General features: G+C 40.2%; 48 protein-coding genes, 1 tRNA gene and 3 pseudogenes (1 of these 52 running past the window's edge). 23 read left to right on the top strand and 29 right to left on the bottom strand.

Annotated features, from left to right (window positions below):
* The 15 genes and pseudogenes from arsB to VF675_RS05745 form a co-directional block, all read right to left on the bottom strand.
* A protein-coding gene (gene arsB / locus VF675_RS05815; protein ID WP_168419506.1) for an ACR3 family arsenite efflux transporter crosses the window boundary here: on the bottom strand, nt 1-139 show its beginning. The gene continues 902 nt to the left of window position 1, outside the view; 139 of the gene's 1,041 nt are visible here — the first part of the coding sequence; it begins with the start codon at nt 137-139; its stop codon lies off the left edge, out of view.
* Nucleotides 140-150: 11 nt separating this feature from the next.
* Nucleotides 151-621, bottom strand: coding sequence for an arsenate reductase ArsC (locus VF675_RS05810; protein ID WP_440204922.1), 471 nt, complete (start codon nt 619-621; stop codon nt 151-153).
* Nucleotides 622-627: 6 nt separating this feature from the next.
* The gene (locus VF675_RS05805) at nt 628-948 is read right to left on the bottom strand and encodes a metalloregulator ArsR/SmtB family transcription factor (protein WP_440204921.1); all 321 of its coding nucleotides are present in this window, start codon (nt 946-948) and stop codon (nt 628-630) included.
* A 195-nt stretch (nt 949-1,143) separates the two neighbouring features.
* Complete coding sequence (locus VF675_RS05800; RefSeq protein ID WP_004988479.1) at nt 1,144-1,383, bottom strand: thioredoxin family protein; 240 nt, start codon at nt 1,381-1,383, stop codon at nt 1,144-1,146.
* An 18-nt stretch (nt 1,384-1,401) separates the two neighbouring features.
* A pseudogene (locus VF675_RS05795) lies at nt 1,402-2,372 on the bottom strand (permease).
* A gap of 107 nt (nt 2,373-2,479) precedes the next feature.
* On the bottom strand, nt 2,480-2,914 hold the full coding sequence (gene arsC, locus VF675_RS05790) for an arsenate reductase (glutaredoxin) (RefSeq protein ID WP_004988483.1): 435 nt from the start codon (nt 2,912-2,914) through the stop codon (nt 2,480-2,482).
* A 719-nt stretch (nt 2,915-3,633) separates the two neighbouring features.
* Nucleotides 3,634-4,653 carry an Eco57I restriction-modification methylase domain-containing protein gene (locus VF675_RS05785; protein ID WP_180062075.1) on the bottom strand — a complete coding sequence of 340 codons (1,020 nt, stop codon included), beginning with the start codon at nt 4,651-4,653 and terminating at the stop codon, nt 3,634-3,636.
* Nucleotides 4,653-7,910, bottom strand: a complete 3,258-nt coding sequence (locus VF675_RS05780; RefSeq protein WP_440204920.1) for a DEAD/DEAH box helicase family protein — start codon at nt 7,908-7,910, stop codon at nt 4,653-4,655. The genes VF675_RS05785 and VF675_RS05780 overlap by 1 nt, the downstream gene beginning before the upstream one ends.
* The gene (locus VF675_RS05775; RefSeq protein ID WP_440204919.1) at nt 7,907-8,818 is read right to left on the bottom strand and encodes a restriction endonuclease; all 912 of its coding nucleotides are present in this window, start codon (nt 8,816-8,818) and stop codon (nt 7,907-7,909) included. Before VF675_RS05775 ends, VF675_RS05780 begins: the two co-directional genes overlap by 4 nt.
* A 370-nt stretch (nt 8,819-9,188) precedes the next feature.
* A complete protein-coding gene (locus VF675_RS05770; protein WP_440204918.1) occupies nt 9,189-9,419 on the bottom strand; it encodes a helix-turn-helix transcriptional regulator in 231 nt (76 codons plus the stop codon).
* Between the two features lie 79 nt (nt 9,420-9,498).
* Entirely contained in the window at nt 9,499-10,383 is an 885-nt protein-coding gene (locus VF675_RS05765) for a recombination directionality factor (RefSeq protein WP_440204917.1), read from the bottom strand.
* Between the two features lie 194 nt (nt 10,384-10,577).
* Nucleotides 10,578-11,636 (bottom strand): YqaJ viral recombinase family protein, encoded by a 1,059-nt coding sequence (locus VF675_RS05760; RefSeq protein ID WP_440204916.1) that lies wholly within the window; start codon nt 11,634-11,636, stop codon nt 10,578-10,580.
* Between the two features lie 197 nt (nt 11,637-11,833).
* Nucleotides 11,834-12,868, bottom strand: coding sequence for a DUF932 domain-containing protein (locus VF675_RS05755; RefSeq protein ID WP_440204915.1), 1,035 nt, complete (start codon nt 12,866-12,868; stop codon nt 11,834-11,836).
* A 21-nt stretch (nt 12,869-12,889) separates the two neighbouring features.
* Nucleotides 12,890-13,168 carry a hypothetical protein gene (locus VF675_RS05750; protein WP_395545892.1) on the bottom strand — a complete coding sequence of 93 codons (279 nt, stop codon included), beginning with the start codon at nt 13,166-13,168 and terminating at the stop codon, nt 12,890-12,892.
* Nucleotides 13,169-13,272: 104 nt separating this feature from the next.
* Complete coding sequence (locus VF675_RS05745; RefSeq protein ID WP_440204914.1) at nt 13,273-14,181, bottom strand: YagK/YfjJ domain-containing protein; 909 nt, start codon at nt 14,179-14,181, stop codon at nt 13,273-13,275.
* A 370-nt stretch (nt 14,182-14,551) separates the two neighbouring features.
* Here VF675_RS05745 and VF675_RS05740 point away from each other — a divergent pair, with 370 nt between their 5' ends.
* A complete protein-coding gene (locus VF675_RS05740; protein ID WP_440204913.1) occupies nt 14,552-15,445 on the top strand; it encodes a hypothetical protein in 894 nt (297 codons plus the stop codon).
* Here the strand turns inward: VF675_RS05740 and VF675_RS05735 are convergent.
* Both VF675_RS05735 and VF675_RS05730 read right to left on the bottom strand, forming a co-directional pair.
* Nucleotides 15,439-16,677: a tyrosine-type recombinase/integrase gene (locus tag VF675_RS05735; protein WP_440204912.1), complete on the bottom strand. Its 1,239-nt coding sequence runs from the start codon at nt 16,675-16,677 to the stop codon at nt 15,439-15,441. The two genes, VF675_RS05740 and VF675_RS05735, sit on opposite strands and share 7 nt — an antisense overlap.
* 163 nt (nt 16,678-16,840) lie before the next feature.
* Nucleotides 16,841-16,916 (bottom strand) — tRNA-Arg (locus tag VF675_RS05730).
* 179 nt (nt 16,917-17,095) lie between these two features.
* Between VF675_RS05730 and VF675_RS05725 the strand changes: the two genes are divergently transcribed.
* The 7 genes from VF675_RS05725 (at nt 17,096) to VF675_RS05695 (ending at nt 23,246) form a co-directional block, all read left to right on the top strand.
* The gene (locus VF675_RS05725; protein ID WP_004972815.1) at nt 17,096-18,031 is read left to right on the top strand and encodes an ABC transporter ATP-binding protein; all 936 of its coding nucleotides are present in this window, start codon (nt 17,096-17,098) and stop codon (nt 18,029-18,031) included.
* Complete coding sequence (locus VF675_RS05720; RefSeq protein WP_096902393.1) at nt 18,028-18,801, top strand: ABC transporter permease; 774 nt, start codon at nt 18,028-18,030, stop codon at nt 18,799-18,801. The genes VF675_RS05725 and VF675_RS05720 overlap by 4 nt, the downstream gene beginning before the upstream one ends.
* Nucleotides 18,801-19,616: an NADPH-dependent 7-cyano-7-deazaguanine reductase QueF gene (gene queF, locus VF675_RS05715; RefSeq protein ID WP_416709505.1), complete on the top strand. Its 816-nt coding sequence runs from the start codon at nt 18,801-18,803 to the stop codon at nt 19,614-19,616. The genes VF675_RS05720 and queF overlap by 1 nt, the downstream gene beginning before the upstream one ends.
* Before the next feature lie 18 nt (nt 19,617-19,634).
* Nucleotides 19,635-20,285, top strand: a complete 651-nt coding sequence (locus VF675_RS05710) for a hypothetical protein (RefSeq protein ID WP_070152374.1) — start codon at nt 19,635-19,637, stop codon at nt 20,283-20,285.
* A gap of 369 nt (nt 20,286-20,654) precedes the next feature.
* Nucleotides 20,655-21,656 carry a lytic murein transglycosylase B gene (mltB, locus tag VF675_RS05705; protein ID WP_096902392.1) on the top strand — a complete coding sequence of 334 codons (1,002 nt, stop codon included), beginning with the start codon at nt 20,655-20,657 and terminating at the stop codon, nt 21,654-21,656.
* 294 nt (nt 21,657-21,950) lie between these two features.
* The gene (locus tag VF675_RS05700) at nt 21,951-22,559 is read left to right on the top strand and encodes a septal ring lytic transglycosylase RlpA family protein (protein WP_004972798.1); all 609 of its coding nucleotides are present in this window, start codon (nt 21,951-21,953) and stop codon (nt 22,557-22,559) included.
* 231 nt (nt 22,560-22,790) lie between these two features.
* A complete protein-coding gene (locus VF675_RS05695; protein WP_440204911.1) occupies nt 22,791-23,246 on the top strand; it encodes an Mpo1 family 2-hydroxy fatty acid dioxygenase in 456 nt (151 codons plus the stop codon).
* 34 nt (nt 23,247-23,280) lie between these two features.
* Here the strand turns inward: VF675_RS05695 and VF675_RS05690 are convergent, their stop codons facing one another.
* From VF675_RS05690 to rpsB, 3 genes are all read right to left on the bottom strand, one after another.
* On the bottom strand, nt 23,281-23,802 hold the full coding sequence (locus VF675_RS05690; protein WP_104852266.1) for a DUF3465 domain-containing protein: 522 nt from the start codon (nt 23,800-23,802) through the stop codon (nt 23,281-23,283).
* 192 nt (nt 23,803-23,994) lie between these two features.
* The gene (tsf, locus tag VF675_RS05685; protein ID WP_004972793.1) at nt 23,995-24,870 is read right to left on the bottom strand and encodes a translation elongation factor Ts; all 876 of its coding nucleotides are present in this window, start codon (nt 24,868-24,870) and stop codon (nt 23,995-23,997) included.
* A 143-nt stretch (nt 24,871-25,013) separates the two neighbouring features.
* Complete coding sequence (gene rpsB / locus VF675_RS05680; protein WP_004972791.1) at nt 25,014-25,760, bottom strand: 30S ribosomal protein S2; 747 nt, start codon at nt 25,758-25,760, stop codon at nt 25,014-25,016.
* 208 nt (nt 25,761-25,968) lie between these two features.
* Here rpsB and map point away from each other — a divergent pair, with 208 nt between their 5' ends.
* From map to VF675_RS05655, 5 genes are all read left to right on the top strand, one after another.
* Nucleotides 25,969-26,796, top strand: a complete 828-nt coding sequence (gene map, locus VF675_RS05675; protein ID WP_004972787.1) for a type I methionyl aminopeptidase — start codon at nt 25,969-25,971, stop codon at nt 26,794-26,796.
* A 341-nt stretch (nt 26,797-27,137) separates the two neighbouring features.
* A complete protein-coding gene (locus VF675_RS05670) occupies nt 27,138-28,190 on the top strand; it encodes an OmpW/AlkL family protein (protein ID WP_416665383.1) in 1,053 nt (350 codons plus the stop codon).
* Nucleotides 28,191-28,431: 241 nt separating this feature from the next.
* On the top strand, nt 28,432-29,643 hold the full coding sequence (locus VF675_RS05665; RefSeq protein ID WP_179997279.1) for an MFS transporter: 1,212 nt from the start codon (nt 28,432-28,434) through the stop codon (nt 29,641-29,643).
* Nucleotides 29,636-29,770, top strand: a complete 135-nt coding sequence (locus tag VF675_RS05660; protein ID WP_004972778.1) for a hypothetical protein — start codon at nt 29,636-29,638, stop codon at nt 29,768-29,770. The genes VF675_RS05665 and VF675_RS05660 overlap by 8 nt, the downstream gene beginning before the upstream one ends.
* A gap of 244 nt (nt 29,771-30,014) precedes the next feature.
* A complete protein-coding gene (locus VF675_RS05655; RefSeq protein WP_131261572.1) occupies nt 30,015-30,971 on the top strand; it encodes a TauD/TfdA dioxygenase family protein in 957 nt (318 codons plus the stop codon).
* A gap of 160 nt (nt 30,972-31,131) precedes the next feature.
* Here VF675_RS05655 and sthA read toward each other — a convergent pair whose 3' ends face one another.
* Nucleotides 31,132-32,547: a Si-specific NAD(P)(+) transhydrogenase gene (gene sthA / locus VF675_RS05650; protein ID WP_042068765.1), complete on the bottom strand. Its 1,416-nt coding sequence runs from the start codon at nt 32,545-32,547 to the stop codon at nt 31,132-31,134.
* Between the two features lie 287 nt (nt 32,548-32,834).
* On the opposite strand from sthA, the gene lipA reads away from it, so the two are divergent.
* Together lipA and VF675_RS05640 are read left to right on the top strand one after the other, a co-directional pair.
* Nucleotides 32,835-33,848, top strand: coding sequence for a lipoyl synthase (gene lipA / locus VF675_RS05645; protein ID WP_096902386.1), 1,014 nt, complete (start codon nt 32,835-32,837; stop codon nt 33,846-33,848).
* A gap of 198 nt (nt 33,849-34,046) precedes the next feature.
* Complete coding sequence (locus tag VF675_RS05640) at nt 34,047-34,433, top strand: carboxymuconolactone decarboxylase family protein (protein WP_004972770.1); 387 nt, start codon at nt 34,047-34,049, stop codon at nt 34,431-34,433.
* Between the two features lie 77 nt (nt 34,434-34,510).
* On the opposite strand, the gene VF675_RS05635 is transcribed toward VF675_RS05640, so the two are convergent.
* Nucleotides 34,511-34,771: a hypothetical protein gene (locus VF675_RS05635; RefSeq protein ID WP_004972768.1), complete on the bottom strand. Its 261-nt coding sequence runs from the start codon at nt 34,769-34,771 to the stop codon at nt 34,511-34,513.
* A 206-nt stretch (nt 34,772-34,977) separates the two neighbouring features.
* On the opposite strand from VF675_RS05635, the gene VF675_RS05630 reads away from it, so the two are divergent.
* Nucleotides 34,978-35,490 carry a tetratricopeptide repeat protein gene (locus VF675_RS05630; protein WP_131261573.1) on the top strand — a complete coding sequence of 171 codons (513 nt, stop codon included), beginning with the start codon at nt 34,978-34,980 and terminating at the stop codon, nt 35,488-35,490.
* Between the two features lie 90 nt (nt 35,491-35,580).
* On the opposite strand, the gene VF675_RS05625 is transcribed toward VF675_RS05630, so the two are convergent.
* Nucleotides 35,581-36,087, bottom strand: a complete 507-nt coding sequence (locus tag VF675_RS05625) for a cysteine peptidase family C39 domain-containing protein (RefSeq protein WP_096902396.1) — start codon at nt 36,085-36,087, stop codon at nt 35,581-35,583.
* 220 nt (nt 36,088-36,307) lie between these two features.
* Here VF675_RS05625 and ahcY point away from each other — a divergent pair, with 220 nt between their 5' ends.
* The 6 genes from ahcY (at nt 36,308) to VF675_RS05595 (ending at nt 46,279) form a co-directional block, all read left to right on the top strand.
* Complete coding sequence (gene ahcY / locus VF675_RS05620) at nt 36,308-37,690, top strand: adenosylhomocysteinase (protein ID WP_004972762.1); 1,383 nt, start codon at nt 36,308-36,310, stop codon at nt 37,688-37,690.
* Nucleotides 37,691-37,873: 183 nt separating this feature from the next.
* Nucleotides 37,874-38,710 carry a methylenetetrahydrofolate reductase [NAD(P)H] gene (gene metF, locus VF675_RS05615; protein WP_004972760.1) on the top strand — a complete coding sequence of 279 codons (837 nt, stop codon included), beginning with the start codon at nt 37,874-37,876 and terminating at the stop codon, nt 38,708-38,710.
* 41 nt (nt 38,711-38,751) lie between these two features.
* Nucleotides 38,752-39,471, top strand: a complete 720-nt coding sequence (locus VF675_RS05610) for a 16S rRNA (uracil(1498)-N(3))-methyltransferase (RefSeq protein WP_167846119.1) — start codon at nt 38,752-38,754, stop codon at nt 39,469-39,471.
* A 186-nt stretch (nt 39,472-39,657) separates the two neighbouring features.
* Entirely contained in the window at nt 39,658-42,534 is a 2,877-nt protein-coding gene (locus VF675_RS05605; RefSeq protein WP_440204910.1) for a putative bifunctional diguanylate cyclase/phosphodiesterase, read from the top strand.
* Nucleotides 42,535-42,673: 139 nt separating this feature from the next.
* Nucleotides 42,674-44,953, top strand: a complete 2,280-nt coding sequence (locus tag VF675_RS05600; protein WP_004972754.1) for an NADP-dependent malic enzyme — start codon at nt 42,674-42,676, stop codon at nt 44,951-44,953.
* Between the two features lie 90 nt (nt 44,954-45,043).
* Nucleotides 45,044-46,279 carry a multifunctional CCA addition/repair protein gene (locus VF675_RS05595; RefSeq protein WP_004972751.1) on the top strand — a complete coding sequence of 412 codons (1,236 nt, stop codon included), beginning with the start codon at nt 45,044-45,046 and terminating at the stop codon, nt 46,277-46,279.
* A gap of 170 nt (nt 46,280-46,449) precedes the next feature.
* Here VF675_RS05595 and epmA read toward each other — a convergent pair whose 3' ends face one another.
* The 6 genes and pseudogenes from epmA to VF675_RS05565 all read right to left on the bottom strand — a co-directional run.
* On the bottom strand, nt 46,450-47,430 hold the full coding sequence (gene epmA / locus VF675_RS05590) for an EF-P lysine aminoacylase EpmA (protein WP_096902381.1): 981 nt from the start codon (nt 47,428-47,430) through the stop codon (nt 46,450-46,452).
* On the bottom strand, nt 47,427-48,494 hold the full coding sequence (locus tag VF675_RS05585; RefSeq protein WP_440204909.1) for a 4-phosphoerythronate dehydrogenase: 1,068 nt from the start codon (nt 48,492-48,494) through the stop codon (nt 47,427-47,429). The genes epmA and VF675_RS05585 overlap by 4 nt, the downstream gene beginning before the upstream one ends.
* A 209-nt stretch (nt 48,495-48,703) precedes the next feature.
* Nucleotides 48,704-52,540: a phosphoribosylformylglycinamidine synthase gene (gene purL / locus VF675_RS05580; RefSeq protein ID WP_440204908.1), complete on the bottom strand. Its 3,837-nt coding sequence runs from the start codon at nt 52,538-52,540 to the stop codon at nt 48,704-48,706.
* A gap of 331 nt (nt 52,541-52,871) precedes the next feature.
* Nucleotides 52,872-53,639, bottom strand: coding sequence for an OmpA family protein (locus tag VF675_RS05575; protein WP_440204907.1), 768 nt, complete (start codon nt 53,637-53,639; stop codon nt 52,872-52,874).
* A 2-nt stretch (nt 53,640-53,641) separates the two neighbouring features.
* The gene (gene tagF, locus VF675_RS05570; RefSeq protein WP_179991276.1) at nt 53,642-54,601 is read right to left on the bottom strand and encodes a type VI secretion system-associated protein TagF; all 960 of its coding nucleotides are present in this window, start codon (nt 54,599-54,601) and stop codon (nt 53,642-53,644) included.
* Between the two features lie 37 nt (nt 54,602-54,638).
* A pseudogene (locus VF675_RS05565) lies at nt 54,639-57,458 on the bottom strand (ImcF-related family protein); the annotation flags it as partial.
* A 101-nt stretch (nt 57,459-57,559) separates the two neighbouring features.
* On the opposite strand from VF675_RS05565, the pseudogene VF675_RS05560 reads away from it, so the two are divergent.
* Nucleotides 57,560-57,671: pseudogene (locus VF675_RS05560) on the top strand (IS66 family transposase); the annotation flags it as partial.

The following is a 57,671-nucleotide window of genomic DNA, read 5'->3' as shown; positions in this document are numbered from 1 at the left end:
TGACTGAATTTACACTCATTGCATCCAATGCGACGGATGCTTGTGGAAATACCACCCCAATCGCAACACCCAGTGCCATGGCCACAAAAATCCATAGCGTCAGGTTGCGATCCAAAAAGGATAATCCTGGTTTAGACATGATCTGCTCGCTTAAAGATGGGAAATTTGATTAATTTCAGCAATAAGCTGAGGACGGCTCATGTGATGGGTATCTAATGCAAAAAGTGCATCTAAGCGTTTGTTGATATGTTCTACAGTACTTAAAAATGCCTGTAATTTTTCTTGTTCAGGCAAATCTAAATGTGATGGATCAGATAGACCCCAATGTGCTTTGATTGCTCCTCCTAAATACAACGGACAAGCTTCTTGTGCTGCCGCATCACACACGGTGATGACGACATCGGGCTGATACTGTTCACAGGCATCAATCGTTTTACTCGACAAACCTTCGGTAAACAAACCCAGGTTCTGTAAAGTCTGAATGGTTAACGGATGAACTTGGCCAGAAGGTTTACTTCCAGCGCTATAAGCTACCCAACCTTCAGGCGCTCGACTATTAAACAGAACTTCGGAAAGAATACTGCGACAACTGTTACCCGTGCACAGAAACAAAAATTTCATAAAAACTTACTCGCAATGGCTCTGAATCGATAGAGCTGAGGGATCAAATAACACGGGAACATTGCTACGTTTAAGTGTATTCAGAATTTCAAAGCACCATTCAGGTAGTTGTGGGTTAAGACTGTAATACACCCACTGCTTTTGCCGACGGTCATTCAGCAAACCACTTGATCTTAACAGGGCTAAATGCCGTGAAATTTTTGGTTGGCTTAACTGGAGTTTATCTGTCAAATCACAAACACATTGCTCTTCGTTTTCTACGATAAGCATGACAATACTGAGACGTGTTTCATCAGATAAACATTTAAAAAACTGAACGTGGTCCATAACTGCTCCCATTCTATTATGCAAATATACACATATCCATATATTCAGTAAAGAGTACTCATTATAACAGTATACCCATATCCGTATATGCTTGCCAGAAAGGGAAAAAATTAAAACTTCTTAACATCTCAAGACACAAATAAAAAAGACCCGTGGCTTATGCCACAGGTCTTTTTTACAGTTTTCCACATACACTTATTTATTTTTTTCAATCAACTCCACAATGGCTTGTGGTTCCAAAACTTTGCCACTTGAAACGATTTGATTATCTATGATCAGACCTGGCGTACTTAACAACCCTGTTTCAGCAATTTGCATCATATCAGTTACATATTCAATTTCTGCCTGAACACCCGTACTTTTTACAGCTTCTTCAGTTGCAGCCAATAAGGCTTTGCATTTACGACAACCTGTTCCTAAAACTTTAATTTGCATCTTTATTCTCCACACTTTTTATAAAAACCAATAACCCAAAGTATTCAGGCTATAACCAACAATCAAGATTCCCACAAAAACAATCCCTACAAACAGGCTCAATAAACGGGTTTTCACCACTTGTTTTAACAAGATTAGCGATGGCAGAGAAAGTGCGGTGACCGCCATCATAAACGCTAAAACCGTCCCCAAGCCAACGCCTTTAGTCACAAGTGCTTCTGCAATCGGCAAGGTGCCAAAGATATCCGCATACATTGGCATTCCGACAATCGTGGCAATCAGTACGGAATACCAGTGTTCCTGACCAAGTAAGGCGGTAATCCACTGCTCAGGAATCCAGTTATGAATTGCCGCACCAATCCCGACACCTATCAAGACATAAAGCCAGACCTTACTAAAAATGTCTGTCACCTGTTCCCAAGCAAATGTACGCCGCTCTTTTGCAGTCATGCTGAAATCTTCATCGTCACCTGAGATTGTTTGATGATGAGTCACAAATTCAGCCACATACTTTTCCATTTTCAAGTAGCTGATTAATGACCCGCCGATGACTGCCAGCACTAATCCAAGTAACACATAGACCAATGCAATTTTCCAGTAAAGATACTCGCCAATAAAATAATTGAAGCCAAGTCAACAAGTGGTGATGAAATCAGAAAGGAAAAAGTGACGCCTACCGGAAGTCCTGCACGGGTAAAACCAATAAACAACGGAATCGAAGAACATGAACAAAATGGCGTAATAGTACCGAGTAATGCCCCCATGATATTGGCTTTGATTCCTGTCATCCGACCTAAAATCAGCCGAGTACGTTCTGGAGGGAAATAGCTTTGAATATAAGATAATGTATAGATCAACACTGAAAGCAGAATAAAGATCTTGAATACATCATAAATAAAGAAATGGACACTACCACCCAACCGGGTTGCAACGGATAAACCAAATACATTTTCAACGAACCAGCGCACCCCATCCGAGAGCCAGGTCATTTTAAGTAGAACATCATTTAACCAAGCAAAAATTGCGACAATGTTCTCCATTTAGATCTCCTGCTCTACACTCATACAAAGTCCAACAGCGTTAGGGGTTTCACCTTTTATTTTAAGCGTCTGCCTTGCTCATCAATGATGACTTCACCATCTTCTTTAGCGAAAGCTTTTAATTGCGGCAAAGGTAGAATATCTAGCACTACTTCAGATGGGCGACATAAACGAGTGCCCAAATCTGTCACGACCAAAGGACGGTTAATCAGGATGGGATGTTCAAGCATAGCATCAAGCAATTGCTCATTTGTCCAGTTCGCATCGTCTAAATTAAGTTCAGTATAAGCATCTACATTTTTGCGTAACACATCACGAACACTTAAACCAGAGTCCTGAATCATTTTAATCAGCTGATCTTTTGATGGTGGCGTAATCAGATATTCAATTACTTCTGGTTCGATCCCCGTGTTGCGAATAAGCGCCAAAGTGTTACGAGACGTGCCACAGGCAGGATTATGGTAAATTTGAACTTTTGGCATTTGATCCATGAGTATAATCTCTTAAACAGACAGCTTTTTATATATGAATATTCAAATATACGCAATATGGAATATATGATTAACTACAAGTACCAATAAATAAGAAAATCTCCTGAATCAATCAAAAACCTCCCATTTAGGTATTTCTGAAACGGTGTCAATTAAATTAAGAAGCTAAAGCTTCTTTTCGGATTCTCAACTTACATTAGGAACATCCCTCATCTAACAAACTGAATATCTTAAGGACTTTTTTAATTGTATTTCTCTTAATAAAAGTCAATAAGTTGATAAGAGCGAAATTGAGGTGGTGGCAATTGAACTCACCCAATTTTTTTAATGAAATCTAGTTGTTAAAAAAATTTAAACTTTAGAATCTTACCCAATATTACCCACACAATAGAGAAGACTATGGCTAATGCCATAGTCTTCTCTATTTATTTTTAATTCGCTGATAATTTACTAGCTTAGACTGCTCAGGATCAAAAAACACTGTTTTAATTACTTATCCCTTCACATATTCTATAACTTCATTAATTAAATCAATTAAAAGTAACAGCCATTCTTTTGGTCTAATCGGTTTTTCAAATCAGTGAATATTCGACACAATTAAAATCATACTAAAAATAACTATGCGAAATTTTAGTAACCTATTCCTGTAAAAATTTTTCCGAATACCATACTACCCATTTAAGTAAAAGATATTGAAAATTAATCTGCTTTGAAATTAATTATTCCATTTGCTTTACATTTGTCTCAATAAAATCAATTTCATCTTGCGAAAGACCATATTTCACATAAAGCTGTTGATCAATTTCAGGAATTGATTGATTCCAATCAATATCTGAGTTTTCAGTAAAATCTTGCAAAGGAACCTTAGACCATGTTTCTTTTGACATGTTTTGAGTAATTTTCAAAACACCCAACATAGTACGTGCAAATTTAGTTTTTATATATTTTAGAGTATTAATAGCTTCTATTTCTGTCTCAAAACTTCCAATAGAAATAAAAGTTTCTGTAAATCCTATATATGGCTCACCTATAAAGGGATTACTAATTACTTCTCCCAACTTACCAGAACCACTTGCTTTAGGAATTACTACTTTAAATTTTTCAAAAGATTGTGGCGCTACTAAAAAATCTTTTCTAAACCATCTGTATGCACGCTCATTTGATATACGACCACAAATTTGTACATACTCAATTTCATTACAAGGCTTGTTTATAGTAAAAAATTCTGGAAATCTATCAAAAGCACTTGGCGCAATCCTACGGTCTGACGTCCTTTCCATTTCGTTGGGATATTGATTATATATTAAATCAGAATATCTGTATTGACCACGATTCGTAACAATAGAGTCAATTGTTTCAAATATTCTTTCCACAACTTTTTTAATAATAGATCTTAATGTTTCAGAACTTACAAATATTTCTATTTTTCCAAACTCATAATTATTATCTCGGTATAAGATAGCAACCCCGCCTTTAATTTCCGTAGTTGGAAAAATTTTCTGAGAAATCTGCTCAAAATGAATAACCTTTAAATGTTTATCATTCAACATTTTATTATTCCATTCCTCAGGCGTCTTTCCAGCCTTAAATAGAAATCGAGCAGGAGAAATTAAACAGTATTTATTACTAATTTTTTCAGCTAACTCATAAAAATGATGATAAATTGAACCATCACTAAAATTATCACCAACAGATTCTTCCTGATATGGAGGATTTCCAACAACAACATCAAATTTCATTATTTCTTCACTCCAAACAATTCATCACATTTAGCTGCAAAATCACCTTCCCCTTTTGCAAAAGGTGTCGTGTCTAAACAAACAATATGTGAATCATTAATATTTTTAGCCTGTTCATCAAAACCAAAGATAAAGTTACGAGCAATACGGTAAATAATCTCAGTTGGGGCAAAACCATAAATTTGGTTTTCCAAGATATGCTTTAAACGTTGCTGTGGATTTGGAATTTCATCCTCCAACCCCACATACAATCGTTTTACAATTTCTGTTAAATATAAACCTGATTTCACATACAAATCAGCAAAGGTTTTTTCAGAACTTTTAAATAAATTTGGAGATTCTGCCTGCAATTGATCCACCATCATTTTCACCACCTTTTTAGGTGTAAAAATTTGGTTGTTCTTTTGTGGTGGGATATAGTCAAAAATATCTTCGGTTTGCGTTTCATCAAAATAATTTGCTAATTCACGACGTTTTTTTAAAAACTCTTGTATCGAATGATTAAACACCATGGCATCAAAGAACTGATATGTATCCCTTAAGGTTCTAAACTGCTCTAGAGTAATTCCTGTTACTTCTTTAAATACCTTGTCTTGGATAGTACTATCAAAATTTTCTAAGGTCGTGCTCTCCTCTCCATACGCCATTAAAAATGAAGGAATTGTTCGAGCAAATCCACGTAAACGAGCACGAACATCATCTTCAACATGGTTTTTCTTTTTCTCTTCCGCTTTTTCAAGAATTACCTGTGTTGTTTGTTGGGCTAATTCCTGTGTCTTGGTTGCAACAGTTTGTTGAACCTCTTGTTTAGATTTCTCTTCGATTTGTTGTTTCTTCTCTTCATATTTAGCTTTTGCAGCTTCAACTTGAGCAACATTATTTTGAGATTGAGACACTACTTTTGCGCACTCAACTTCAGCTTCTTTCAGCTTAATCTCTGCATGTTTTTGTACAACTTCAACTTCACGAGCAATAACATTGGCTGATTGTTGAACCACTGCTTCAGCAACTTTTGCAGATAATCCCTGCTCTTTGGCAAGTTCTTTGACAGCATCTTGTGCATTATCCTTAAAAGCATTTGCGACTGTGCTAGCTAAATTCGGACTTGCCGTATTGGTAATATTTTCGACACTCGCTGTAACGTCAGCATACACTTTTTCACCAAAATGTGCTTCCGTTTTTGCAACCACGATTTCATGTGAAACAACAACATCACCTTCTTCATCTACTTGAACATCTTGTGTATTAATAGGTTCATCAGTCTGACGTGGCATAACCTTGCCTGTATCTACAGGATTGAGTTGCTCTAAAATTTCTCGTACCTCATGTGAAGCAAAAATACCCGACACATTTTGGAATAGGAGATTAGACATAAAGCCACGTTTAACAACCTCCTGTGCTTTTAGAGTTTTAGGTATCGTTAAAACTTGCTCAACATCTAACTCAACCATTTTCCCTGCATGATCTTCTGCAATAACAGGGAAAAAGTTGAGTAAAATTTTGATGTTATTCTTACGATCATCACTTGTACCACCACCATTCGTGGTTTGATTCGATAAATTATTTGCAAACTCATCGTAAATAATCAAAGTACGTTCAGGCGCAAAGTCAAATACATAGGCATTTTCTTTTTGCCTTACTTCTCCATCTACTGTATATGTCCATGGATTTTGTGCCCGAAATGCAGCTTGCATATATAAACTAGGTGATTTCATATTGGATAACATAAGTACAGCTGTCCACTCTGGAACAGTTACACCTGTGGTTAATTGCCCAACAGATAAGGTGATCGTTTTTTCTTTAGTCTTGATTGCTTCACGCACACGGTGAAGTGAATTTTGGTTGATGGTTTGGTCATCCTCATCACTATTACGCCCATCACCAGCAGCCAATATAATTTCGTAGTTCTCAAAGACTGGATGTTGCTTAAGTAACTTTTGTAAAGCTTTAGCACTTGCAACCCGATTTAACAACCAAAAGGTATGTTTTAATTCATCTCTTAATGCTTTAGTTGAAAATGGATACTTTTCATTGCGAGTAAGTGAATCTAACCATTTATTCACATCAGCTTCATGAACAAATTTACCTTTTTCATCCGTTTCAAAGAACTCATTAAGATCAAATGCAAAATCTATATTCTGACCATTGATATCAGCGCCTTTATTGACTGTATCGCTAATCATTTGACTCATTTGGTACGAGAACAAATTTAAGCGAGGTAGTTTTTCGTATGGGTTATTTTCCTCAGGATCATCCCATAGAGCCTTAGCTTGCTGCTCGTCACTATATGTCCAGTTATAGATTTCTTCCTCGGTAAATTTACCCGAGGCAACTGCTTTAAATGGTGTGCCTGAGAGATGCAATGTAAAATTACGATTGATGTTGTCAAATGCGATATCCGTTTTAAATGTATCTACACCTTCATGTGATTCATCAATAACCAATACATCCCACTCGTAATCTTTTACCCATGATAATTTATCGTAACTCCCACCAAATGAAATCGCCCCTTTTAAATCTTGCAAAGAAATAAAAGTAATAATACGTTTCTTGCCACTAGCTGTTTGGGCAAGAAATTCTTCACGAGTCAATACAGGTCTATCTTTCAAAGAATCACTTGTTGAGACAAAAGCAAAATCAGTTTGCCATTCAATAAAAGCTTCAAAATCATCAAACCATGAATTGGCAATTGTGGGACGATTCGTAACGATTAATACTTTCTTAGCATCGAGTTGATGCACAAAATCATACGTAGTTAGCGTCTTGCCAAAACGAGGCTTCGCATTCCAAAGAAATTCTCCTTTTGGATTATTTTTAGCATAAGCAAGAGTTTGCTCAACAGCTGCTTGCTGCTCTGCACGCAATTTATAGGTTAATATTTGATAACTTTGATCATATTTTCCATTTTTAAAATCTTTAAGATCTTCAAGTGCCTTTCCTGGTGAACCATTATAAAAAAACCATTCGGTAGACTCACGCTGTTCAATCTTTTTAAATGTACGCAGATAAGCATGAAATTGCTTATCTTTAAACCATTCATCTGAAATATTAAATTTTGCAGCTTCACTCCATAAAACTTCGTAATCTAGACTAGCGGTTTGAGTTTGTTGTTTAATACGGTCAACTACATTTTGTTTTTCCGTATAACCAATTTTTATCCAGCCTTCATTTTTAGCGTAGTTAGGGGTGATATAAGCATAGATTTGCGGATAAACTGTTTTAGTTGTTTTAATTTCCACTGATAGATTTGCTTTCATTTTACCCCCTTATCAAAAAATTCCATCTTTTGTTTATCCCAATTCATAATCTTCACACGCTTACCTGGATGCTTAATCCATTCTTCTTGTTCTCCTCCAAGAGGGAGATTCAATTGCTTAATTAGCTCAAATTTCTCTGATAAAGGAACAATATATTTTAGACCATCCATTTGAAATATATTATAACTAATTATTTCTGCAACATTTTTTAATAACCCTAAAGTCGGTTCATACCCCCATTTAGAAAAATAGTAATCTTTATAAGTATAAAGTAAATTTTCACGTGCTAATAACAGTGAGTCTCCATTCCACTCAAACCCATAACTCGATTTATAAGCTTCTTCAACAAGTCTCTGCCATTCTGCTTTATCATCTATTTCCCTATTAATTCGTTGCAATTTACGATCAACAAAACCTACACGCTCATGAAGTGAAATTTCTCTCCCTGTTTCCATGTCATAACGTGTAGCCATATAAGGGGCTTCACCGCAAGCTATTTCTAACCATTTGCGCTTCACATACGTTTCAATATCATCGTTTAAGTAATTTTGCTCAACCGCATCATTTTGCTTTTTAACAACCCATAAAGGCGTAAAAACTTCTGCTTTTGACTTAGTACGCAACTTCTGAAGCTCACGTGTTTTTAAAGCACGTGGTTTAATAATACCCCCCTTTTCCCCCGTAATGAGTTCTGGTTTAATTTGGGCAGAAGGATCATAATTTTGACCATAGCTATTGTAATTTTCATTCGCCCAAATAATATTTTTCTTCGATCTAGGCGTTGATAATGTTCGATCAATTAAGAGTATATCGAGAATTTCAGGGAGCTGGCGGCTCATTTCATTTTCTGAAATATCAGCCATGAACTTGTAATTATGATTGGAATTATCTGGACTTAATTTTTGCATAGAAATTAATCAAACGGGGGTATATCAACTTAAAAACATTGAATCACATCGCATTTTTTAATAATACGAAAAGCAATCTAAACGAATTGTATCAGCAAATAAGGGATAAATTATTGAGCTACTCTTCAATCCCTGTACTTTTCGACATACTACCATAACGCGAATGATCCGCTATCTTAAAATCATGGTCAGCTGTTTTAAACTGATGGTGGTCTCAAATCAAACCAAAACTCTGAGGACTGTTCAATTTCTTACTGATCATCCTAAAATCTTGCTATCAGATCTCCTTGTCTAGGCTGACCAAATGCCATGCTAAAAATCAAACTTTTTTATTAATAAACAAAAAAATAAGGGAGCAAAAGCTCCCCTCCTATTCACGGCTCGCCAACTTATTTTCAATCCATTGATGGATCTCATAAGCTGACCAACCGATACGGTTTTGAGTGATTTTGACTTTCTTTGGAAAGGTGGGATCGTAGTAGGGTGAATTCTCATCCATCATTTCATAGATGGTTGAACGTCCAACGCCAACTAACTCTACAACCTGCTTGATACTAATCAGTTGGTTCATCTGGAATATTTGTCCTACAAATGTACTCATGTTGTTTACTCCGATCTCATGATGTCGAGCAACTCGCTCATGAGATACGGCAATTCTGTAAGGTTTTACTCTGTCCGATTCAATTCAATGCAGTCACCGAACCCTTTAACCCCTGTTGAATATTAAAAGACTCATTTTGAACAACGGACTGCTGTTGTTCCTTTGTCTGATAAAACTCCTCTACTACATCCAATCCCTCCTCTAGATCCATTTCAAACTTCGCATTGGCAAAGCCCTGTCTTGCCATCTGATCGAGTGCCTCTTGATTAAATCCTGCCTGCTTACTTTGCTGATCAATCTCATGTGCTGTGTGAATCGCAGACTGCAAATCAACGCCTTCCCTCAATGTTAAATCCACGTAATACACAGGTTGACGATAACTCTGCGTTGTACTCTTGCCTCGTAACGTCAGTTGCAGTGGCAAGCACGAAAGCAAGCCATTCGAAGCTGCATGGTAGTAACTCAATCGTGCAGCCAAGGTACGTATGCTGTTAAAGCCTGTGGTTCTAAAGATGAATGTCCCAAATTCATCTGACTCATCTAAGTTCACATGCAAACGACCATAGGGCTTGCAATGCCCGCCCTGAGCCAAAGGACATAAATCAGGTGAAGGACACGGATGCTGTTCAACGCCTTCATTGGTTAAACGCTGACAGGTCTGACCATCACCCATACAGATAGGTCGTCCAGTCTGACGATCAAACAAGGTGTACTCTGCTCGCAGGTTCAGATCAGGATCATTAAAGATCATGCGTACAGGAATTGAACGGAGCTTCTGATTGGGTGAATTCGCTCGAAGCTGTTCATCTAATGGGTGCTTGACCCATCCATCTTTATTTTGGATTTGTGAGGTAATGGTGAATTGATCATCTTTCTCAGGTAGACGTTTACCATTCTTTTCCACGACTCGACCAATACTGATACGCCCAAGTGTAGGCGGTGTGATCGCTAAACCTTTGATCATGGTGATACTCCTATATTTAATTCCTTACAGATTTGGGTGCTTCTATGTAGGTCAGAACACGGACCAAATAAGTGACCCAAATGTTAAAAAGCTGAGTTTTAGCTGCAAAGATCGCGACCGATTTGCTCTCTACACATGATGTAGAGAGCGGGGAGCGATTTTTGTGCATTTTTGATGAAGTGAATGAGATGGGCTTAATCGATATAGATGTTGAAGCGACGACTGCCCTGTCTTTTTAGTGGATATTGTTCAATGAGATCAGGCTGATGTTTGAGTAGAGCTTTAGTATCTAAGCTGATACTGTCGTTGGCTTTCTTCCAAACCACAGAACCCCGACTAAACGTAGCACGCTCTGCATCCTTCATCATCATTTGGATTTGATGCTTGAGTTGATCAAAGCGTTCTTGCTTATGCTGAATCTCTTCTTTGAGTTTGATCAGCTTATCGAACATGAGGTTGGCTGTTTCATTCTGTGATAGATCTTCAACTGTGAGTGGCACATGGATTGGATACAACTGTTGAATGGCTTTGGCTGCCGATTCACTTGCATCTACTGAAGGTGGTGTATCCTTTTCCACACATTCCCAGAAGTAACGTTCTGCATTAATGATGTGCTCAATCACAGATTCAGAACGAGTGACTTTAAAGATTTTGGTTTCATGCCCACAAAGCAATACACACACATGGGCTGCCTGTTTTCCTGTCACCGCTAATTGGTGCTGTACCTGACAAAGTACATAGAGTGGTACACCATCACGCCACAGCTTCGCCCCATGCTCCCCTGCTGTTTTACATTCAAGGATCTGAACTTCATCACTTCCAACAACGGAATAATCTAAGTTTGCCAACATGAAATGCTTATCAGGATCAGGGTGCTGTAACACAGCATTGACTCGACGTACCTTATTATTGGTGTGCATGCTGTAATACTCAGCCACCAATGGTTCAAGTTGCTTGCCCCAATACAGTGGTGCAACACCTGTGCTTTCATCTTCAATGGACTGAGTTTGACGACCTGTTTTAATCAGCCACAGTTCTAGCATCGACATGTATGGGTTTAAGCCACACGCCGTTGCTGCATCACTACTACCAATGCCTTGTTTACGGACTTCAAGCCAATCTTGATACGCCATATCTTTGGTGCTGACTAAGCGTTTTGCAGAGTTAGCTCGCTTGGTTGTGGTTAATGGGTTTAATGCTGTTTGCACACCTGCCTGTACAGATTGATTAGAAATCGGTGCAATTTGATTCATGGTTCTATCCTTATAAATTTCAGTTTTTGTAAAAAAGAAGCGCATAAAAAAGCCATACCCGACACGAGGTCGGGTATGGCGATATGCATGCTGATTTAGTTTGTGGATTGTGAGTTGGAAGTAGAGAGAGTTACGTGTGTGCTGTATTCAGCGATTGTTGAGACTTGCGGGGTTAAGATTGCATGGGTTACATGAGCTTAGGCTATCAAAGATAAAGCCTGTTCTAGTCCACGTTGTTTAAGACCTGCGCCTGCACCAAACCATGCTGAATCGAGACGATGATCCGTACTCATGGCACGACGCTCATGATCAACGAATTCTGTGATCGAACACAGTAAGCCATAAGCTGTATCTTTAGCCGATGAAAGATTTGCTCCACGCCCTTGACCATTAAACATGTCAAGAGCTTTAGTCATGGCTCTTCCATTGGGTTCAGTTTTATTTTGCTGTGATGGATTGCTTGCCACCTGACGGTAGAACTGAATGATGTTCTCTTCAGGATCAGAAATTGACATTGTGCTATTGTTGAACACAGCATCAAAGTAAGCTTTGGCTTCCTGTTGACTGACTTTACGCTGCGAGAGCTGTTTCATTTCATACATGTGTTCATCCCATGCACGCACTGAAATACCCAATTGCTGCTTCACCTTCTCTGCATCGAACTTGGTGCTGTGCGGTACTTTGACTACACCTGAACTTGCAGTTGCACCTTTGAGGGCAATCGCAAGCGTGTTGTTACACACGACTCGAATACTCGTAAATTGTGCTGTTGTTGCTAAAGTGCCATCACATGCAGAAGCAAGCAGAATATAACCATTGCTAACATCCTTACCTCTTAATGCTGTACTTTGACCTGTACGTGCTAAAGCCCAGAACTTCTTACCGCCTTTCAACACACCTGCAGTTTCAAGCTCAAAGCCTGATTGTTCTGACAGATCACGGTAGAACTCCAAAATCTCTTTCGGTTGTACTTCCTGATAACGCTGACTGACCACAGATAACGGTGCATGGGTATCTGAACGATACAACACTCGCTGTTCTTCAAATGGCATGATAATGCTTTGACCACGCTCATTCTGAGCCATGTAACTGACATCAGATGATTCGATGCGCCAATCCATTCCAGCTTGCTGTGCCCAGACTTCCAGTGGTTGATTTGGACTGAGTTGATTCCCTAAGCCATGCCAAGGGGTTTCACCAACATAGGCGATTTGTTGAATTTGATGTGCCATCGATTTGATCTCCTAGCTGACTCAACGAAAGTTCTGCTGACATTGGTTGCAGTGGTAATAGGTCATGGTGACAGGCTTTTTCGGCTCATCAAACACACTGCTAAATAGACCACCAATCACTGCACCTGCTAATCCACCAAGTAATGGTGATACGGGTAAAGGTAAGCTCTTTGAGATGGACGCACCAATAGTGGCAAACGATGCTGAAGCAGCAAGACCTGATGATTCAGCTCCATTCACTTGTTGATTCACCACTTGGATGACTTGATCGGATAGGCAATACGGACAAGTTAAACTCATAATATACATCTCCAAAAATGACAAAGGCTTACCAATTGGCAAGCCCTGAAAGTTGAAATAACTTTGTTTTCATCTAGATGATGTATATCTGAGATTTAGTTCAATTAACGTCTTGAATGCTTTTGTCGTATTTGCCCTTTACCAAATGTTCTACGTCCCATAGGCTTAACACGTAAATATTGGTCAGTCCTTTTATCAGGATCAGTTAGGTAGCTTATTGATTCAATAAAGTTCTGCACCTGATCAGGGTGTTTACGATGGATTACCCCTATACCTAATCGACCTTGGTTCCTCAACTCGGTCACTCTTTCTCTGTTATAGCAGTTATAGCCTTGACCATAGTCACTGGTAATCTCTTTCCATAGTTTAATGATTTCATCACCCCAATAACGTGCATTAGGACTACGTTGAGCAGTGTCGTATATCACAGCTAAATGGCAATGATATCCCTTACTCTTGCCACCTTGTTCTAGTCCCCAAGCATAGCCAATCACATGTTTAAATATTCCATCCTTATTCTGAATTTTATTCACCAACTTATCTAAATCAAAATATAGATCGTCCACTTTAATTCTTCTTTGATACTCTTGTAGATAACCTATATCGACGCGTACTACTAATATTCTACTGCATCTATCAATCACATTTCGACAATAGTTTTCAAGCTCTCTTCTATTCTCTTTCTTCTGATTAATAATATCCTCATAATCATCTTCAAAAGATTGATAATACTCAAAAAACCACCTTCTAATCTCCTCAAAACCAATATCATCTAACTCATCAGATAATGATTCAAATCCAGAATCAATACTAATTAAATCAAAATACAAGACAATAAAAAATTTCACATAACCTGTGTAATCATAATCAGGATCGTATACATCATTAAAATCTAATAGTAAATCAGTTAATTCTTCATAGAAGCCACTCCACTCCGTTCTTCTACGTTTAAGACGTTTTAGGAAGTTTTCGATATCTAGAAAGAGTTGTGCTTGATTGATCTTATCGCTCATGTTTAAACCTTGTGTGTGTTAGTTACATAAGAGATAAGAAGTTAAGTAAATTTAAACCTTTACTGCAGTGAGAGTTGCTATTTGGAATAAGATAATATTAAAACCAAAAATGATTGAGCTTAGATTCCACTATGAAATCCATCTAAATCCGTCTTGACCTACTGCATTAGATCCAATGATTCATTGATAAAAGTCTAGAAGCTCAAAACTTTAAAAAGCTAGAATTAGCTGAATGAAAATCAAATTTTTCAGTATGATGTAAAAAAATACATGTTATAACAACTTTCCAGTTATTTTTTATCTTGCAAAATTACACCGAAATCACTAGGTTATATTTACGATAAATACTACGCAACTTACTACCAAGAACATGATTAAATTCCTCTCTAATCAGCATACAAACTTCAAATTATGCAGTGATTTTTTTCGAGAATTCAAAGATGAAGACCTAATTTGGACTACCCACTTATGGGTTGAAGATCAGCGTCTACCAACCACAGAATATTTAGATTTACTAAATAGAATTCATAACTTTGAAGAGCTTCAAGACTTCTTAACAAAAGCATTTGAAAAAACCAGAAAAGAGAATTTAGAAAGATTCATAGATCAATGCCAACGAAAAAAAATTCGATATATTGCTGCTCAGGATATTAATTTTCTTTCAAAAAACAATAGACTATGCTGGTTTATTATTAATCAATTAGAAAATGAATTTACTACACTTAAATTCAAACAATATCAATATAAAAACCCATATTTTCTATTGATATATTTAATTCAAATAGAACTCTTGGATAAAAAAATTAATATAGATGAATTTAGAGATTTTTATAAACTATTAGATTCTGATAAAAACCCAAAAAGAATATTAAAAAATTATATAAATGATTCAAACTTTATTAATTGGTCTCTGGATTATACTGAAACTCAATATTCAATAGAAACACACCCTGTTTTTCCAGCTGTCTCTATTAATGAAAAAATTGAAAAACTTTACGGTTATTGGGATCAACAATATTCAAACAATGAATATAAATATTTACATGACATAAACTTACTAAAAAAAGCATGGCAACAAAAACAATTCAGAGAAAAAGGTAGCCTTAAAAAACAGTATCACCTTCCTTTGACAAAAAAGACTAAATCACAACTCAAAACATTGGCTGAAAAAATGGATATTTCAGAAAGTAAAGTTTTAGAAAATTTAGTCCAAGAGGCCTTCGAAAAGGAAATGCTAGATGAAAAAGGAAAGGCTCTTTATTGAGCCTTTCCTTCTCCCTTTGCTAATTCATCCAAATAATCAGACCATGCTTGCATCATCACTGTACGCTCTTCTAAGTACTTTGTACGATTGTAAGCTCGTCCATGCATATCGCGAACCTGATGAGCGAGCTGTTGCTCTATACGCTCAATTGGAAATTTTAAAACTTCATCTAACAAAGTTCGGGCAGTTGCTCGGAATCCATGCCCTGTCGTTTCTCCATTTTCAAAGCCATATTGTTTCAAGCGCTTGTTAATAGTCGATTCACTGATAGTTTTGCTCTTATCCCGCATAGATACGAAACAATATTCTGTATGTCCCGTGATGCAATTCAATTCTTGGAACATCCTTAATACTTGATCGGATAAAGGGACAATATGCTGTAAAGCAGTCTGATTCTTAGTTTTTGGCGGTGTATAGCTCCATGTTTTATTTTCAAAATCTATATCAACCCACTTTGCTGCTCGCAGCTCCCCAGGACGCACAAATACATGCGGTAAGATTTTCACCGCATAATCAATAGCAATATCCCCACGCCCTACGTTCGCATTTATATTTCTAAGTAGCTGCCCTAACTGCTGCTCATCCGTAATTGCAGCCCTATGCTTGGTTTTCCCTACCTTTAAAATCCCGCTAATCTGATCAGCAACATTGAACTGACATAAACCCAACGCAATCGCATAACGAAAGACCTGCGATGCTTTACTTCGCATACGCTTTGCTGAATCAGTTTTGCCTTGTTTCTCATACAGACGGCACACTTCTAATATCTGCGATGGCGTAATACAGTCTATTGGATAATCACCAATTGCAGCATACAACTTACCCCAAACAAATTGATTCCTTCGCTGCGTACTAGGCTCTAACTCTTCAGTTTTGCGGTATTCATCTGCGATTAAAGCGAAAGTATTTTTACATGATTTAGCTTCTTCTTCATTTTTCTTCACAACCGCTGGATCTATATTTTGGGCGAGTAATTCCCGACATTCAGTTCTTTTTGCTCTCGCATTTAGCAGCGATACCTCTGGGTATGTTCCAAAAGAAATGCTATTACGTTTTTTAGTAATTGGGCGAGCATAATCCCATCTCCAATAGGAGTTACCATTTTTATCAATAATAAAAAATAATCCTTTACCATCGGCTAGTTTGATTTGAACCTTGGTTGATAACTTTTTATGTGAATTTACAGCTGAACGAATCTGTGTATCTGTCAGATTTACAATTACTTTTGGCATTTTTGCGGTAAGCCTTTGCAATAATTTTGAAATTACCGCAAAAATTACCGCAAAAAACTTAAATAACCTAAAACATGCTCGGACAGTCTCGGATAACAAGAATACGTAAGTTATTTATTTTTAATGATTTTCGTATTTAATCGGATGAGGTAAAACAAAGAAATGGTGCGCTCAGCGGGACTCGAACCCACGCCACAGGCTTCGGAGACCTGTACTCTATCCAGTTGAGCTATGAGCGCGCGCTGCACATCATAACAAAAAATTGCTGAAGGTAAAGCAACTATATATAAGTTACGTATTTTTATGCTTATGCTTTAAACAATGTTCCAAACTTGCAACATAGAATTCCATGTAACTTACTTGGTTTATTGACGCGGATCGCTCACAATAGTAGCTCTATTCCTCAAGTGAGAATTTCATGACTGATGCATTGACGTTAAGGGACGTGTCAAAGACCTATCGAAATGGTTTCCAAGCACTGAAAGGAATTAATTTGACCGTTCCTGAAGGCGAGTTTTATGCCCTACTTGGACCTAATGGTGCAGGTAAATCTACAACCATTAGCATCATCAGTTCTCTTACCAAAAAAACGGCAGGTACTGTCGAAATTTTTGGGCATAATCTAGATACCCAACCATCCCAAGCCAAGCAATGTTTAGGGGTAGTACCGCAAGAATTTAACTTTGGTCAGTTTGAAAAGACCTTTGATATTTTGGTCACACAAGCAGGCTATTACGGCATCCCTAACAAAGTTGCCGAACAACGTGCCGAAGAATATTTAGAAAAACTGGGTTTATGGGATAAACGTGCCACTCAAGCGCGAATGCTGTCTGGCGGTATGAAACGTCGTTTAATGATTGCACGTGCCATGATGCACGAGCCGAAACTGCTTATTTTGGATGAACCCACTGCAGGTGTAGATATTGAGCTGCGTCGTTCAATGTGGGATTTTTTAACAGAGATGAATGATAAAGGCACCTCAATCATTCTCACTACCCACTATTTAGAAGAAGCCGAAATGTTGTGTCGTCGTATCGCGATTATTGATCGTGGTGTGATTAAAGAAGACACTTCCATGAAAAACTTCTTAAACCAGTTAAGTGAAGAATCTTTTATTTTCGATTTAGCTGAACCGATTCAACCCATTCATTTAGATATTATTGGTGTACGTTTCAACTTAATTGATGCAGTGACCCTAGAAGTCACTATGGATAAAGCTCACACCTTAAATGATTTATTCCAACTTTTAGAAGCACAAGGCATTCGCGTGCGCAGTATGCGTAATAAGTCCAACCGTCTAGAAGAGTTATTTGTCAAAATGGTCGAAAAGAATTTAGATGGAGCTGCGCAATGAATTTTACCCAACTACGGATTGCACTCTATACCTTAGTGCATAAAGAAGTTCGTCGTTTTATGCGCATATGGCCTCAAACCTTGCTCCCGCCAGCCATCACCATGAGTTTGTACTTTGTGATTTTTGGTAATTTGGTCGGTTCGCGTATTGGTGAAATGGGCGGCTTTAGCTATATGCAATTTATTGTGCCCGGCTTAATTATGATGGCAGTCATTACCAACAGCTATGCCAACGTATCTTCAAGTTTTTTTAGTGCAAAATTCCAGAAAAGCATTGAAGAACTAATCATGAGCCCTGTACCTTTGCATGCCATTTTATGGGGCTATGTTTTGGGTGGTGTTAGTCGTGGCGTATTGGTCGGTATTATTGTCACCACCATGAGTCTATTCTTTACCGACCTTTATATTACCAATTGGTTTGTTACCATTTATACCGTATTAATTACGTCCTTTTTATTTTCATTAGGCGGTTTTATTAATGCTGTTTATGCCAAATCATTTGATGATATTTCTATTATTCCAACTTTTGTACTGACTCCACTGACTTATTTAGGTGGTGTATTCTATGCCATTAGTGCCTTAAGCCCTTTTTGGCAAAATCTCTCTTTAATTAACCCTGTGGTGTATATGGTTAATGCTTTCCGTTACGGCATTTTAGGACATAGTGATGTCAACGTGACGATTTCATTATCTGTGATTACACTATGCTGTGCTGTGCTTTATGGTATTGCCTATCATTTACTTTCTCGTGGTTCAGGAATGCGTGAATAATGAGTGTTGAACAATCTCTTCTTGGTAAAGACACCAATTATCCTACAGAATATCAACCCGATATTTTGTTCCCTATTTCACGTGCTGCTGCACGTGAAAAATATGCAGATATTGAGGGAATTCAACTCGGGCAAGACTGGTGGCACGTTTTTGAAATTTCGTGGTTGAATGCCGCAGGTGTTCCACAGGTTGCGATTGGTCGGATTACGCTACCTGCTTCATCACCTAACCTGATCGAATCAAAATCATTAAAGCTCTACTTTAATAGTATGAACTTTACTCGCTTTCAGTCTGAAGCCAATTTCATTGAAACTGTTGAGCATGATTTAACGGCTGCAGCACAAGCACCTGTTACGCTAACTTTATTTAAGGTTGATGATTTGGCAATTAGCCAACCTGAAGGTATTTGTATTGATCAGCTCACGCCTGAGCGTTTAGAGCAGCATCCTGACCCAAGTTTATTGCAATTCGATTTAGGACAAGCGGAAGATATAGAGGTACAACTTTTCTCACATTTATTACGCAGCAATTGTCCTGTCACAGGACAACCTGACTGGGGCACGGTTTTTATCCGTTATCAAGGCAAAAAACCTTGTTATCGCAGTATTTTGGCTTATATTATTTCTTATCGTCAGCATAATGGTTTCCATGAACAATGTGTGGAACAGATGTTTGCAGACATCTGGCAAAAATTCGCACCAGAAAAACTGATGGTATATGCAACCTATACACGTCGTGGTGGTTTAGACATTAACCCTTGCCGTGTATCGGACTTAACATGGATGCCTCGCCCTATTCGTTTAGCGCGACAATAACAACATTGAGGTTGAACAATGCCATTTTTTGGATTCATTCCATCTGCAGAATTATTAAATACGATTGAAACTGCACAACAGAAAAAAAATTCAAGTGAGCCGCTGTACCCACTGCGCGACAAAACCGCATTAATGATTAATGAAGAAATCATTGATGCCATTTTAACCGAGTTGGTACGTCGTTTTCCTGCCAGCGATAAACGCGACACTGCCGAAAAACTTGCGGGCTATGTCAAATCTACCGTTGCAGTACTCCTAAAACAATTATTAAGCAAAGCGCCAAATGATGTCGTGAAACAATCGATTGAATTTTCTGAGCGCAGTAGCTTTAAAGATGCAGCAGGCAATGCACGTGTAGGTGAAACGCTCGATGCAAGTTTAGTGACCAACCTGAAACACAACTATGCCGAAATTCAAGCAGGCAATGAAGTGAACAAAGCTGCTTTAACCGAACTATATAAACAGTTTGCAGAAGCGACGGTACGCCACTTTATGAGCGACTTTAACAAAACCCTCGATTTGGGCATGATTAAGCGTAAAGCAGCAGATATTGGCGCAGCAGCGGTAATTAAAGCTGTCCATATTGCGGTGGATAAAATCATCCCAAATTTAACCAAAGAGGAACTCTTGGTTTTAGCGGAATATCACGACACCTTATTCCATCATTAATATCAGTGGGTTTAACTCATAATGCGTTTTAAGCCCTTTTGTTGCATGTTAAGTGCAAAATGCCTGATTTTGATCAGGCATTTTTATATGCAATGCAATATCAGGATATGTCTGCAACTTTTGCACAATCAAGAATAACTTTTTGCACCTAGATTGAATTTTGTTACAAATCCTGCGCGCTTTTTACACATTCTTTGTCTATTTTTGTATAAGTTTTTGCAAACCAGTCACGCATGAATGCTATCTTAGCCGCTTACTTCGCTTTCGCAGTTTGGCCCCAATAGCGGCTTATTCTTCATATATAAGTAGCAACTTATTTACTGCATATAAATAAGTTGTGTAAATCATCAATTTGGAATTTTCCTCAATATGTTCAAACTTGATTTTTATAACAAACTAAAACGTCTTTCTTTACTCATTGGTGCATTTTCTATCACCAGTTTTTGTCAGGCCAATGATTTCCAAAATCATCCGTCTTATGCCAGTTTTAAACAAAAAACCATGCAGACCTATGGCTTGAGTGCAGCACAAGTCGATTGGGCGATGGAAGGCTCTAAAAACTTACCCAATATCATCAACATCATGAACCGCCCAGGCGAAAGTAAGCCTTGGTACGACTATAAAACCAATTTCCTTGCAGAAAGCACTATTCAGCGCGGTGTGCGCTTTAAACAACAATATGCAGACACGCTCAATCGTGCTGAACAGCAATTTGGTGTACCGCAATCCATTATTTTAGGGATTCTGGGTGTAGAAACAGGTTTTGGAAGCAATAAGGGCTCTTTTGTAACCCGTGATGCCCTTGCCACCTTAGGCTTTGGTTATGAACGTCGCGCAGAATACTTTAAAGATGAACTCGCAGCACTGATCGCATGGTCATATAAAGATGGTGTGCCAACTTCTTCAATTGTTGGTTCTTATGCAGGTGCTGTTGGTTATCCGCAGTTTATGCCTAGCAATATTCCAAAATTTGGGGTCGATTATGACGGCAACGGACATATTGATCTACGCAACTCGGCAGTCGATGCCATTGGCTCCATTGCAAACTACTTGGCACAACATGGCTGGCAGCGCAATCAACCCATTGCATTTGCTGCACGATATACAGGCAACAATCCTGACAGTGTCATTGCCAAAGATTTGACCCTGCCAACACCTTATGGGGTTTTAAAATCGCAAGGCGTGATGCCAATGAATCCAATTGTGCAAATAGATGACCTCGACTTGGTCAATGTCATTCAATTACAAGAAAATTATGGTCATATCTACTATATAACCTACCCAAATTTTCAGGTGATTACGACTTATAACCGTAGCCGTATGTATGCGACTGCACTGTGGTTATTGGGCACTGAAATTGCGAGTCGCTAAGTACAAATTTAAATATAAAACCAAAAAGTCAAGAAATATTTTTGACAATTTGATCACAAAACAAACTTTTTACATATAATGTTACAATATTGATTATTTTTTAATCAAATAGAGTTGGTTTTTGGTACTTTTTGTCATTATTTTCGTATAAAGACTAGACACCTTTAGTGAGGGATGAATATTATCCATTTCGTCAAATGTAGTCGAAAAAGTGAAATTACAGACAGGATTACCACTATTTCAATCAGTTAAGAGCGAAATAAGTTAAAAATTCTGTCTTCAGGAGTTCAAACCATGCATAGTTCACTTAAATACTTACTTGCACTTTCTGCAGCTGTTGCCCTAAGTCAGTCGCAAGCTGAAATGGTGCAATCATCATTCAACAATGATAATGAGTCATCTAGCCTAGCTGCGCGTGTACTCAACAAAGAAGCACAAAGTTTTAATTCACATTTCTCAAATTTGAATAGCCTTTCAATCACCGAACGTTCAGGCGACCAAATCCGTCGTCAAACGATTGCAGCGAAAATTGAAATTCCTGCTGAAGAGCCTTCAGTGATTGAAAAGTTAAATACAGTGGCATCGAACACTGTACGTAAATTTAGCCAAACAGGTATGGCATCTTGGTACGGTCGTCAATTCCACGGTCGTAAAACTGCAAGCGGTGAAACGTTCGACATGAACGCAATGACTGCTGCACACCGTAGCCTGCCGCTAAACTGCTATATTCGCGTAACCAATAAAAACAATGGTAAAAGCGTTGTAGTTAAAGTAAATGACCGTGGTCCATTCCATGGCAACCGTGTACTCGATCTTTCTTATGGCGCTGCAAAACAATTGGGCATCACCAATGCAGGTACTGCCAAAGTAAGCATTGAGCGTATTGACGGTCCAAACTCTTAAGATTCGCTTACACGACTTCACATTTGACTTGAAAGCCACAGCAATGTGGCTTTTTTAATGCCTGTAAGATTTACAGTCATCCCATGCATGTCTGCACAAAGATGATCCACACAAATTTTGTTGCCACTTCATTTTGAAAATATGAATACTGTTTTGACCGCCTCACTGTTCTCAGTTATATTTTAGACAGTCAAACAATAACAACGGATGATCGGTCTACAGGAGTAGCACATGAAGACAGTAAGCGAGTGGCTAGATGAATACAGCGAGAGCCATCAAAATAAAACCAATAAATTAATTCACTGGGTGTGCGTACCTACGATCTTTTTTTCGATTGTCGGCATCTTGGCGCATTTCAGCGCTTTACTAACAACATTACTTCTGGTGCTCAGTTTTATTTTTTATGCACGTTTAGACTTGGTTCTTGCAGTTGCAATGGCAGCATTAATGCTGGTAATGGCATGGCTGATTTATGTTTTGCCTGTTGGAATGGGTTTTTATATCGCAATTTTTGTTTTGGCGTGGATTGGGCAGTTTTATGGTCACAAAGTTGAAGGGAAAAAGCCTTCATTCTTCAAAGACCTCCAATTCCTTCTCATTGGCCCAATTTGGTGCATGGATGCCTATTTAGGTAAAATCGTACCCTCTTGGAAAACACGTCGTAAAAACAGCATTATGAGCATTTAAACGCTATATCCTATTTTCGTTATCGGAAGAACCGTTATTGATAGGTTCTTCCTTGATGTTTTAACCATCCGCCCACGTGTTTGTTTGCTGGATCATGATGCGTCCAGTGAATCACCCCACCCTTATCTGAGTATTCATATTCACCAAAAAACTCAACAGTATCACCTTTTGCAATATTGGTAATTCGTGGTGCAAGATCAATATTATGTGCAACCAATACAGTTTGCCCATTATTCAGTTTTAAAATAAATTTTTGATGACGTGAGCCTTCGTTGTCATCCGCTAACACTGCAATGACCTGCCCACTCGCACGGACTTGTAAATCGCTCTGTTTGCGCTCAAACGCACGTTCAATCAGCTGAACACCCTGAGCATCATCTTGCAGCGTATCTCGCTGTACGTCTAACTGCTCTTTTTCATCTTGTGATGTGCGAGCAGTGCTTGTAGTTGGCGCGCTTGATGTTTCAGACTGAAACTGTTGTAAATCTATGCCAAAAAATGCAGCAATTAACACCACAATAATTGCGCCAATGCTTAAATTCTTTTTATTTGCCATATAACCTCCTTGTTCTGATTCCACCCTATACGATTAAGTCAATTATTCGTAACATACTGATTTAAAATTAATATCTTTAATCTTCATCTCAATATTTATGCCACGATTGCATATTGCCAAAATCTATATTCACAAAAAAGCCCCAAAATAAATTGGGGCTTTCCTTACAAAATATTTTACCTTAAGTAAAAATTATTTTGCAGCAGCTTGAGCAGCAGCAACTTCTTCAGCGAAGCTCATTTCTGCTTTTTTCTCAATACCTTCGCCTACTTCGAAACGAACGAATTGAGCAACAGTTGTACCAGTTGCTTTTAATACTTCAGCAACTTTCTTCTCGTTGTCAATTACGTACATTTGACGATCAAGCGCAACTTCGTTCAAGTATTTTTCAACTGAACCAGTTACCATCTTCTCTACGATGTTTGCAGGCTTACCAGATTCAACTGCTTTCGCTTCTGCAATTTCTTTCTCTTTAGCGATAAGATCAGCAGGAACTTGTTCAGCAGTAACAGCAACTGGGTTGAATGCAGCAACGTGCATTGCAATACCTTTACCAGTCGCAGCATCACCTGTGTAAGAAACAACAACACCGATTTTTAAACCGTGCTTGTACACAGCAAGGTTTTCACCTTCAACGATTTGTGCACGACGAACTTGGATGTTTTCACCAATTTTTTGAACAAGTGCAACACGTGTTTCTTCAACAGTTGCGCCATCTTCAAGTTTAAGTTCAGCAATTTTAGCAGCATCAGTTTCGTTTGCAGCAAGAGCAGCAGCAGCAACTTTCGCAGAGAAACCAGCAAAGTTTTCGTCTTTTGCAACGAAGTCAGTTTGACAGTTTACTTCTAAAAGAATCGCTTTGTTGCCTTCTTGAACGATTGTGATTGCACCGTCAGCAGCAATGTTACCTGCTTTTTTAGCAGCTTTTGCTTGACCAGATTTACGAAGGTTGTCAATCGCTAATTCGATGTCACCGCCCGCTTCTGTTAATGCTTTTTTACATTCCATCATTGCTAGACCAGTACGATCACGCAATTCTTTAACCATGCTTGCTGTAACTGCAGTCATGTTTATCTCCTAAAATCGGTAGAAAATGAATTCTTTTTTTAACAGAAACGGCCCAGAGGGTGTCTCTTGGGCCGTCTGCATACATGACGCTTACTTTGCCACCATCACATGTCGCAAAAATGACAAGCTTACGTCAAAACGCATTAAGCCTCAGAAGCAGGAGCTTCTTCGCCTTTTGCTTGAGCATTGGCTTGAGTTTGAGCGTATTCTTTACCAGCAATGATCGCATCAGCCATTGAAGAAGCGTAAAGTGTTACTGCACGGATCGCATCGTCGTTACCCGGAATAACGTAGTCTACGTTGTCTGGGTTAGAGTTTGTATCAACGATACCGATTACAGGAATACCTAAGTTTTTCGCTTCTTTAATTGCAATTGCTTCGTGATCAACGTCAATTACGAATAATGCGTCAGGTAAACCACCCATGTTTTTCACACCGCCTAAAGCGCGCTCAAGTTTTTCCATTTCACGGCTACGCTCTAAAGCTTCACGTTTAGTAAGCTTAGCAAAAGTACCGTCAGTAGACTGAACTTGAAGATCTTTTAAACGGCTGATAGATTGGCGAAGTGTTTTCCAGTTCGTCAACATACCACCTAACCAACGGTGATCTACATACGGTTGACCAGCGCGTTGAGCTTGTTCACGGATGATTGCAGAAGCAGCACGTTTTGTACCAACGAACAAAACTTTGTTCTTTTTGCTAGCCAATTGGTTTGCAAAGTTCAAAGCATCATTTAACGCAGGAACAGTGTGTTCAAGGTTGATGATGTGAATTTTGTTACGCGCACCAAAGATGTATTGACGCATCTTTGGGTTCCAGAAACGTGTTTGGTGACCAAAGTGTGCGCCAGCTTGAAGAAGGTCGCGCATGCTTACGTTGTAATCTGCCATTTTCTTTACCTTAAATGTTTGGGTTAGGCCTCCATATATCCGCATTCTCCACCCCAAAGGGCACCCAGAGTAATGTGACGATATATGTGCGGATTTTTAATTTCCCTTTTACCAAGCTCTTTGAAACATATTCATAAAAAGCATTTGATAAAATGGGCGGCTATTTATACCATAGTCACACACAAATTTCCAAAAGTTTTTAAAGATCATGAACACAACTTATCAAGCACCTCGTCGACTCATCAAAACCGCAGAAGATATTGAAAAAATGCGCGTGGCAGGACGACTGGCGGCAGAAGTTTTGGAGATGATCAAAGCACACGTTAAACCAGGCGTTACTACGCTCGAACTGGATACGATTTGCCATGACTATATTGTCAATCAGCAACAAGCTATTCCTGCCTGCTTAGGTTATGGTGCTGCTCCGGGTCGTCCAGCATTCCAACACACCATTTGCACATCGGTTAACCATGTGGTTTGTCACGGTATTCCGTCAGAAAGTAAAGTGCTGAAGAAAGGCGATATTTTAAATATTGATGTCACAGTCATTAAAGATGGTTTCCACGGCGATACCAATATGATGTATATCGTGGGTGGTGAAACTTCCATTTTAGCCAATCGTTTATGCAAAGTTGCCCAAGAAGCGATGTATCGCGGTATGGCAACCGTTAAACCCGGTTCAACCATTGGTGATATTGGTCATGCGATTCAAAAATATGTTGAATCTGAACGCTTTAGTGTCGTGCGTGAATATTGCGGTCATGGTATTGGGACGACCTTCCACGATGAGCCACAAGTATTGCACTATGGTCAAGCCAACACAGGCATGATTTTAGAAGAAGGTATGACTTTTACCATTGAACCAATGGTCAATGCAGGCGTATGGCAAACCAAATTACTTGGCGATAAATGGACAGTGGTGACCAAAGACCACAAATTATCGGCACAGTTTGAACACACCATTTTGGTCACCAAAGATGGCTTGGAAGTGCTGACTGCCCGCCCTGATGAAGATTTATCACGCTTTACTGCATAACGTGTTTGCAGCCAAAATCTGTCATTGGCTAAAAATTTAACCCGTATGTCAAAAAGATCAGTTCCGACTGGTCTTTTTTATTAATTTCAACGCATACAATTTCTATAAAATCTTTTTATTTCAAACCAATAGAACTTTAAAGCCATCCAATAAAACAAGCATTTTCACGTATTCAACAGTTTTGGATTTAACAAAACATCTGCACACTTTTCCAGTTATTCACAAAAGTTTAAAAAAATATCTTGTAAAAACAACAGTTTTATTTTTCCAGTCCATTTCATAATGCCTTGCATAACAATGCCGTAAATAACAACAAGCAAAATTGGACATGGAGTTCCACAATGAAAAAAACACTATGCTGTTTGGCACTGAGTAGTTTGCCAGTCATCAGTTATGCCAACTCACCTTATTTTAGTTTAAAAGATGGTGATGGTTTTAAACGCTTTTCTGTTTCGGTAGGTGCGCTGCACGTTATGCCACAAGGCAAAGCACAACCTTTTCGGGTCAATACAGCCATTCACAACGGCTACACAGCCGATGTCGGTGAGGTTCAATCTCAAACTGTAAGAGATAATTTACGTGACGGTTTTGAGCCACCCGTATTATTAAGCGGAGCATTAAATTTACTGCCTACCGTACCTGCCAACATGAGTGGACAAGCCACAATTTCAGGTTTGGAGCAATGGGATAATCCCGGCACAGGTTTAGAAGCAGATGATGTCACCACACTGGGTATTATCAGCAACTATTTCTTTACCGATAATATTTCCTTTGAAGTCAAAGGCGGCATTCCACCTAAAGTTGATTTGCAAGGCAAAGGTAAAATTTATGCACCCTTCTCCGCAATTGCACGTCCATTAGGCGGTGCGTTGGGTGAACTAGAATTACAAAATGATATTTTCATTACCGATTTAGCAGCGCATGGCCCTGCTGCTTCTGCCCGCGCATGGACACCTGCATTTGAGTTTCAATATCACTTTGGCAAAACAGGCGTAAATAAATTTCGCCCCTATGTTGGCGTCGGTTTGATGTATGCCTATTTCAATGAATTAGAAATTAATCCACGTACTGAGCAGGACTTAATTGCTTCAGGTCACATGATTGCCAATATTAAAGAAGGAAAATCAGGCGCATCTTTAGAAAGCAAGCCAAGTTCAGCCAATCCTAAAGTTGAGTTAGATGCGACCGATGCGTTTGCGCCAGTTGCGACTGTAGGTTTTACCTATGACTTCAATGAAAAATGGTTTGCAGTTGGCTCACTATCTTATGCACACCTTAAAAATGAAACCACCATTACGGTGACCGATGCCAAACACGGCGAATTAATTCACTCTAAAGCAGATATTGAAGTGAATCCAGTGATTGCCTATGCAGGTTTTGGTATGCGTTTTTAAGCATTAATAGCAGTCTTTGATCAGTCCTATTTAAGACGATAATCCCCTTCACTTAATCCTTCTCCCACAGGGAGAAGGATTTTTCAATATCCATTTGGCTTGTAGCTCATGATCATTTTTTACTTAGAATATTCAAACTAATATCTATAACCAAATTTTATCATTTGATGAATTTTATTTTATCGCGATCTGCGGCTGAATCGACTACCATAACAAGCTGTTAGCCATACGTGGATGCCTTATGTCGAATGCTCAATTTTCCAAACCTCTAATTTATATGTTAATTGGAAGTGCCATTATTTTGGCATTATCGCTTGGGGTTCGGCATGCATTTGGTTTGTATTTGGTACCGATGAGCCATGAATTTGGCTGGGGACATAATGTCTTTAGTTTAGCCATTGCCATGCAAAACCTGATTTGGGGTGCAGTCCAACCCATCACAGGTGCTTTTGCAGACAAATACGGCAGTAAAATTGTAGTTGCAGTTGGTGGTGCACTGTATGCACTCGGCTTATTGCTCATGGCCGTCAGCTCGACTGGGTTATTGCTAAATTTAAGTGTGGGTTTAATTTTAGGATTGGCTCTTTCTGCGACATCATTCCCAGTATTACTTTCTGCAGTGGGTCGTGCAGCTCCACCAGAAAAGCGTAGCCTTGCAATGGGTATTGCCAGTGCTGCAGGCTCGTTTGGGCAATTTATCATGTTGCCATCGACCTTATTGTTATTACAAAGTGTAGGTTGGTCGGGCGCATTAATTGTCAGTGCGATTTTAATTGTCTTGATTGTTCCTTTGGCATGGATGCTCAAAGCACCCATGTATCAAAACCCTAATGCAAGTTCAGTCAGCCAACCCGCTTTAGGCTTTAAACAAGTTTTGGTGATTGCCAAAAACCATAAACCCTTTTGGTTTTTAGCTTTGGGCTTTTTTGTCTGTGGTTTTCAAGTGGTGTTTATCGGGATTCACTTACCTAGCTACTTAATCGATCATGGCTTTAATGCAACCACAGGCACAGTTTTTCTAGCACTCGTGGGTTTATTTAATATTGTAGGCACTTATACGGCGGGTTGGTTAGGTGGTCGCTATTCCAAACCACACTTGCTGATGTGGCTTTACGGACTACGCGGTATTGCCATTATCGCCTTTTTAATCCTGCCTTTAAGCATCTGGACAATTTATGCATTCGGGATCATTATGGGTTTGTTGTGGTTATCTACAGTGCCTTTAACCAATGGTATTGTGGCAAATATGTTTGGGATTAAATACCTGACCATGCTCAGTGGCATTGTGTTTTTTACACACCAAGTCGGCTCATTTTTTGGTGGATGGCTTGGCGGTTTAAACCACGATCTGACAGGTAACTATAATGCTATCTGGATTGTTTCTATTGCTTTAAGTGCGTTTGCGGTCTTGGTGCATTTCTGGGTCAATGAGGAGCACGTCATTCATGACTAATTCTTTATTTAATTTTAAAGTGCTGCTCGCGCTGGCGGTTATTGCCCTGCTCGTCTTTTCAATTTTTTTATGGATGCAAACGCCTCAACTGTTTGAGTATTTTAATCAGGCATTCTGCGCACATTAATTGTCTGCGTCACTCGATCTCTTTATCAATGTATTCAATACTGAAGGAGTAACTTATATAACTTGCTCCATTGACTAGATTGCATTTAAACAGCAAATCTATGCAAAATAAGTTAAATGGTTCAAGATCAAACATTTATTTAAAAAGATAATATTTTCATAAGCTTAGCATTTCTTTTAATTTTATCTGATGGCTGTTTTTACTTAAATTTTCTTGACCATATACCAAGAAAGAGTAAAACCCAATGAGCAGTCTAAGCCCACTTTCTCAAGCGATTCATGATGCACCACGTTGGCATCAAGCCGATTCATTACAAAATCCTAATGATATTCAAATACAACCTTTAGCAGGTGCTGCCTTAGGTGCTGTCGTGACAGGACTAGATACGAAAAAATCCCAAACAGGGGCAACAATTTATCGTCTAAAACAAGCTTTGGCACAACATCTAGTTTTGATATTTAAACAACAACAGCTAGATGATTTACAGTATTTAGCATTTGCCAGTTACTTTGGTTCTATTTTCCGTCCAAGTTCAGACAATCCTGTTTTAGGCAGTCAAGCCGACACAGGCACACCGCCCGATGTTGTACCGGTATCTAATGCTGTTGGACAAGGTGATTATACGGGACATGCAGAACTCAAACCGCATGCAGACCATCAATGGACACCTCTACCCTCTTTTGCCTCGCTGCTGTATGCCATAGAAATTCCAAAACAAGGCGGACAAACTACGTGGTACAACACCATTAAAGCCTACGATGCCTTAGATGAAACCACCAAAGCGGAAATTAATCACCTTCAACTCATTACATACAACCCTTTTGTTCGTGCGCAAAATACGACTGCAACGGGTAGCTATGGTAATTCGCCGCTGTATCGTTTTCATGATCAACCTATTGTTGGTCATGGCTATCCACACCCTTTGGTGAGAGTCCATCCTGAAACTGGACGTAAAGCCCTTTGGCTGAACACCCATTCTGAAGTTGAGTTGCTCAATTATGACGATCAGGCAGGTAGTGAATTAATTGCTCGGCTCCGCGCACATATTTTAAAGCCAGCCTTCCGCTACACGCATCATTGGGAACAAAGGGATTTGGTATTTTGGGACAATCAAGTGACCTTACACTCTAGGGAGCCATTCCCTGCCGAGCAACGGCGCTTACTTAAAAGAATAAGTTTGGCGGGTAGCCGGCCATTTTAATCTTGCTACTCATGTTAAAAGGCAGCACGCCACTATTGGACTCAAATAAAAAGATGCGCCAAAACTAAAATAACAAACGAACAACTTAGAATAAGAAAACCCGTAAAGCCTAAACTTTACGGGTTCTTTTTTAATGAACTTTAAGCAATATTGCAGCAACTTAGAATAAACGATTCATACCATTTAAAGTTGCTACACGGTAAGCTTCAGCCATGGTCGGATAGTTAAATGTTGTTTCAACAAAATACTTAATTGTATTGTTCGGGCTGTTCATCACCGCCTGACCAATGTGGATAATCTCTGCCGCATTATTACCAAAGCAATGCACACCCAATACTTCTAAAGTGTCACGGTGGAATAAAATCTTCAATTCACCCACTGTATCACCCGTAATTTGCGCACGCGCTAAATGACGGAAAGATGCCTGACCAACTTCATAAGGAATTTTTTCTTCCGTCAATTCCTGCTCAGTTTTACCAATCGAAGAAATTTCTGGAATGGTATAAATACCTGTTGGAATATCGGTCACAGGCGCAACATTTTCTTCGCCACTCATATTTGCACCCGCGCAACGACCTTGGTCATAGGCAGCTGATGCTAACGAAGGCCAACCAATTACATCGCCCGCAGCATAAATATTCTCTACTTCGGTTTGATATTGATCATTGACTGTTAACTGACCACGGCTGTTTGGCTTAAGTTCGACATTTTCAAGACCTAAACCATCGGTATTACCCGAACGACCGTTACACCACAAAATCGCATCGGCTTTGATTTTCTTGCCACTTTGCAAATATAAAACCACATGATCATCAAAAGTTTCTAAATGATCAATTTGCTCATTGTGGCGAATCAGCACCCCTTGCGCACGCAAGTGATATGACAAGGCATCTGAAATTTCATCATCCAAATAGCTGAGCAATTTGTGCTGAGTATTAATCAAATCAACTTTATGATCTAAACCAATGAAGATGGATGCATATTCACAACCAATCACACCCGCGCCATAAATAATAATTTTTTGAATCGAGAAATCCAAATCCAAAATTTTGTCTGAATCAAATACACGTGGATGGTTGAAATCCAACATTTCTGGACGATATGGACGGCTACCTGTCGCAATCACAATTTGCTGACACATAATGGTTTCTTTAATGCCATCTGCACCAAATACCAAGACCGTATTTTTATCTTGGATATAAGCACGACCATGATAAATCGCAATTTCATTACGGTCATAAAAGCGAGAGTGCGTTTCAACTTGCTGCTGAATAACTTTATGCGCACTTTGCAACACTTGCTTCATGGTGAACTGACGCCAATCGCCCATTTTTTTAAACATTGGGTCACGGCGATAACGGATAATATTCGACACTGTCTGACGCAATGCTTTACTTGGAATGGTACCCACATGGGTACAGTTACCGCCAAGCTGCTCACGAACATCTACAATCGCAACACGCTTACCAGATTTGGCAAGTTTCATTGCCGCGCCTTCACCCGCAGGGCCTGAACCGAGAACAACCGCATCGTACTTCACGAAAGTTCCACTAACGACCTCTTTTTTACGTGGCATTCAACGCTCCTTTTCTTTAAATCTGTCTTTTCAATGGGCTATATTATGACGTAAATCTTTTGAATTTTCTGTATTTACTGTGCATATATTACGTGATAACCACATTTTTTATATGAATATCGTTTTTACCCAATTTAAGCACAATTTCGTTATAATAACCGTCTTATGATGAAGTTAAGGTGACATTTTACTTTTGCACTTAGATTCGGTTTAATCAGACTCTATTTCACGTAAAATCTAGCCTACACTAAATCTCTCCCCTTTCAAAAACAGTGGAAAAGTTGAATATGTCTGCAAACCGTAAACCAGAACAGGGTGTCAAACTTCGTGGTGCTGAAAAAGTCGCACGTATTCCTGTAAAAGTTGTTCCTACGGTTGAAACGCCTCGTAAACCTGACTGGATTCGGGTCAAAATGACGGCACCAGAAGAAGTTCAACGTATTAAAACCACTTTGCGTCAGCAAAAATTGCACACCGTTTGTGAAGAAGCCGCTTGTCCAAACCTTCCAGAATGCTTTGGTGGTGGTACAGCAACCTTTATGATCATGGGTGATATTTGTACCCGTCGCTGCCCGTTCTGTGATGTTGCGCATGGTCGTCCAAATGCACTAGATCCTGAAGAACCTCGTCACATGGCAGAAACCATTGCCAACTTAGGCTTAAAATATGCCGTGATCACCTCTGTAGACCGTGATGACTTGTTAGATGGTGGTGCACAACATTTTGTCGATTGTATTAAAGAAGCCCGCTCTTTAAGCCCAAATACGTTGTTAGAAATTTTGGTGCCAGACTTCCGTGGTCGTATGGATATTGCACTACGCATTATGACCGAATGTCCGCCAGATGTTTTTAACCACAACATTGAAACTGTGCCACGCTTATATAAAGCCATGCGTCCGGGTTCAGACTATCAGCACTCTTTGAACTTGCTGAAAATGTTTAAAGAATATTGCCCAGATATTCCAACCAAATGCGGTTTGATGGTAGGTATTGGAGAATCTGAAGAAGAAGTTATTGCACTGTTAGATGATCTTAAAGCGCACGATGTAGATTATGTGACCATTGGTCAATATTTACAGCCATCTAAAGAACATGCGCCAATTGACCGCTTTGTAACACCTGAAGAATTTGAGCGTTATACAGCGCATGGTCAAAAGTTAGGTTTTAAAAATATTTGGGCTGCGCCAATGGTACGTTCAAGTTATTTTGCAGACCGTCAATATTATGGTGAACCTGTACCAACAGTACGTCGTAAAGCCGACCCTGCTAAAAAAATTAGCGTGCAAACCATTGAAGCTTAACACTCGCTTATTTCAAAATTTGCGATAAAGCTAAAACAGCCCCGACTTTATGTTCGGGTTTTTTTATACCTTGTGGATATATTAAAAATAGATAGATGTGAATATTTTTTGATGGTCTACGACCAAGTGCGCATGGTGTCATCGCCATAAATTGTTAATCTATACACCGAGCTCAAACAATAAAACAGGGATAGTAAAATGTCACAACAAGACTATGACAATGGCTTAAAAGTTCGCACTGAAGTCATGGGCGAAAGCTTTGTAAAACGCGCACAGGACAACACTGTACCATTTACCCAACCTTTGCAGGACTGGATTAATGAACATGCATGGGGTTCAACTTGGCAACGTGAAGGTGTGTTACCACGCAAATATCGTTCCTTAATTACTATCGCCTTTTTAACTGCTTTAAAAAGCCCGACAGAGCTTAAAGGACATATTCGTGGTGCGCTAAATAACGGGGCAAGTGTCGAAGAAATTCAGGAAGTCTTGTTACACAGCTTGCCTTATTGTGGCGCACCTGCAACTCAGGAAGCTTTTCGCGCAGCGTTGGAAGTTTTGGCAGAACATACTGCAAATACTTAAACGCAATCTAAATCAAAAAATATAAACGCTCGACATTTCACTAAAACTATTTGGTGAAATGTCGGTAGAGTTGAGTTTTAAATCCAATACACATTAAAGCTATAAAAGAACTCATTTAACTCAAAGCGCACCTGATAACCCAAATCAGTCAGCTGTGCCGATAAATTTCGAATATCTTCTAAAGGTAAATGTTTTGGCAGCACAGTAAAAACTGCGGTATTGCCCTGCTTGGCATTCTCTTCGATTAAAGACGCCAAACGCTGCTTATATAATTCAATATCTAGCTTGGCATGATCTGAATAAACTTTTGCTTGTTCAGCAGTTAAAAAATTTGCCATCTTATTGTTCTCATTATGACCATGTTTAACATTCAGCATATTGAAACTTGACGATATGGCTCAAGTGATTTTTTGTTATTGTCTGCATAAACGCATGATCAATTAACCCTAATTTTTTAAAAAAAATCACACCGAAGATGGCTTTTTCCCAGCAGACCTTTTAGGCTATCGCACAATCTTATGTTGTAATTTTGCTGGATGACATTATGTCAGAATCTGTTTCAATCTCCCCTGCGCTAATGAACCGCGCCATTGCAGGACAAGCCGATGCCCAATTTGAAGTGGCGGTGCTGTATATGCAAAGCGATTTTAATGAAGATATTGAACTTGCCGAACAATGGGCGCTCAAAGCTGCCGCAAACGGACATATCGAAGCCATGTATTGGCTTGGTGAAGGCTATACCGTATATGCCAAAGATGTTCTAGAAGATGACCCTGAAGATGCCAAACAACATTTTGAAGATGCTTTTGTCTGGCTCAAAAAAGCCAGTGATGCACAACACCCTGCCGCTATTTTAGAGTTGGCAGGCTACTACCGTCGTGGTGATGTGGTTGAACAAGATGTCGCTCGCTCTGTGGCATTGGTACAGCAAGCAGCAGAATTGGGCGAAGTACAAGCCATGCGAGACCTTGCTTTTATTTATGCAAATGCTTTGGGTGTAGATGCTGACGAAAATAAAGCTGAATATTGGACACAAAAAGCAGACGCAGCGGAGTAATCCCTTTGTCTAGCCAATCAATTGATGGGCTAGACAATTTTTTGCATGACTCGAATCGTCATTGAATAAAGCTTAGACTTTGAATAACACTTAGACTTCGACCACAATTACTTGTCTGCAAATGCCCTCTTGCTGACGCTGTTGTTCAAACACAGCCGCAGGCATCGGCTCAAAACTGTCAAAGAAACAAATTTCAGCATCATCAATTGAATATAGCAATGAGTGATTGCCCACGCCTTCTAAAGTGTCGTAATAGACAATTATAAATTTATTTTCATCAAATGCGTGCTGAATTTGCTGATAGCCGATTGCCGCCAATACAGGCAATTTAAGCTGTTTAGCTTCGGCATAACTTAACTTTTCTGCATCTTGTAAATCTGGGTCAGGGTCAGTATAAAACTGCACATTAAAGCCAAACTTTTTCAGTCCAACAGCCAAGCCAATTGTGGTTGTGCCCTGCTCTGGCGTATAACCACACACTTCAATCAATTGTTGAATATCGGCATCAATTCCTAAGTGTCGTAGCAACATCCACACTGCGTAAATCCCGCCGTTGGCTTCTAAATTTGCCAACTCTTGAGGAAGCTCTAAAGCCATCATTCAATCTCAAAAATATGTTTGTAGTGATAATAAACAAAACATGATTGGAACTGAATCAATTTCCAAGTACAATATCGCGCTAGTCGAGGGATGCTGCGACGTTTTACAGGCACGAAATGTAAAATCGCCAGGCTCGACCAGCATAGCAACGCGTTTGCTATGCAAGAAACGGCATCCGCGAACTGAATGATCAATTGTTTTTTATAAGGAGATCGTGATGAACGCGGTTAATGCTTCATTTACAGATTATAAAGTTGCCGATATCACACTAGCTGATTTTGGTCGTAAAGAAATCAAACTTGCAGAAGCAGAAATGCCAGCCCTTATGGGTTTGCGTAAGCGCTACTCAGCTGCAAAACCTCTTGCAGGCGCGAAAATTCTCGGCTGTATCCACATGACCATTCAAACTGCTGTTTTAATTGAAACGCTAGTTGAATTGGGCGCAGAAGTTCGTTGGACTTCTTGTAACATCTTCTCTACTCAAGACCACGCTGCTGCAGCAATTGCTGCTTCAGGTGTGCCTGTTTTTGCTTGGAAAGGCGAAACTGAAGAAGAATATGTATGGTGTCTTGAACAACAAATTAATGTAAATGGCACACCATGGGATGCCAACATGATTTTGGACGATGGCGGTGACTTAACTGCACTTGTTCACGAAAAATATCCTGCATTATTAGAGCGCATTCACGGCATTACTGAAGAAACCACTACGGGCGTACAACGTCTAATTGAAATGTGGAAAGATGGTTCTTTAAAAGTGCCTGCAATTAACGTCAACGACTCTGTGACTAAATCTAAAAACGACAATAAATACGGTTGCCGTCACTCACTCAACGATGCGATTAAACGTGGTACAGACATGTTATTGTCTGGTCGTCGTGCATTGGTTATTGGTTATGGTGATGTAGGTAAAGGTTCTGCACAATCTTTACGTCAAGAAGGCATGATTGTTCGTGTTTCTGAAATTGACCCAATTTGTGCAATGCAAGCATGTATGGATGGTTACGAAGTTGTATCTCCGTACAAGAATGGCGTACAAACAGGCAATAAAGCAGACGTCAACCTAGAGCTTTTAGAAAATACTGACTTGATTGTGACTACAACAGGTAACTATCACGTGTGCGACGCAGCAATGCTAGATACACTTAAAGCAGGCGCTGTTGTATGTAACATTGGTCACTTCGATACTGAAATCGACACCAACTACTTACGTGGTTATAAGTGGGTTGAAGTGAAGCCACAAGTACACCAAGTGTATCGTTCAGAAAACGAAAACGATTATTTAATCTTGCTTTCTGAAGGTCGTTTAGTGAACTTGGGTAACGCAACAGGTCACCCATCACGTATTATGGATGGTTCATTTGCTAACCAAGTATTGGCACAAATGCACTTATTTGCAGAGAAATTTGCCGATCTTCCTGCCGATCAAAAACAAGCGGCAATTCGTGTTGAAATCTTACCGAAAAAACTAGACGAAGAAGTTGCTGCTGCAATGGTTGCTGGTTTTGGTGGTGTATTAACACAATTGACTCAAGTACAAGCGGACTACTTAGGTGTAGCTGTTGAAGGTCCGTTTAAATCGGATGCTTATAAATACTAAGTTTTTAATCCTTCTCCCTAACCCTCTCTCATAGGGAGAGGGAATGATTCATTGTTTAATGAATGTATTCGAGGGTAAGTCCTCTCCTGAGCAAGTTTAAAGCACTGCTTTTAAACCCAGCGCAAGAGAGGATTTAGGAGAGGTGAAAAAATATAAATAAGTATTTATAACAAGGATTGAATCATGACCAAACAAGTTCCTATTTCATTTGAATTTTTCCCATCTAAAACCGATGTAGGTGCAGAAAAACTCAAAGTTGTGCATCAAGAATTACAACTTTTAAATCCAGAGTTTTTTTCTATCACTTATGGTGCAGGTGGTTCTACTCGTGAACGTACTTTATCGACCATTAGCGACTTCAATGGCAAAGGCACACCTGTAGCGCCGCACCTGTCTTGTATTGGTGATGACAAAGCGCGTATTGCTGAATTGCTTGATATTTATAAAGCACAAGGCATTGACCGCATTGTGGCTTTGCGTGGTGATTTACCTTCAGGTCAAGTTGGTTTAGGCGAATTGCCGTATGCGTCTGACTTGGTGCGTTTTATTCGTGAACATTCAGGTGATCATTTTCACATTGAAGTTGCGGCTTATCCTGAAATGCATCCACAAGCAGACCACTTTGATCAAGACATTAAAAACTTTGTCACCAAAGTAAATGCTGGTGCCAATGCTGCCATCACCCAGTTCTTTTTTAATCCAGATGCGTACTTTTACTTTGTAGAACGTATTCAAAAGCAAGGTGTGAATATTCCTGTTGCGCCTGGCATTATGCCGATTACCAATGCCAGCAATTTAATTCGCTTTGCAGATGGTACAGGTGCAGAAATTCCACGCTGGATTCGTAAGCAATTAGCAACCTATGGTGATGACACAGCTTCAATCAAAGCCTTTGGTCATGAAGTGATTATTAAACTGTGCGAACGCCTGATTGCAGGTGGTGCACCAAGTTTGCATTTTTACACCATGAACAACACCGAACCGACTCGTCAATTAGTGACAGATCTTGGTTTGGCTTAAGCTGTATTTTTCATATTTATTGACTTGAACGAGTAATCCCTATGCCCCGTTTTTATATTGAGGCTGAATTAGCAGTAGATACGCAAGTTGAACTGACTGAAACAGTATTTCATCACTGGGTGAAAGTACTACGCGCACAAGTCGGTGAAACCGCCACCTTGTTCAATGGGCAAGGTGGTGAATATGAAGTGGAACTGGTTGAAGTTACCAAAAAAACAGCGCAAGTGCAGATTAAAAGTTTTAATCCAGACAATCGCATCCCAAGCTTTAGCGCCTTATTAGGACAAGTAATGAGCAAAGGCGATCGTATGGATTATGCGATTCAAAAAGCGGTAGAGCTTGGCGTGACTAACATTCAGTTGCTCACCTCTGAACGCTGTGAAATGCGCTTAAAATATGACCGCGATCAAAAAAAATTAGATCATTGGCAAGGCATTGCCATTGCAGCCTGTGAACAATGTGGCATGAATATCGTACCGAAAATTTTAGCCCCACTACGTTTAGAGGACTGGCTGAATAGTGACCTTCTTCCTACCACCAAATTAGTGTTAGCACCGAATAAAGATCAAGTAGATGTGCTAAACAATGTCAGTAAAGATTTGGCTTTATTAATTGGGCCTGAAGGTGGTTTAAGCGAAACAGAAATTAGCGCTGCCAATGCGGTTGGCTTTCAAAACTGGTGTATTGGTACTCGGGTATTACGCACTGAAACCGCACCTGTGGTTGCTTTAGCTCTCTTAAATTATCGCTTGGCTGAGTAATTTATCCGTTTTTACAGAAATCGATTGCCAATAACATTGCAATTTATAAAGTACAGGATTAATCTCGAACAATATATTAAAAAATTTGCATAAAATTTAAACACAAAACAGCAATATTTTATGCATGAAAGTGATGTTATTTAAAAATATAAATGATGGAATCATTTAACTAGATTTTGGGGAAGTATGTCAGACGCTCAAGATGAATTGTTGCAGCAATACTTAGATGCTGCGCAAATCACCAATACCATTCGGCTTATTCGATTCTTTTTGGTCAGCATCCTGATTGTTTGCCTGTATGTGTTTTTTATTTATCAAATTTCTTTCTCACATTCATCACCTTACTTCAATATCTGGTTTATTCTCACTGAACTGACCATTGGTTCGTGTTTACTGCTCACAGCAATTCACTTTAAAGTGGGACAATATCAACTCCAACAAGCACATCGTTGGTTAAAATTGGTGTGTTTCTTGATCGGAACAGCAATCGCGGTTGGGGTAAGTTTACTGTATTACTTTTTACCTCAGCAAAACCCTGAACTGAGCAACTATGAAGCGATTATTTTAGCGGCCTTATTAATTATTGTGAGTCAAACCTTTGCCCTCACCTTTTTAACGCAGCGCTTGAGTTATTTTTGCTGGGTATTCATTCCAGTGATTACACCCTATATTGTCGCACAGTTTTTAGTTCACTCCGAAACTTCCGCTTTCTTTTTTCTCGCGACAAATTTTGCCTTAATTACCTTACTGATTTGTGCCAATACTTCAATGCACATGCATCGTCGTTTATCGAGCGTCTATTTTAAGAACGACCAACTCAAAAAAGCCGCAGAGCAACAAGTCGGCTGGACAGATCAACTCTGCCAACAATTACAAGTTGAAATGAACAAGTCCAAAGATATTGAACTTCAACTGCAATTTAACAATCAAATGCTAGAACAAAAAGTAAGAGAACGTACCTTTGACTTAGAACAAACGCACCAAGATTTAATCAATCAACAACATAGTTTAATTTTAGCGCATGAAGCCGCAGGTCTAAAAGCATGGGACTGGAATATACGGCAACGCAGTATTGTCTTTGGTAGTGGCGCACAGCAAACTCGTTTAGAGAATACCAAACAGCATCGGAATAAATTACAGCAACTGATTCACCCTGATGATATTCCGCACTTTCACCAAACCATGAAACAACATTTACGGGGTCTAACTGAACGCTATCAAGCCACATATCGCGTACAACATAGTTCAGGTCAATGGTATTGGGTGCATGATATTGGTCGGGTGATTGAGCGTGATCCTGTCACCAATAAACCTTTGCGCATGGTGGGGATTCGCCGTGACATTCACCAAGAACGAATTGGACAAGAGCGCTTAAAACTCACTGCCAGCGTACTTGAACAGGCAGCCGAAGGTATTTTTATTTTAGATGAAAACTTACGTTATATTGAAGCCAACCCATTCTATGCTCAAATGAGCGGATTTAAACGCGACCATATTTTAGGCAAATATCTGTTTGATTTGGTCGAGTCCCACAAAGCACATCAACGCATTACGCAAGAAGAAATTCTTCAACAATTGCTCAGCACAGGTAAATATGATGCTGAAATGAATACAAGATTCCGCTCTGGTAAAGAACTCGCAGTTCGTGTGCATATCAATGCCGTCACCGATGAGCAAAACCGCATTATTAATTATATTGGGATTGTGTCTGATTTAACCGAACATAAATTACAAGAACAGCGTCTATCCTATTTAGAAAATTACGACCCACTGACCGACTTGCCTAATCGCTTTTACTATAATTATCAACTACATCAATATCTTATTTCGCAGCAAGATTCATTGCAGCAATTGGCGGTCATTCGACTCAATATTGACCGTTTCAGACCTTTAAATGAATATTTAAGCAATAATGGTGGCGATGAATTACTCCGTCAAGTGGCGCAGCGTTTACGCATCACCAATGCCGAAGCGCTGTTTGTCGCGCACTTAAATGGCGATGATTTTGCAATTGTGTATGAAATTTCTCATATTCGCCCTTCTATACAGCAGCACTGTGAACGCATCACCAAAGCCTTTAATTTGCCGTTTAATGTGCAGGGACAAGAACATATTATTACCCTGTCGATGGGGGTTTCCCTCTATCCTGAACATGGACGCCAGCTGGATTATCTGAATAATTGTGCAGAACAAGCCTTGTCTGAAGCCAAGCGTTTGGGTGGTAATACCGTTAAATATTACGCTTTAGACAACACCAAACTGCTAGAACAAGATGTGCATTTAGAGCGTGAATTACGCCAAGCCATTAAAAATGATGAATTAATTGTATATTATCAACCTAAAATTGATTTCCATAATTATCAGGTGATCGGGTTTGAAGCATTGGTGCGCTGGCAGCATCCAACCAAAGGCATTATTCCACCCAACCTATTTATTCCTATTGCAGAACAAACCAGTTTAATTTCCGATATTGGTCGGGTTGTAATTCAACAAACTGCCAAGCAAATTCGTGAATGGAATCTGTTAGGTTTTGATCATATCCAAGTATCGGTTAATGTAGTTGCACAACAACTGCAACGTGGTCAATTGCTGCAAGATTTAGATGATGCGATTAATACCTATCAAATTTCAGGTGCAAGCTTAGAATTAGAAATTACCGAATCCTCTTTAGTGGAAAACTCCACAACCGTGAAGTCTTTATTAGATGAAATTAAACAACGTGATATTCATATCGCCTTAGATGATTTTGGTACAGGCTATTCTTCACTTTCTTACTTAACAGACTTCCCAATTGACAGTTTAAAAATAGACCGTAGCTTTGTTTCTAAAATTGGGAATACCAAACAAGAAGCCATTGTTAGTGCCATGATTGCTATGGGCAAAGCCATGGGCATGAGTGTGGTGGCTGAAGGGATTGAAACTGAGCAACAACTGCAATATTTGCAGAATTTAAATTGTGATATTGCGCAGGGGTATTTATTCTCTAGGCCTTTGCCTGAAAGTGAAGCGACCCAATTTCTAAAAGCCAATTTAGTATCGCGCGCTTATCGCTCCTTAATCTGAAACTAGACCCAAAAGCTCTAAGTTTGTTCTAAAAATAAACAGTGACGTCTGTGCTAAGGGGGCAAGTAATGGTATATTCGATAAGATTCATAAAAAAACCACCAGCATCGCTGGCCAACTTGTCACACACGAGATTCAGATGGACGATCAATCATTAAAACAGCAGGCACTTTACTATCACGAATTTCCAACACCAGGAAAAATCAGCGTTACTCCAAGTAAGCAGCTGGTCAACCAACGTGACTTGGCGCTCGCTTACTCACCAGGTGTCGCAGCACCATGTTTAGAGATTGAACGTGATCCTTCAACAGCTGCACTTTATACCGCTCGCGGTAACTTGGTTGCTGTCGTTAGTAACGGTACAGCAGTATTAGGTTTAGGTAATATCGGTCCTTTGGCGTCTAAACCTGTGATGGAAGGTAAAGGCGTACTCTTTAAAAAGTTTGCTGGTGTCGATGTATTTGACATCGAAATTGCTGAAAATGATCCAGACAAAATTGTAGATATTGTTGCAGCATTAGAACCAACTTTTGGTGGTATCAACCTTGAAGACATCAAGGCACCAGAATGTTTCTACATTGAGCAAAAACTTCGTGAACGCATGAATATTCCTGTGTTCCACGATGACCAACACGGTACGTCAATCATTGTAGGTTCTGCCCTACTCAATGCCTTGTTACTTAACGGCAAGAAAATTGAAGAAATCAAAATCGTTGCTTCAGGTGCAGGTGCAGCCGCACTGTCTTGTTTAGACCTGTTATGTGCATTGGGCGCGAAAAAAGAAAATATCATTGTTGCGGATTCGCGTGGTCTAATCACCACCAAACGTGAAGGTTTGGATGACTCGAAAAAACGCTATATGCAAGACATTGAAGGAACGCAACTTGCTGATGTAATTAGCGGTGCGGATATGTTCCTTGGTCTTTCTGCAGCGGGTATCTTGACCAAAGCTATGGTCAAAGAAATGGCTGAAAATCCAATTATCTTTGCTTTGGCTAACCCAGACCCAGAAATCTTGCCTGAACATGCGCATGAAGTACGTCCAGATGTGATTATGGCAACAGGTCGTTCGGATTATCCGAACCAAGTTAACAACGCACTTTGCTTCCCGTATATTTTCCGTGGTGCATTAGATGTTGGCGCAACTACCATCAACGAAGAAATGAAAATTGCTTGTGTACACGCAATTGCACGCATGGCACACATTGAAGCAGATGCAGCAACTTATGGTGAAAAATCTGCATCATTTGGTCGTGACTATTTAATTCCACGCCCACTTGATCAGCGTTTAATTCTTGAAATTGCACCTGCAGTTGCTCAGGCAGCAATGGATTCAGGTGTAGCAAGTCGTCCAATTCAAGACTTCTCTGCATACCGTCAGCGTTTGTCTGAGTTTGTATATAACTCGGCATTTATGATGAAGCCTATTTTTGCTCAAGCAAAAACTGATCCTAAACGTATTGCTTATGCAGAAGGTGAAGACTTACGCGTCCTTCGCGCAGTACAAATTGCAGTGGATGAAGGCTTGGCTAAACCAATCCTTGTAGGTCGTACCTCAGTGATTGAAGCGAACATTAAAAAGCTAGGTTTACGTCTGGAACATGGCGTGAATATGGAAATTGTAGATCAGGAAAACAACCCGAACTACGAAAAATTTGCAGATGATTACTACACCATCATGCAGCGTAAAGGCGTTACACCTGAATACGCGCAGCGTGAAGCACGTCGTCGCTCTACCCTCATTGCAGCAATGTTAGTGAAACATGGTTTAGCCGATGGTATGTTATGTGGTACTTATTCTAGCTACGATATTCACCTTGATTTCGTGAAAAATGTGATTGGTCTAAAAGAAGGTCGCACTAACTTCTTTACCCTTAACGCATTGATGCTTGAAGATCGCAACTTGTTCATTGCCGACACTTATGTCAACACAAACCCAACTGCTGAACAGTTGGCTGAAATGACACTTTTAGCGGCTGAAGAAGTACGCCGTTTTGGTATGACACCACGCGTTGCTCTACTTTCTCACTCAAGTTTTGGTTCTGACCAACAAGACTCTAGCGCACAAAAAATGCGTAAAGTCTTTGAAATCTTGAGTGAGATTGCACCTGAGCTTGAAGTTGAAGGTGAAATGCACGGTGATGCAGCATTAGACGAAAATATCCGTCATTTTGCTTTCCCGAACTCACGCTTCAAAGGTTCTGCAAACTTATTGATTATGCCGAACTTAGATGCTGCCAATATTTCATTTAACTTGTTGAAATCGACTTCAGGTAACAATGTTACGATTGGCCCTATCTTGTTAGGTGCAGCAAAACCTGTACATATCTTGACGCCAACTGCTACGACACGTCGTGTTGTGAATATGACTGCCCTCACTGTTGCTGAAATTCAACAAACAGCACAAGTTAAAGCATAAACCTATATTTCTGAGTGACTGACTCAGAATTATAGACTTGAGAAAACCTCTATTCTGTAGCATGATTGCTTGAAGAATAGAGGTTTTTTCATGCAAGTTTATTTAGTAGGCGGTGCAGTTCGAGATCACTTACTCGGGCATCCCTATCACGAAAAAGATTATGTTGTCGTTGGCGCAACGCCCGAACAACTTTTGGCTCAAGGCTTTCAACCTGTGGGCAAAGACTTCCCTGTTTTTCTTCATCCTGAAACCAAAGATGAATATGCACTTGCTCGCACTGAGCGCAAATCTGGACACGGTTATCACGGTTTTGAATTTCATACCGACCCAAGCGTGACCTTAGAAGAAGATTTAATCCGTCGTGATTTAACCATTAACGCCATGGCAATGGATAGTGATGGCAATGTCTACGACCCTTACGGTGGACAGCAAGATCTGTGCAATAAAGTGCTGCGCCATGTTTCCAATGCTTTTGTAGAAGACCCGTTACGGGTGCTGCGTATTGCTCGTTTTGCAGCACGTTATCATGCTTTAGGCTTTGTGGTTGCACCTGAAACCTTGTTATTAATGCAAGAGTTGGCAGAATCTGGTGAGTTACATGCGCTGACACCTGAACGCGTATGGAAAGAAACTTCACGTGCCTTAATGGAAGCACGTGCCGATGTTTATTTTGAAACATTGCGTGCCTGTGGTGCTTTAAAAGTTTTATTTCCTGAATTAGATGCTTTATTCGGTATTCCACAGCGTCCTGAATATCACCCTGAAATTGACAGTGGTGTGCACACCATGATGTCACTACAACAAGCCTGTCGTGCCAATTACTCACTCGATGTACGCTTTGCAGTGTTATTGCATGATTTAGGCAAGGCCTTGACCCCTGCCGATGAATTACCACGGCACATTATGCATGAAGAACGTGGGATTCGACCTGTAACGGAAGTGTGTGAACGCCTGCGCGTACCGACCAATACCAAACAACTTGCACTTGCTGTATGTAAAGAGCATTTAAAATGTCACCAAGCATTGAGCTTAAAGCCTGGCACGTTATGGCGCTTATTACAGCGTTTGGATGTCTTGCGTCGTCCTGAGCGTGTAGAAGCCTTTGTACAAGCCTGTGAATGTGACTCTCGTGGGCGTTTAGGTTTGGAAGATCGTGACTATCCGCAAGCGAGCTATATTTTGGAAGCGATTCAAGTGGTACGCAGCATTAAGGCGCAAGACTTACCTGCCGATGTCCAAGGCCCCGATATTGGTGAAATGCTGATTGAACGACGCATTAAAGCGATTGAGCAATTAAAGGCACGTCACTTGGCTGCTACTGCTTAGGCTATTTAAGTCTATAGAACGTCATTACATGCGTTCTTTGATCTATCATTCTTAACCTATTTAAGTCAGCCTAAATTTCTGATCGAAAAGCCGTAATCTTCTAAAATATAGAAGCTACGGCTTTTTAGCTCAAATAAATCCTTCTTGAAATAAGAAACTGTCTTTTGCTTTTAGGCAAGCTGCGCAGGAAAGCTAATCACTTGCTCTAAACGCATCTGCTCAGTTGCAATCATCAATAAGCGATCTATGCCCAAGGCGATACCTGAACATTCAGGCATGTTCGGCAACGCAGCCAATAAATATTCATCAATTGGCATCACATGTAAACCAAGTTGTGCGCGTTCTGCATTATCGGCTTCAAAACGAGAACGCAGCACAGTAGCATCAATCAATTCATCATAGGCATTGGCAAGCTCTAAACCTTCGATATATAGCTCAAAACGGGCTGCGACCAATTCCCCATCATCATCTGTTCTGGTTTTAGCCAAAGATGCTAATTCAGGTGGAAAATCGGTTAAAAATACAGGAGCATCAAAGCCCAAACTTGGTTCTACAAAATGTGAAAACAATAGGTCGATGTAGCCTAGACGGTCATCACCCAAATCCAGATGCAAACCCACACGATGACAGCAGTCTTTCAATTGTTGCAGACTTGCCTGTAAAGGATTTAAATCCAAACGATCCATAAATGCGTGTTTATAACTCAACACTGTTGGACGTACTTCGCCAAAGCGTTGTTTTAACGTCAGATTAAGTAAATCTGTCACCTCAAACATAAGCTCTTTCAGGCTAAATTCGGGACGATACCATTCCAACATGGTAAATTCGCTGTTGTGTTTACGTCCATGCTCATCATCACGAAAGACTTTGCAAATTTGATAAATAGCACCACTACCACTGGCCAATAAACGCTTCATGGCAAATTCAGGTGAGGTCTGTAAATAGTGCGTATGCAATTTGCCCTGCACATGGCGCTGTGCTTGTACTGAAGCCAAATGCACATCTGTCACTCCTGCCTGTGACAAAATTGGCGTTTCAACTTCAAGTACTTCACGTTCCGCAAAAAACTGGCGTATTTGTGCATACAATTGTGCACGTGCGCGCATGCTGTTTAAGTCGCAAGTTGGTTGATATTGGAGATTTGAACTCATGCTTGCGGGCCTCCGTGCGCTGCCCATTCACGACGCAGAGGATAGGTTTTTCTTAAATGATCAAAAGCCTGCTGCTCAACTTTGCCCGCTTTGACACAGGCACGTAAATTGGCATCATCCTGTGCAATGTCATAAATTTGGCTTAAATGTGCATGCAGACTATTTTTCAAATCTTGTGTTTGGAAGTATTGCGTACAGCTTGGCAATTGAGTTTCAAATTGTTTTGTTGCATCTAAACCAAACTTTTCACAAAAAGCCTGATAAATCATTTGTGTGCCACGTGCCTTGCCTTCTAGACTATACCCTGCAATATGCGGGGTTGCTAAAGCAAGTAAGTCCAATAATTCTGCAGAGATTTCAGGTTCATATTCAAAAACATCTAATACCACTAAACGCTGAGTATGTTGAATATCCTGCATTAAAGCCGCTTCTTCTACCACTGGCCCACGCGCTGAATTAATCAGAATGGCTTGAGGCTTCATACATGCCAAACGCGCTGCATTAATTAAATGATGAGTAGGATGTTCACCAGTTTCTGTTAATGGCACATGAATGGAAATTGCATCTGCCTGTTGTAATAGTGCATCTAAGTCACATTGCTGCACATTGGGCAACTGCACAAATGGATCGTATGCGATGACATCCCAACCTAATAATTGTGCCATTTTGACCAAGCGCGAGCCGACATTGCCCAGTCCAATAATGCCAAGTTTAAAGTTTTGATTGGCATGTAGTAATTCAGGCTCGAGATGAAGCAATGCGGTAATCACATACTCACTCACCGCCTGCGCATTACAACCTGCCGCATTTGACCATGCAATGCCCTGCTGCTCGATGGCTGGGATATCAAGGTGGTCTGTGCCAATGGTCGCGCTGCCAATAAATTGAAGCGCGGTCTGTTGAATCAATGCTGCATTCACTTGGGTGACGGAACGAACTAGCAGCGCATCAGCATCTTGCACATCTTGATGCGTTAGACGGCGTCCAGCCTTGTGCTCTATTTCTGCCAAATCTGCAAAGAAATAATCGGTATATGCCAGATTTTCATCTGCAATGATTTTCATAACGCCATCCCATGTGTGTTTGCTTGTTTATGATAGCTTGAGTTGTCTAGGATGACTATGATTGTTGAGATTAATGCGGAATTGTTGAACAGCAAGCCGACGATTCATTTAGGTGGAAACATGCACGTCTATATAAAAGTTGCATATTCACAGCAAAAAAATCAGCCACCCGAAGGTGGCTGACTGCTATAGATTAAGCGAGTTAAATCTTAACCAATAAATTTACGCGCATTGCGGAACATACGTAACCATGCACCATCTTCAGTCCATTCTTCAGGTTTCCAAGAATGTTGAAGCGCACGGAAATTACGTTCAGGGTGCGGCATCATAATTGTTGCTCGACCATCTTTTGAAGTTACGCCTGAAATACCTTCTGGCGAACCATTCGGGTTCATTGGATAATGTTGAGTCGCATTTCCGTGGCTATCGACATAACGTAAAATCACTTGGTTGCCTGCGTTCAAGGCTGCCAAATTAGCTTCTGGTGCAACGACGCGACCTTCACCATGTGCCACTGCGATTGGTAAAATCGAGCCTTCCATATCTTGCAATAATACAGAGTTTGATTTTTCCACACGGACGTTAACGCTACGCGCTTCAAACACTTCTGAAGTATTGCGATGGAAACGTGGCCACGCTTCTGCACCTGGAATGAGTGGTGCTAATTGTGACAACATTTGACAACCGTTACAGATACCCAGTGAGAACGTTTCTTGACGGTTAAAGAATTTCTCAAACTGGTCGCGTAATTTCGGGTTGAACAAGACTGACTTCGCCCAGCCACCGCCAGCACCTAATACGTCACCGTAAGAGAAACCACCACACGCAACCAAGCCTTCAAAGTCGTCTAAATCGACACGTCCTGCAAGCAAGTCGCTCATGTGTACGTCAACGGTGTTAAAGCCGACTTTGTCAAATGCTGCCGCCATTTCTACATGACCGTTTACACCCTGTTCACGTAAAATCACCATATTAGGACGACGTGTATTGATGTACGGCGCTTCAACTGGCTCATTTAAGTCGAATGTCGGTTGAGCAATCAAACCTTTGTGGTTCTTATCTGTAATCAAGGCAAATTCTTGATCAGCAGTTTCTGAGTTGTCACGTAAACGCTGGATTTGGTGAGATACTTCACTCCAAGCCGTTTGCAAGTCAGCACGTTCAAGCACCAAGCCATTTACAGCAAGTTGATCTGTGTTATTGACTGTACCGACTACCGAAATTGCATCTTTCAGAGTAGATGCAGCAACTTCAGCAGCTAAGTTAGCCCAGTCTGCTTTAGAGATTTGTAGTACTGCACCAATTTCTTCAGCAAACAATGCCGCAACAGATTGATCTTCTAACGCCACACCTAAACGTGAAGCGAACATCATTTCTGTTACAGTTGCCAATAAACCACCATCACCAATGTCGTGATAAGCTTGAATCAAGCCACGGTTATTCCAGTCTTGTACCAAAGCAAAGAATGCTTTGAATTCGTCAAAGTTATCGACATCTGGTGTTACTGAACCAATAGCTTTATACACTTGCGCTAAAATTGAACCGCCTAAACGGAACTGACCTTTAGACAAGTCAATACGTACCAATACTGAATCGGTATTTTTCAATTCAGGGGTTAGTGTTTTACGTACATCGGTCACTGGTGCAAATGCAGTAATTACACCTGACATTGGTGAAGTTACAGATTTATCAACACCTTCGTCATTCCAAGTGGTACGCATAGACAATGAGTCTTTACCTACTGGAATTGCAATTCCTAGCGCAGGACACATTTCCATACCAATGGCTTTTACACCTTCAAACAAAGCTTGGTCTTCGCCTTTTTGACCTGCTGCTGCCATCCAGTTTGCAGATAATTTAATGTCGCTGATCTGGTCAATTTTGGCTGACATGATATTGGAAATAGATTCTGCCACTGCCAAACGCGCAGATGCTGCAGGGTTTAATAAAGCTACAGGTGGACGTTCACCCATCGCCATTGCCTCACCTGTAAAGCCTTGTAAGCTGGTGGTGGTCACTGCTGCATCTGCAACAGGCACTTGCCATGGGCCAACCATTTGATCACGTGCAACCATACCTGTAATTGAACGGTCACCAATCGTGATTAGGAATGATTTAGAAGCAACAGTTGGATTCTTGATGACACGGTAAATCGCATCTTTCAGATCAGTAACTTGAGCTGCATCAAAATCATCACCTTGACGCTCAATGCTTTCATAAGAACGGCTCATGCGTGGCGTACCACCTAACAAGACCTGCATTGGCATATCTACAGCTTTGTTATTGAACAGTGGATCTTCAACCGTTAAATGACGCGCTTCTGTCGCTTCACCCAATACTGCAAACGGACAACGCTCACGCGCACAGATTGATTCAAATAATTCTAAAGAACTTGGACGGATGGCCAATACATAACGCTCTTGCGCTTCGTTTGACCAAATTTCCATTGGTGACATGCCTGGTTCTAAAGATGGAATCTTACGCAAATCAAGTACAGCACCTAGTTCGTGATCATTCACCAACTCAGGCATTGCGTTCGAAATACCACCTGCACCCACGTCATGCACTGATACGATTGGGTTAGCATCTTCCAAACGCCAGCATGTATCAATCACTTCTTGGCAACGGCGTTCCATTTCTGGGTTTTCACGTTGTACTGAAGCGAAGTCAAGATTTTCACCCATGGTTCCGCTATCTACAGAAGATGCAGCGCCACCGCCTAAACCGATCAACATCGCAGGGCCGCCTAAAACGATTAATAAATCGCCTGGCTGAATTGGGTCTTTTTCGACATGGTCTGGACGAATGTTGCCGTAACCACCTGCAATCATGATTGGTTTATGGAAGCCTTTTACTTCACCATTCACGTTTTGCTCGAAAGTACGGAAGTAACCATTTAACGCAGGACGACCAAATTCGTTGTTAAACGCTGCACCGCCCAATGGGCCTTCAATCATAATTTGTAATGGCGATGCCATACGTGAAGGCTTGCCATAGTTTTCTTCCCAAGGCTGTTCAAAACCAGGAATATTTAAATTCGATACTGTAAAGCCTGTTAAACCTGCTTTTGGTTTACCACCACGACCTGTCGCGCCTTCATCACGGATTTCACCACCCGAACCTGTCGCAGCACCTGCAAATGGTGCAATTGCAGTTGGGTGGTTGTGTGTTTCCACTTTCATAAGAATGTGGGCAGCTTGGCTCTTATATTTATAAACGTAGTGACCTGTTGCAGCATCTTTTTTCGGATAGAAACGCTGCGTATCAAAACCAACAATCACCGAAGCGTTGTCTTTGTAAGCCGACAATACGTCTGTTGGTGATTCTTTATAAGTATTTTTGATCATTTGGAACAATGACAATGGCTGTACTTCGCCATCAATTGTCCATTCAGAACCAAAGATTTTGTGACGGCAGTGCTCAGAGTTGGCTTGTGCAAACATCATCAATTCAATGTCATGCGGATTACGGCCTAACTTGATAAATGCTTCGGTTAAATAATCAATTTCTTCATCAGACAAGGCAAAACCAAACTCACTGTTGGCTTTTACCAATGCCGCTTTGCCTTCACCCAAAATATCAATGCTATTTAAAGGTTTTGGTTCAGTTTCAACAAATAACGCTGCAGCATCGTTAATGTGGTTAAACACACTTTCGGTCATGCGGTCATGCAATACTTGTTTTACTTCGTTTGAAACGTCTGTAATACCTTTTAAGGTAAACAAAACACCGCGTTCTAGGCGGTGTACAGGCGTATTACAGTTGGCAAAAATATCGGTTGCTTTTGATGACCAAGGAGAAATTGTGCCCACACGTGGTGTCACTAAAATTTGAACTTCATCACTTGCAGCTTGGCGTAATTCAAAAGATGCACCATCGTTTAAAAGCTGTAAAGCAGATTGCTGTTGTTGCTCGTCGAGCGCTTGGTCAAATAAATAAACCCATTGGCTATCGAAAGATTGAACAGAACTCATTGACGCTAAACGGTTTAAGAGTTGAGTTTTCTTAAAAGATGAATGTGCAGGTGCACCGGCAACGATAAACATGCTGATTTTGGCTCCACGGGCTGATCTTTTGGACCATGCCACAATGTGACTTGAAGAGAGCGCATATTCTACTGTGAAATGCCATAATCAGCTAGATGGAAAATGGTTTTCTTGGCGCGTTTCGGCAGTAAAACTTCCGAATGTTGATTTAAAGCCTCTATTTCAGATCAATGTATTCAAGATTCGTGCTTTAAATTGCACAAAGCACTCTCACTGTGGAAATTACTGAATGATTGATGCTGTTTTTATTTTCTATGCCATCTGTTTACACACAGATGCTCTAAAGATCAGGACATGACGCTCAACTTCCGCCTTGCTCAATATCAACTAATCAAAGCACCTCAAATTCAATACGTCGATTTTTCTTACGTCCTTGTGGCGTTGTATTGTCTGCGACAGGCTGATTAGAACCTTGACCTTCGGTGCTTAAATGCGTTATCGCAATACCTTTATCGATCAAATAATTTTTTACCGCGCCTGCACGTGATTGGCTTAACACTATATTTTTATGCGCATCGCCCGAACTGTCTGTATGTCCAACAATTTTCACTTTTTGGGTGCCAACTTGCTTCAATGCCACAGCCATTTCATCCAGAATTTTTTGACCTGCATCAGTTAAAATCGCACTACCCGATTCAAACTCAATAATCCTGTTTTTGAGCGTAGCATCCAGCATCTTTTGTTCATACTGATTCCCTGAAAGCTGCGTGTTTAAACGATAAGGCTGCTGTACCAAAGCCTGAAAGTTTGCTGTCGTAGCTTGAATTTGATGAGCAGCACTCACCTTTCCTATCAAATCAATTTGAGTCCCTTTCACACGTAACTGCCCTTGAGAAATCTTTTTTAACTCTGCTGTAATCATACGAGTGACTGAATCATCCCAACCATTCGGTGCAGCAACTGCACGGACTTGAATTTTATCTAACACCTGCGATTCACCATACACAGCTTGCATTTTCGCCAAAATGGCTTGTTTACTTGCTTCGTTTGGCACCACACCTTCTATAACAATGGGCGCTGCATAGATCAAATGACTTTGGACTAAAAAACACAAGCCAATAAGTAGACTTACGCGAATACGTTTTTGATTATTTTTCATATTTATTTATCTAAAAAAGTTTGCCTAAACAGCTTCAAGGCTTGGTTAAGATTTAACTGCCGCTGACAAAGTAATTGTTCCAATGTTGCAAGACCTGCATTTTGTTCTAAATAAGCATCAATCCAAGTGGCTTGAATTAAAGAAACCCAATGTTCACCCTGCATATTTTGAATAAATAGATCGCGCAGCGTCATGACATCAGCCCCCTGAAAATCAATGATCAAAATGGGTGCCTCAAAATGTAGTATCCCCAGCAAAATTTCAGTATGATGCGCGCCTAAAAACCGCCCGATCATGCCCATCCAAAATGCTGCGATTTCAAAGCAATATCGCGGATGATTCAGCGGTAAAATCATCACTTTGTTTAAACGACGAGTGCCATTTTTGAGGACGGGTTGCAGTAAAAGTCCCAACCCAATCACACTCTGAGCCAAGTCATTGACACTGATTTTCATTAATTGTGCCAATGAATGCGTGCTGTGTTTTTCATAAAAGTCTTGGTATTCTTCTGCACTCAAAAGTTGAACCCTATTCGGCAATTGATTCAACAGTTCAAATGACATATTGGGATCACGGATATTGCTTAAGACCTGATTGCGTTGCAATAAATCAGTCCAAATAGCTTTGTAAAAAAACGGCACAAATAATAACTTTTGACTCGGCTGTTCGACCTCAAACAACTGCCCCAGTAGCATTGGAAATGCCCGCCCCGAGCTATCTTGGCTCGCCTTTAAATTAACAGCTAAAAACATTGGTTCTGCTGGATGGGCAATCAAAAAATCTAAAGCAGGCAAAGTTGCATAACGCTGTTTAAAATCTGCGCTCTGCATGGCATGTTCCAGTGCATTACTAATCCACTGATCGAGCTGCTGAATGAGTTCCGATTGCCCTTTAGACTTTATAAAATCACCACGGGCAGGTATTTTTCCATAATATAAAGGTACGGTTTTTACTGCTTGCATACCCACCACGCCTTTTGCCAAGTGTTATTTCTCTTGATCATTGCGGAACGCCTCCCACTTGTGCAGACATTGTAGTTTTAGACTGCGTAGCCGCTGTTTGTGCGGGACTCATTGCTGTCGTTTGTGCAGCAACCACAAGAAGTGCTTTGGTCGTGGTGACTTGATCGACCAACTGCAACCCCACATAACCACGACTTGAACCAATATTGCCCGAGCTATGTCCGCTAATGAGTCGGAAATTCACTTTTAAAGATAAAGATGGTTCCGTTTTACTGACCCAAGTCATTTCAAAGTGACCGTTTTGCTCTTTGCGCTGTGCAGCATCAATTAAACGGTTAATGCCATATTCGCCCGGTGCTTCAAAAATAGTATGCGACTGACCTTTTAAATCGAGTGCACTAATACGCACGCCGGGAATTGCGCCTGGATTGGGCCACACAAAGTTGACCCATTGTTGAATTCCATTTTCAAACTGCATTCGCTGACCATCAATATCGATGCTATACGATAAAAATTGTGGGTGCTGTAATGGATAAAATTGGAAATTGGATTGATTTGAAACAGCAGATGTTGCAGGCTGATCTAAACGTCCTGTTGCCATACCATGAATTGGCGCAACATATTGCGGAAATGCCATCACAAACTGAGGATTTAAATTTAAGCCTAAATCTTTCCATGTTTTTGAAGTTAAGACATAACCACGACGAATCAACAACGGATCTAAAGTGTCTTTGACAAAGCCAGCAATACTTCCTGTTTCACCAAAAATTTGTCCCATTTCCTGACTGGTTGCCTGTAAAGTCCCCCCTGAATGAAATGGATATTTCTGACCTAAATGTGTTGCAAACGGTTGATAGGCTTGAATACGCCATAATTTATTAATTTCATCTTGTGTCGGTACAATTAAACTTGCAAAAGATTGAGTTAGCGGTGTCATCAACAGTTTTTGTAATAATTGTTGGTCAGCCTCTTTTAAACCCACCATCATTTTTTCATCGACATATTTTTGCGTTGTATTAAAGACCGAGTTTTGATCATGGATGGTTTGTTTGAACAATGCCATTGCACTTGGTCCAATTTCCCCTGCCGTTTGAAGATCATTTAACTTGCTGCGCACCTGTGCAAGGTTGTTCATATACACATCAAACAGAGATTGATCCTGTAAATCGTCACGTTTACGCAGCAGTTGATAAAACATTTGGTATTCTTGAGAAATCGCACCTTGCGCTTTTAGAGCTGCCTGCGCTGCAGCTTTGTCATTAGATTGACGCAGCACTTTGTCTTTAAACCACGCCATAAATCCTTGTTCAGGCACAGCAAGTTCAGCTTGCACAATTGGATTATCCCAATTGGTTTCCACTGCAATACGTTGCAATAACTTGCGAATTGGCGAGTTTTGCGGCTCTCCCAACAAATCAAGCTGTTTCACTTGCTGGCTGAACTGATCTGTTTTGGCATAGTGAATACCATTTAGGAATTTCTTCCATTCACTTACATATTCTTGCTGATACAAGCTCAGCAATTGTTTACGGATTTGTTCAGGACTTCCTGAAAAAGTCAGATCATCTGACTGACGGCTATTGAGTACCCAATCTTTGCTGTCCGTTGGCTGATTGGCTGCCTGATCAATTGCTTGTTCGACATATTCACTCCACGCCTGCTGCGTAAAAATGCCAGGCAAAGCATGACTGCCTAAAACAATGCGACTGTGTTGCTCCCCCACAATTTGACTGACTGTTAGCGCAGGAAAACGTACTGCTGTACGCATTTTTATTTCGTTATATACCCGATCTCGTGCAGGCATTCCCTGAATGACCGACAACAGCACTTGACGAGTTTGATCGACCATTTGTGCATCACTTTCCAGTACAGGAAAATCGTCCTGATGAGCGAGTGTCATGGCATAAGACAGGATTTTTTCTGCCTGCTGAATCATGTCAGTACGTGGCATTTCCCCAAGATGAGCATCCAACCAAGTGCGCCAAAAACGTGAAATCTGATCACTTAAATGACTGTTCTCCCGATATTCAGGATTCGTCAGCATTAAATAAGCCTTTAACGCATTATAAGCATCTTGCGGATTTTGCACGGAAGGCTCTAAATATGGTTGAGTTTTCGCAACTTGCTGCGTTTTTGCATGTATATGATGCGCTTTGAGTGTTGCCGCATCTTGTTGGACACGCTGTAAATATTGCGCGATATTTTGCTGCGTTGGCAACAATACAATCTGCTGAACACCTTTTAGATATTCAACTTTGAGCTGTTCGCGTAACTGCTTGCCCTGATATAAGCCAAAACTGAACTTAAGTGGACGTTGTTCGGAAAATCCATCCAACTGTTGCAGTCGCGCTTGTAAAATTAATAAGCTTTCCAATTGCGTGGATAAAACCTGCCCAGAAGTTTTTTCCAAACGTACAACTTGATCTAAATCTGCCTGAACATCGGCAATGAGTTGTTGATTATGGCGATATGACCATACCCAAACACTGAGCAACAATCCAACACCAAGCAATGCAGCAGTAAATGCCATATAACGCTGACGTTTTTTCGCAGGATTAATATGTTGTTTCACCAAATGCTGATCTCGCAAAATCACATTGGAAAACAGACCTTGTAAAAAATAGCCATGATTTGGGGCAATCGAACTTTTTTCTTCGTCCTGAAAAGGACTTGCAATCTGCTGCAGTTGAAATTCTTGTGCGATACTTTCTGTCATCGGGCTTTCGATGCTGCCTTCCTGTAACGCACTGGTAAAGTAAAAACCTCGAAAAACAGGTTGGAATTGATACGGATTATCTTCAAATAAAGTCCCAATAAAACTTTTTAATGCTGGCTTTAAAGTTTTAAATTCCATCGGGTGAGAGTTATCGTTTGAAGGATAAAAAAAGAATAGGGATTCAGCCACAGGTTGAAACTTAATACGAGATCAAAGGGGTCAGTTTTAAATTGCCGTTGACAGAGTTCTTGAAAGGCTGGCAGGGCTATCTAGTCTGTGATGATTACAGTGGTTATAAAGCACGCTTCAAATCAGGCCAGGTCATTGAGGTGGGCTGCATGGCCCATGCACGTC

The organism is Acinetobacter sp. Lyrl_1 (assembly GCF_051948795.1).
Taxonomy (GTDB): Bacteria; Pseudomonadota; Gammaproteobacteria; order Pseudomonadales; family Moraxellaceae; genus Acinetobacter; species Acinetobacter towneri.
The sequence above is the reverse complement of the archived record's forward strand: the minus strand, read 5'-3'. Positions and strand labels throughout refer to the sequence as shown.

Bases quoted from the DNA above. Each gene is read 5' to 3' on its own strand.
- VF675_RS05660 (WP_004972778.1), top strand. From the start codon at position 29,636: ATGACTAATTCTTTATTTAATTTTAAAGTGCTGCTCGCGCTGGCGGTT.
- VF675_RS05745 (WP_440204914.1), bottom strand. From the start codon at position 14,181: ATGAGCGATAAGATCAATCAAGCACAACTCTTTCTAGATATCGAAAAC.
- VF675_RS05780 (WP_440204920.1), bottom strand. From the start codon at position 7,910: ATGAAAGCAAATCTATCAGTGGAAATTAAAACAACTAAAACAGTTTAT.
- VF675_RS05605 (WP_440204910.1), top strand. From the start codon at position 39,658: ATGTCAGACGCTCAAGATGAATTGTTGCAGCAATACTTAGATGCTGCG.
- VF675_RS05625 (WP_096902396.1), bottom strand. From the start codon at position 36,087: ATGGCTTTAGAGCTTCCTCAAGAGTTGGCAAATTTAGAAGCCAACGGC.
- VF675_RS05665 (WP_179997279.1), top strand. From the start codon at position 28,432: ATGTCGAATGCTCAATTTTCCAAACCTCTAATTTATATGTTAATTGGA.
- VF675_RS05635 (WP_004972768.1), bottom strand. From the start codon at position 34,771: ATGGCAAATTTTTTAACTGCTGAACAAGCAAAAGTTTATTCAGATCAT.
- mltB (WP_096902392.1), top strand. From the start codon at position 20,655: ATGTTCAAACTTGATTTTTATAACAAACTAAAACGTCTTTCTTTACTC.
- tagF (WP_179991276.1), bottom strand. From the start codon at position 54,601: ATGCAAGCAGTAAAAACCGTACCTTTATATTATGGAAAAATACCTGCC.
- epmA (WP_096902381.1), bottom strand. From the start codon at position 47,430: ATGAGTTCAAATCTCCAATATCAACCAACTTGCGACTTAAACAGCATG.
- VF675_RS05690 (WP_104852266.1), bottom strand. From the start codon at position 23,802: ATGGCAAATAAAAAGAATTTAAGCATTGGCGCAATTATTGTGGTGTTA.
- lipA (WP_096902386.1), top strand. From the start codon at position 32,835: ATGTCTGCAAACCGTAAACCAGAACAGGGTGTCAAACTTCGTGGTGCT.
- VF675_RS05720 (WP_096902393.1), top strand. From the start codon at position 18,028: ATGAATTTTACCCAACTACGGATTGCACTCTATACCTTAGTGCATAAA.
- VF675_RS05785 (WP_180062075.1), bottom strand. From the start codon at position 4,653: ATGAAATTTGATGTTGTTGTTGGAAATCCTCCATATCAGGAAGAATCT.
- VF675_RS05725 (WP_004972815.1), top strand. From the start codon at position 17,096: ATGACTGATGCATTGACGTTAAGGGACGTGTCAAAGACCTATCGAAAT.
- VF675_RS05630 (WP_131261573.1), top strand. From the start codon at position 34,978: ATGTCAGAATCTGTTTCAATCTCCCCTGCGCTAATGAACCGCGCCATT.
- VF675_RS05595 (WP_004972751.1), top strand. From the start codon at position 45,044: ATGCAAGTTTATTTAGTAGGCGGTGCAGTTCGAGATCACTTACTCGGG.
- VF675_RS05575 (WP_440204907.1), bottom strand. From the start codon at position 53,639: ATGAAAAATAATCAAAAACGTATTCGCGTAAGTCTACTTATTGGCTTG.
- VF675_RS05805 (WP_440204921.1), bottom strand. From the start codon at position 948: ATGGACCACGTTCAGTTTTTTAAATGTTTATCTGATGAAACACGTCTC.
- VF675_RS05750 (WP_395545892.1), bottom strand. From the start codon at position 13,168: ATGAGTTTAACTTGTCCGTATTGCCTATCCGATCAAGTCATCCAAGTG.
- VF675_RS05710 (WP_070152374.1), top strand. From the start codon at position 19,635: ATGCCATTTTTTGGATTCATTCCATCTGCAGAATTATTAAATACGATT.
- ahcY (WP_004972762.1), top strand. From the start codon at position 36,308: ATGAACGCGGTTAATGCTTCATTTACAGATTATAAAGTTGCCGATATC.
- purL (WP_440204908.1), bottom strand. From the start codon at position 52,540: ATGTTTATCGTTGCCGGTGCACCTGCACATTCATCTTTTAAGAAAACT.
- VF675_RS05770 (WP_440204918.1), bottom strand. From the start codon at position 9,419: ATGAGTACATTTGTAGGACAAATATTCCAGATGAACCAACTGATTAGT.
- metF (WP_004972760.1), top strand. From the start codon at position 37,874: ATGACCAAACAAGTTCCTATTTCATTTGAATTTTTCCCATCTAAAACC.
- queF (WP_416709505.1), top strand. From the start codon at position 18,801: ATGAGTGTTGAACAATCTCTTCTTGGTAAAGACACCAATTATCCTACA.
- VF675_RS05810 (WP_440204922.1), bottom strand. From the start codon at position 621: ATGAAATTTTTGTTTCTGTGCACGGGTAACAGTTGTCGCAGTATTCTT.
- rpsB (WP_004972791.1), bottom strand. From the start codon at position 25,760: ATGGCAGATTACAACGTAAGCATGCGCGACCTTCTTCAAGCTGGCGCA.
- VF675_RS05740 (WP_440204913.1), top strand. From the start codon at position 14,552: ATGATTAAATTCCTCTCTAATCAGCATACAAACTTCAAATTATGCAGT.
- map (WP_004972787.1), top strand. From the start codon at position 25,969: ATGAACACAACTTATCAAGCACCTCGTCGACTCATCAAAACCGCAGAA.
- VF675_RS05695 (WP_440204911.1), top strand. From the start codon at position 22,791: ATGAAGACAGTAAGCGAGTGGCTAGATGAATACAGCGAGAGCCATCAA.
- VF675_RS05760 (WP_440204916.1), bottom strand. From the start codon at position 11,636: ATGAATCAAATTGCACCGATTTCTAATCAATCTGTACAGGCAGGTGTG.
- VF675_RS05600 (WP_004972754.1), top strand. From the start codon at position 42,674: ATGGACGATCAATCATTAAAACAGCAGGCACTTTACTATCACGAATTT.
- VF675_RS05610 (WP_167846119.1), top strand. From the start codon at position 38,752: ATGCCCCGTTTTTATATTGAGGCTGAATTAGCAGTAGATACGCAAGTT.
- VF675_RS05670 (WP_416665383.1), top strand. From the start codon at position 27,138: ATGAAAAAAACACTATGCTGTTTGGCACTGAGTAGTTTGCCAGTCATC.
- arsC (WP_004988483.1), bottom strand. From the start codon at position 2,914: ATGGATCAAATGCCAAAAGTTCAAATTTACCATAATCCTGCCTGTGGC.
- sthA (WP_042068765.1), bottom strand. From the start codon at position 32,547: ATGCCACGTAAAAAAGAGGTCGTTAGTGGAACTTTCGTGAAGTACGAT.
- VF675_RS05655 (WP_131261572.1), top strand. From the start codon at position 30,015: ATGAGCAGTCTAAGCCCACTTTCTCAAGCGATTCATGATGCACCACGT.
- VF675_RS05735 (WP_440204912.1), bottom strand. From the start codon at position 16,677: ATGCCAAAAGTAATTGTAAATCTGACAGATACACAGATTCGTTCAGCT.
- VF675_RS05585 (WP_440204909.1), bottom strand. From the start codon at position 48,494: ATGAAAATCATTGCAGATGAAAATCTGGCATATACCGATTATTTCTTT.
- VF675_RS05775 (WP_440204919.1), bottom strand. From the start codon at position 8,818: ATGCAAAAATTAAGTCCAGATAATTCCAATCATAATTACAAGTTCATG.
- tsf (WP_004972793.1), bottom strand. From the start codon at position 24,870: ATGACTGCAGTTACAGCAAGCATGGTTAAAGAATTGCGTGATCGTACT.
- VF675_RS05640 (WP_004972770.1), top strand. From the start codon at position 34,047: ATGTCACAACAAGACTATGACAATGGCTTAAAAGTTCGCACTGAAGTC.
- VF675_RS05800 (WP_004988479.1), bottom strand. From the start codon at position 1,383: ATGCAAATTAAAGTTTTAGGAACAGGTTGTCGTAAATGCAAAGCCTTA.
- VF675_RS05700 (WP_004972798.1), top strand. From the start codon at position 21,951: ATGCATAGTTCACTTAAATACTTACTTGCACTTTCTGCAGCTGTTGCC.
- VF675_RS05755 (WP_440204915.1), bottom strand. From the start codon at position 12,868: ATGGCACATCAAATTCAACAAATCGCCTATGTTGGTGAAACCCCTTGG.
- VF675_RS05765 (WP_440204917.1), bottom strand. From the start codon at position 10,383: ATGATCAAAGGTTTAGCGATCACACCGCCTACACTTGGGCGTATCAGT.